This window comes from Ramlibacter lithotrophicus (assembly GCF_012184415.1).
Taxonomy (GTDB): domain Bacteria; phylum Pseudomonadota; class Gammaproteobacteria; order Burkholderiales; family Burkholderiaceae_C; genus Ramlibacter; species Ramlibacter lithotrophicus.
The window spans coordinates 171,524-223,737 of sequence record NZ_VTOX01000009.1 but is presented as its reverse complement, the minus strand read 5'-3'; the positions used below and the strand labels follow the sequence as shown (position 1 = coordinate 223,737).

At 69.4% G+C, this 52,214-nt stretch carries 58 protein-coding genes (2 of these 58 running past the window's edge); 30 read left to right on the top strand and 28 right to left on the bottom strand.

Annotated features, from left to right (window positions below; translation table 11 throughout):
- Both RAMLITH_RS20985 and RAMLITH_RS20980 read right to left on the bottom strand, forming a co-directional pair.
- Positions 1-348 carry the start of an alpha/beta fold hydrolase gene (locus RAMLITH_RS20985; RefSeq protein ID WP_168109395.1) on the bottom strand. 387 nt of this gene lie to the left of the window's left edge, so the window shows 348 of its 735 coding nt (coding positions 1-348); it begins with the start codon at positions 346-348; the stop codon falls past the left edge of the window.
- Positions 349-1,584: a CaiB/BaiF CoA transferase family protein gene (locus tag RAMLITH_RS20980; protein WP_168109394.1), complete on the bottom strand. Its 1,236-nt coding sequence runs from the start codon at positions 1,582-1,584 to the stop codon at positions 349-351.
- Between the two features lie 35 nt (positions 1,585-1,619).
- Between RAMLITH_RS20980 and RAMLITH_RS20975 the strand changes: the two genes are divergently transcribed.
- Genes RAMLITH_RS20975 through ptsP form a run of 5 tightly spaced genes read left to right on the top strand, consistent with a single transcriptional unit; the run spans position 1,620 to position 5,808 of the window.
- The gene (locus tag RAMLITH_RS20975; RefSeq protein WP_168109393.1) at positions 1,620-2,141 is read left to right on the top strand and encodes a hypothetical protein; all 522 of its coding nucleotides are present in this window, start codon (positions 1,620-1,622) and stop codon (positions 2,139-2,141) included.
- Complete coding sequence (locus tag RAMLITH_RS20970; RefSeq protein WP_168109392.1) at positions 2,138-3,355, top strand: MFS transporter; 1,218 nt, start codon at positions 2,138-2,140, stop codon at positions 3,353-3,355. The genes RAMLITH_RS20975 and RAMLITH_RS20970 overlap by 4 nt, the downstream gene beginning before the upstream one ends.
- A complete protein-coding gene (locus RAMLITH_RS20965) occupies positions 3,352-3,807 on the top strand; it encodes a PTS sugar transporter subunit IIA (protein WP_168109391.1) in 456 nt (151 codons plus the stop codon). Before RAMLITH_RS20970 ends, RAMLITH_RS20965 begins: the two co-directional genes overlap by 4 nt.
- Complete coding sequence (locus RAMLITH_RS20960) at positions 3,776-4,045, top strand: HPr family phosphocarrier protein (protein WP_168109390.1); 270 nt, start codon at positions 3,776-3,778, stop codon at positions 4,043-4,045. Before RAMLITH_RS20965 ends, RAMLITH_RS20960 begins: the two co-directional genes overlap by 32 nt.
- Complete coding sequence (ptsP, locus tag RAMLITH_RS20955; RefSeq protein WP_168109389.1) at positions 4,042-5,808, top strand: phosphoenolpyruvate--protein phosphotransferase; 1,767 nt, start codon at positions 4,042-4,044, stop codon at positions 5,806-5,808. Before RAMLITH_RS20960 ends, ptsP begins: the two co-directional genes overlap by 4 nt.
- Here the strand turns inward: ptsP and RAMLITH_RS20950 are convergent.
- The 3 genes from RAMLITH_RS20950 to RAMLITH_RS20940 form a co-directional block, all read right to left on the bottom strand.
- Positions 5,797-6,402, bottom strand: coding sequence for a c-type cytochrome (locus RAMLITH_RS20950; RefSeq protein ID WP_168109388.1), 606 nt, complete (start codon positions 6,400-6,402; stop codon positions 5,797-5,799). The genes ptsP and RAMLITH_RS20950 overlap by 12 nt on opposite strands.
- On the bottom strand, positions 6,389-7,618 hold the full coding sequence (locus RAMLITH_RS20945; RefSeq protein ID WP_168109387.1) for a PQQ-dependent sugar dehydrogenase: 1,230 nt from the start codon (positions 7,616-7,618) through the stop codon (positions 6,389-6,391). Before RAMLITH_RS20945 ends, RAMLITH_RS20950 begins: the two co-directional genes overlap by 14 nt.
- Before the next feature lie 113 nt (positions 7,619-7,731).
- The gene (locus tag RAMLITH_RS20940; protein ID WP_168109386.1) at positions 7,732-8,577 is read right to left on the bottom strand and encodes a DMT family transporter; all 846 of its coding nucleotides are present in this window, start codon (positions 8,575-8,577) and stop codon (positions 7,732-7,734) included.
- A 148-nt stretch (positions 8,578-8,725) separates the two neighbouring features.
- Here RAMLITH_RS20940 and RAMLITH_RS20935 point away from each other — a divergent pair, with 148 nt between their 5' ends.
- Positions 8,726-9,664 carry a hotdog family protein gene (locus RAMLITH_RS20935; protein WP_168109385.1) on the top strand — a complete coding sequence of 313 codons (939 nt, stop codon included), beginning with the start codon at positions 8,726-8,728 and terminating at the stop codon, positions 9,662-9,664.
- Positions 9,665-9,674: 10 nt separating this feature from the next.
- Here RAMLITH_RS20935 and lipA read toward each other — a convergent pair whose 3' ends face one another.
- The 4 genes from lipA to RAMLITH_RS20915 are packed head-to-tail and all read right to left on the bottom strand — an operon-like array spanning position 9,675 to position 12,611.
- Positions 9,675-10,670: a lipoyl synthase gene (lipA, locus tag RAMLITH_RS20930; RefSeq protein WP_168109384.1), complete on the bottom strand. Its 996-nt coding sequence runs from the start codon at positions 10,668-10,670 to the stop codon at positions 9,675-9,677.
- Positions 10,667-11,428: a lipoyl(octanoyl) transferase LipB gene (lipB, locus tag RAMLITH_RS20925; protein ID WP_168109383.1), complete on the bottom strand. Its 762-nt coding sequence runs from the start codon at positions 11,426-11,428 to the stop codon at positions 10,667-10,669. Before lipB ends, lipA begins: the two co-directional genes overlap by 4 nt.
- The gene (locus RAMLITH_RS20920; protein WP_168109382.1) at positions 11,428-11,721 is read right to left on the bottom strand and encodes a YbeD family protein; all 294 of its coding nucleotides are present in this window, start codon (positions 11,719-11,721) and stop codon (positions 11,428-11,430) included. Before RAMLITH_RS20920 ends, lipB begins: the two co-directional genes overlap by 1 nt.
- 2 nt (positions 11,722-11,723) lie before the next feature.
- Positions 11,724-12,611: a D-amino acid aminotransferase gene (locus RAMLITH_RS20915; protein ID WP_238344303.1), complete on the bottom strand. Its 888-nt coding sequence runs from the start codon at positions 12,609-12,611 to the stop codon at positions 11,724-11,726.
- Between the two features lie 51 nt (positions 12,612-12,662).
- Here RAMLITH_RS20915 and RAMLITH_RS20910 point away from each other — a divergent pair, with 51 nt between their 5' ends.
- The 10 genes from RAMLITH_RS20910 (at position 12,663) to RAMLITH_RS20865 (ending at position 21,118) form a co-directional block, all read left to right on the top strand.
- Positions 12,663-13,253, top strand: coding sequence for an ATP synthase subunit I (locus RAMLITH_RS20910; RefSeq protein WP_168109381.1), 591 nt, complete (start codon positions 12,663-12,665; stop codon positions 13,251-13,253).
- Positions 13,243-14,100 (top strand): F0F1 ATP synthase subunit A, encoded by an 858-nt coding sequence (gene atpB / locus RAMLITH_RS20905; RefSeq protein WP_168109380.1) that lies wholly within the window; start codon positions 13,243-13,245, stop codon positions 14,098-14,100. Before RAMLITH_RS20910 ends, atpB begins: the two co-directional genes overlap by 11 nt.
- Before the next feature lie 60 nt (positions 14,101-14,160).
- A complete protein-coding gene (atpE, locus tag RAMLITH_RS20900; RefSeq protein WP_168109379.1) occupies positions 14,161-14,424 on the top strand; it encodes a F0F1 ATP synthase subunit C in 264 nt (87 codons plus the stop codon).
- Between the two features lie 76 nt (positions 14,425-14,500).
- Entirely contained in the window at positions 14,501-14,971 is a 471-nt protein-coding gene (locus tag RAMLITH_RS20895) for a F0F1 ATP synthase subunit B (RefSeq protein WP_168109378.1), read from the top strand.
- Positions 14,972-14,986: 15 nt separating this feature from the next.
- Entirely contained in the window at positions 14,987-15,517 is a 531-nt protein-coding gene (locus RAMLITH_RS20890; RefSeq protein WP_168109377.1) for a F0F1 ATP synthase subunit delta, read from the top strand.
- A gap of 47 nt (positions 15,518-15,564) precedes the next feature.
- Entirely contained in the window at positions 15,565-17,118 is a 1,554-nt protein-coding gene (atpA, locus tag RAMLITH_RS20885) for a F0F1 ATP synthase subunit alpha (RefSeq protein ID WP_168109376.1), read from the top strand.
- A 53-nt stretch (positions 17,119-17,171) separates the two neighbouring features.
- Positions 17,172-18,038, top strand: coding sequence for a F0F1 ATP synthase subunit gamma (gene atpG / locus RAMLITH_RS20880; protein WP_168109375.1), 867 nt, complete (start codon positions 17,172-17,174; stop codon positions 18,036-18,038).
- A gap of 40 nt (positions 18,039-18,078) precedes the next feature.
- On the top strand, positions 18,079-19,506 hold the full coding sequence (atpD, locus tag RAMLITH_RS20875; RefSeq protein ID WP_168109374.1) for a F0F1 ATP synthase subunit beta: 1,428 nt from the start codon (positions 18,079-18,081) through the stop codon (positions 19,504-19,506).
- A 13-nt stretch (positions 19,507-19,519) separates the two neighbouring features.
- Positions 19,520-19,948 (top strand): F0F1 ATP synthase subunit epsilon, encoded by a 429-nt coding sequence (locus tag RAMLITH_RS20870; protein WP_168109373.1) that lies wholly within the window; start codon positions 19,520-19,522, stop codon positions 19,946-19,948.
- A gap of 360 nt (positions 19,949-20,308) precedes the next feature.
- Complete coding sequence (locus tag RAMLITH_RS20865) at positions 20,309-21,118, top strand: class I SAM-dependent methyltransferase (protein ID WP_168109372.1); 810 nt, start codon at positions 20,309-20,311, stop codon at positions 21,116-21,118.
- Positions 21,119-21,124: 6 nt separating this feature from the next.
- Here RAMLITH_RS20865 and RAMLITH_RS20860 read toward each other — a convergent pair whose 3' ends face one another.
- Genes RAMLITH_RS20860 through RAMLITH_RS20850 form a run of 3 tightly spaced genes read right to left on the bottom strand, consistent with a single transcriptional unit; the run spans position 21,125 to position 23,206 of the window.
- A complete protein-coding gene (locus RAMLITH_RS20860) occupies positions 21,125-21,649 on the bottom strand; it encodes a TPM domain-containing protein (RefSeq protein WP_168109371.1) in 525 nt (174 codons plus the stop codon).
- Positions 21,649-22,608: a TPM domain-containing protein gene (locus RAMLITH_RS20855; RefSeq protein ID WP_181017803.1), complete on the bottom strand. Its 960-nt coding sequence runs from the start codon at positions 22,606-22,608 to the stop codon at positions 21,649-21,651. The genes RAMLITH_RS20860 and RAMLITH_RS20855 overlap by 1 nt, the downstream gene beginning before the upstream one ends.
- A 7-nt stretch (positions 22,609-22,615) precedes the next feature.
- On the bottom strand, positions 22,616-23,206 hold the full coding sequence (locus RAMLITH_RS20850; RefSeq protein ID WP_168109370.1) for a LemA family protein: 591 nt from the start codon (positions 23,204-23,206) through the stop codon (positions 22,616-22,618).
- Between the two features lie 89 nt (positions 23,207-23,295).
- Between RAMLITH_RS20850 and RAMLITH_RS20845 the strand changes: the two genes are divergently transcribed.
- From RAMLITH_RS20845 to RAMLITH_RS20835, 3 genes are read left to right on the top strand one after another with little or no spacing between them, the layout of a single operon-like run.
- Positions 23,296-23,997 (top strand): Rossmann-fold NAD(P)-binding domain-containing protein, encoded by a 702-nt coding sequence (locus RAMLITH_RS20845; RefSeq protein ID WP_238344302.1) that lies wholly within the window; start codon positions 23,296-23,298, stop codon positions 23,995-23,997.
- A gap of 25 nt (positions 23,998-24,022) precedes the next feature.
- Positions 24,023-24,472, top strand: a complete 450-nt coding sequence (locus RAMLITH_RS20840) for a YybH family protein (protein ID WP_168109368.1) — start codon at positions 24,023-24,025, stop codon at positions 24,470-24,472.
- Positions 24,469-25,449 (top strand): YheT family hydrolase, encoded by a 981-nt coding sequence (locus RAMLITH_RS20835; protein ID WP_168109367.1) that lies wholly within the window; start codon positions 24,469-24,471, stop codon positions 25,447-25,449. The genes RAMLITH_RS20840 and RAMLITH_RS20835 overlap by 4 nt, the downstream gene beginning before the upstream one ends.
- Positions 25,450-25,480: 31 nt before the next feature.
- Here RAMLITH_RS20835 and mrdA read toward each other — a convergent pair whose 3' ends face one another.
- The 4 genes from mrdA to RAMLITH_RS20815 form a co-directional block, all read right to left on the bottom strand.
- Complete coding sequence (gene mrdA / locus RAMLITH_RS20830; protein WP_168109366.1) at positions 25,481-27,562, bottom strand: penicillin-binding protein 2; 2,082 nt, start codon at positions 27,560-27,562, stop codon at positions 25,481-25,483.
- 11 nt (positions 27,563-27,573) lie between these two features.
- Positions 27,574-28,092, bottom strand: coding sequence for a rod shape-determining protein MreD (mreD, locus tag RAMLITH_RS20825; protein WP_168109365.1), 519 nt, complete (start codon positions 28,090-28,092; stop codon positions 27,574-27,576).
- 13 nt (positions 28,093-28,105) lie between these two features.
- Complete coding sequence (mreC, locus tag RAMLITH_RS20820; protein WP_168109364.1) at positions 28,106-29,026, bottom strand: rod shape-determining protein MreC; 921 nt, start codon at positions 29,024-29,026, stop codon at positions 28,106-28,108.
- Between the two features lie 84 nt (positions 29,027-29,110).
- Positions 29,111-30,154: a rod shape-determining protein gene (locus tag RAMLITH_RS20815; RefSeq protein WP_168109363.1), complete on the bottom strand. Its 1,044-nt coding sequence runs from the start codon at positions 30,152-30,154 to the stop codon at positions 29,111-29,113.
- A gap of 212 nt (positions 30,155-30,366) precedes the next feature.
- Between RAMLITH_RS20815 and gatC the strand changes: the two genes are divergently transcribed.
- The 3 genes from gatC to gatB are packed head-to-tail and all read left to right on the top strand — an operon-like array spanning position 30,367 to position 33,595.
- A complete protein-coding gene (gene gatC / locus RAMLITH_RS20810; RefSeq protein WP_168109362.1) occupies positions 30,367-30,666 on the top strand; it encodes an Asp-tRNA(Asn)/Glu-tRNA(Gln) amidotransferase subunit GatC in 300 nt (99 codons plus the stop codon).
- 2 nt (positions 30,667-30,668) lie between these two features.
- A complete protein-coding gene (gene gatA, locus RAMLITH_RS20805) occupies positions 30,669-32,156 on the top strand; it encodes an Asp-tRNA(Asn)/Glu-tRNA(Gln) amidotransferase subunit GatA (RefSeq protein WP_168109361.1) in 1,488 nt (495 codons plus the stop codon).
- Positions 32,153-33,595, top strand: coding sequence for an Asp-tRNA(Asn)/Glu-tRNA(Gln) amidotransferase subunit GatB (gene gatB / locus RAMLITH_RS20800; RefSeq protein ID WP_168109360.1), 1,443 nt, complete (start codon positions 32,153-32,155; stop codon positions 33,593-33,595). The genes gatA and gatB overlap by 4 nt, the downstream gene beginning before the upstream one ends.
- A gap of 9 nt (positions 33,596-33,604) precedes the next feature.
- Here the strand turns inward: gatB and RAMLITH_RS20795 are convergent, their stop codons facing one another.
- Entirely contained in the window at positions 33,605-34,261 is a 657-nt protein-coding gene (locus RAMLITH_RS20795; RefSeq protein WP_168109359.1) for a DUF4124 domain-containing protein, read from the bottom strand.
- A gap of 38 nt (positions 34,262-34,299) precedes the next feature.
- Positions 34,300-34,983 (bottom strand): orotate phosphoribosyltransferase, encoded by a 684-nt coding sequence (gene pyrE, locus RAMLITH_RS20790; protein WP_168109358.1) that lies wholly within the window; start codon positions 34,981-34,983, stop codon positions 34,300-34,302.
- A 10-nt stretch (positions 34,984-34,993) separates the two neighbouring features.
- Between pyrE and RAMLITH_RS20785 the strand changes: the two genes are divergently transcribed.
- Positions 34,994-35,785, top strand: a complete 792-nt coding sequence (locus RAMLITH_RS20785) for an exodeoxyribonuclease III (RefSeq protein WP_168109357.1) — start codon at positions 34,994-34,996, stop codon at positions 35,783-35,785.
- 23 nt (positions 35,786-35,808) lie between these two features.
- On the opposite strand, the gene RAMLITH_RS20780 is transcribed toward RAMLITH_RS20785, so the two are convergent.
- Positions 35,809-36,069 (bottom strand): TFIIB-type zinc ribbon-containing protein, encoded by a 261-nt coding sequence (locus RAMLITH_RS20780; protein ID WP_168109356.1) that lies wholly within the window; start codon positions 36,067-36,069, stop codon positions 35,809-35,811.
- 16 nt (positions 36,070-36,085) lie between these two features.
- On the bottom strand, positions 36,086-36,766 hold the full coding sequence (locus RAMLITH_RS20775) for a Bax inhibitor-1/YccA family protein (RefSeq protein ID WP_168109355.1): 681 nt from the start codon (positions 36,764-36,766) through the stop codon (positions 36,086-36,088).
- A 100-nt stretch (positions 36,767-36,866) separates the two neighbouring features.
- On the opposite strand from RAMLITH_RS20775, the gene RAMLITH_RS20770 reads away from it, so the two are divergent.
- The gene (locus tag RAMLITH_RS20770) at positions 36,867-37,748 is read left to right on the top strand and encodes a LysR family transcriptional regulator (protein WP_168109354.1); all 882 of its coding nucleotides are present in this window, start codon (positions 36,867-36,869) and stop codon (positions 37,746-37,748) included.
- A 4-nt stretch (positions 37,749-37,752) separates the two neighbouring features.
- Here RAMLITH_RS20770 and RAMLITH_RS20765 read toward each other — a convergent pair whose 3' ends face one another.
- Both RAMLITH_RS20765 and RAMLITH_RS20760 read right to left on the bottom strand, forming a co-directional pair.
- Positions 37,753-38,160 (bottom strand): hypothetical protein, encoded by a 408-nt coding sequence (locus RAMLITH_RS20765; RefSeq protein WP_168109353.1) that lies wholly within the window; start codon positions 38,158-38,160, stop codon positions 37,753-37,755.
- Positions 38,157-40,256 carry an ATP-dependent helicase gene (locus RAMLITH_RS20760; RefSeq protein ID WP_168109352.1) on the bottom strand — a complete coding sequence of 700 codons (2,100 nt, stop codon included), beginning with the start codon at positions 40,254-40,256 and terminating at the stop codon, positions 38,157-38,159. The genes RAMLITH_RS20765 and RAMLITH_RS20760 overlap by 4 nt, the downstream gene beginning before the upstream one ends.
- 93 nt (positions 40,257-40,349) lie before the next feature.
- Between RAMLITH_RS20760 and RAMLITH_RS20755 the strand changes: the two genes are divergently transcribed.
- Both RAMLITH_RS20755 and RAMLITH_RS20750 read left to right on the top strand, forming a co-directional pair.
- Complete coding sequence (locus tag RAMLITH_RS20755; protein WP_168109351.1) at positions 40,350-41,315, top strand: AEC family transporter; 966 nt, start codon at positions 40,350-40,352, stop codon at positions 41,313-41,315.
- 177 nt (positions 41,316-41,492) lie between these two features.
- A complete protein-coding gene (locus RAMLITH_RS20750; protein ID WP_168109350.1) occupies positions 41,493-41,747 on the top strand; it encodes a DUF6139 family protein in 255 nt (84 codons plus the stop codon).
- 17 nt (positions 41,748-41,764) lie between these two features.
- Here the strand turns inward: RAMLITH_RS20750 and RAMLITH_RS20745 are convergent, their stop codons facing one another.
- The 6 genes from RAMLITH_RS20745 to RAMLITH_RS20720 all read right to left on the bottom strand — a co-directional run bounded on the left by RAMLITH_RS20745 (position 41,765) and on the right by RAMLITH_RS20720 (position 48,653).
- Positions 41,765-42,001: a hypothetical protein gene (locus tag RAMLITH_RS20745; protein ID WP_168109349.1), complete on the bottom strand. Its 237-nt coding sequence runs from the start codon at positions 41,999-42,001 to the stop codon at positions 41,765-41,767.
- 41 nt (positions 42,002-42,042) lie between these two features.
- A complete protein-coding gene (locus RAMLITH_RS20740) occupies positions 42,043-43,056 on the bottom strand; it encodes a phosphotransferase family protein (RefSeq protein ID WP_168109348.1) in 1,014 nt (337 codons plus the stop codon).
- Positions 43,049-44,347 (bottom strand): phosphopyruvate hydratase, encoded by a 1,299-nt coding sequence (eno, locus tag RAMLITH_RS20735; RefSeq protein ID WP_168109347.1) that lies wholly within the window; start codon positions 44,345-44,347, stop codon positions 43,049-43,051. The genes RAMLITH_RS20740 and eno overlap by 8 nt, the downstream gene beginning before the upstream one ends.
- A 5-nt stretch (positions 44,348-44,352) precedes the next feature.
- Complete coding sequence (locus RAMLITH_RS20730) at positions 44,353-45,903, bottom strand: acetolactate synthase large subunit (protein WP_168109346.1); 1,551 nt, start codon at positions 45,901-45,903, stop codon at positions 44,353-44,355.
- Between the two features lie 91 nt (positions 45,904-45,994).
- On the bottom strand, positions 45,995-47,665 hold the full coding sequence (locus RAMLITH_RS20725) for a thiamine pyrophosphate-binding protein (RefSeq protein WP_168109345.1): 1,671 nt from the start codon (positions 47,663-47,665) through the stop codon (positions 45,995-45,997).
- Positions 47,666-47,711: 46 nt separating this feature from the next.
- A complete protein-coding gene (locus RAMLITH_RS20720; protein ID WP_168109344.1) occupies positions 47,712-48,653 on the bottom strand; it encodes a LysR substrate-binding domain-containing protein in 942 nt (313 codons plus the stop codon).
- Positions 48,654-48,802: 149 nt separating this feature from the next.
- Here RAMLITH_RS20720 and RAMLITH_RS20715 point away from each other — a divergent pair, with 149 nt between their 5' ends.
- The 4 genes in view from RAMLITH_RS20715 to RAMLITH_RS20700 are tightly spaced (at most 38 nt apart) and all read left to right on the top strand, a layout consistent with a single transcriptional unit that may run on beyond the window.
- Entirely contained in the window at positions 48,803-49,795 is a 993-nt protein-coding gene (locus tag RAMLITH_RS20715) for a tripartite tricarboxylate transporter substrate binding protein (protein WP_168109343.1), read from the top strand.
- A 22-nt stretch (positions 49,796-49,817) separates the two neighbouring features.
- Complete coding sequence (locus tag RAMLITH_RS20710) at positions 49,818-51,341, top strand: UxaA family hydrolase (RefSeq protein ID WP_168109342.1); 1,524 nt, start codon at positions 49,818-49,820, stop codon at positions 51,339-51,341.
- A gap of 22 nt (positions 51,342-51,363) precedes the next feature.
- The gene (gene hpaI / locus RAMLITH_RS20705; RefSeq protein ID WP_168109341.1) at positions 51,364-52,140 is read left to right on the top strand and encodes a 4-hydroxy-2-oxoheptanedioate aldolase; all 777 of its coding nucleotides are present in this window, start codon (positions 51,364-51,366) and stop codon (positions 52,138-52,140) included.
- Between the two features lie 38 nt (positions 52,141-52,178).
- On the top strand, positions 52,179-52,214 hold the 5' portion of the coding sequence (locus RAMLITH_RS20700; protein WP_168109340.1) for a multicopper oxidase family protein. The gene runs 1,392 nt beyond the window's last position; only the first 36 of its 1,428 coding nucleotides appear in the window; its start codon is at positions 52,179-52,181; its stop codon lies beyond the right edge, outside the window.

Here is a 52,214-nt window from a genome sequence, read left to right as displayed (position 1 = left end):
GGCATGGGTGCTGGCCCAACTTTCGCCGGGCTTCGGCACGACCGCGTCGACGTAGACGAGGTGGCGCAGGCGCTGCGGCATCCGGTCCGCGATGGCCGTGCCGATCATGCCGCCGTACGAGTGGACCACCAGCACGACCTGGTCCATTTCCTCCATCTCGATGGCGTTGGCCACGTCGGTGATGTGGGTCTCGAGCGTGATCGCGGGCGTCATGAGGTGCATGCGCTCGCCCACGCCGGTGAGCGTGACCGCGTGCACGCGATGTCCGGCCCGGGTCAGTTGCGGCACGACGTCGCGCCAGCACCAGCCGCCGTGCCAGGCGCCGTGGACGAGAAGGAAGTTGGCCATCTAGATCACCTTCTGCTGTTTCAACTCGGACAGGCGATCATCGTCGCATTGCAGCAGCTCGCGCAAGACCTGCTCGGTGTGCTGCCCCAGCAGGGGGGGCGGCAAGTCGGCACGAACCGGCGTGGCGCTCAGCTTCATCGGGTTGGAGACCAGTTTCAGGTCCGGCTGCAACGGATGCCGCCAATGCGTCACCATGCCGCGCCCGTTCACCTGCGGGTCGGCGAACACCTCCTGCAGGTTGTTGATGGCGCCGCACGGCACCTTGGCCTGCTCCAGCGCAGCCAGCCACTGCGCCTTGGAGCGGCCTTTCATGATCGTCGCCAGTAACGGCACGAGCACGTCGCGGTTGCGCACCCGGTCCTGGTTCTTGGCGAAGCGCGGATCGAGCGCCAGGTCGGGCCGCCCCGCGACGTCGCAGAACTTCGCATACTGGGTGTCGTTGCCGACCGCCAGGATGATGTGGTCCTTGTGCCCGTCGGCGCCGGGCGCGACTTCGAACACCTGGTACGGCACGATGTTCTGGTGCGCATTGCCGGCGCGGCCGGGGACCTTGTTGCTGACGAGGTAGTTCGCGCCGAGGTTGGCGAGCATCGCGACCTGGGTGTCGAGCAGCGCCATGTCGACGTACTGGCCTTCGCCGGTGCGCTCGGCATGGCGCAGGGCGGCGAGGATGGCCACCGTGGCATACATGCCGGTAAAGAGGTCGGCCACGGCGACGCCGACTTTCTGCGGTCCGCCGCCGAGGTCGTCGCGCTCGCCGGTGACGCTCATGAGCCCGCCCATGCCCTGGATCGCATAGTCGTAGCCGGCGCGCTCGCGATACGGGCCGGTCTGGCCGAACCCGGTGATGCTGCAGTACACCAGGCGTGGATTGAGCGCCGACAGCGCTGCGTAGTCGAGCCCGTAGCGGGCCATGTCGCCGACCTTGAAGTTCTCGATGAAGACGTCGCAGCGCTGCACCAGTTCGCGGATCAGCGCCTGCCCGGCGGGCAGCGCGATGTCGCAGGTGACCGAGCGCTTGTTGCGGTTGGTCCCGAGGTAGTACGCCGCTTCCGCCGTGTCCTGGCCAGCCTCGTCCTTGAGGAACGGCGGTCCCCAGGTGCGCGTGTCGTCGCCGCTTCCCGGACGCTCGACCTTGATCACGTCGGCGCCGAGGTCGGCGAGGGTCTGTGTGCACCAGGGGCCCGCCAGGACGCGGGACAGATCGAGGACGCGGATGCCGGCCAGTGAAGTCATGGGACCCGATTGTCCCGGATAACGATAATCGCGCGATGTTCCCACCGTTGACCATGGCGGCGCTCGCCGGCGCCGCCGCCCTGGCCGGCTGCAGTCCGGCGCTCGACTGGCGCGAAGTGCGTCTCGAGGCCGCGCCGCTGAAGATCATGATGCCGTGCAAACCGGAGCAAGGGAGTCGCCAGGTGGCGATGGGCGGCCGGCCAGTGGCGCTCGACGCGTTGGCATGCGAGGCGGGCGGCAGCACGTTCGCCGTGCTGAGTGCCGACGTCGGCGGCCCGGCCAACGCCGATGCCTCGCTGCGGCAATGGCAGGCAGCGAGCCTCGCGACCATGCGCGGCAGCACGGTGCGGGAGACCCGGTTCGTGCCGGGCGGCGCGCTCGACCTGCCCCGGTCGGTCCAGGTCGTGGCCAATGGAAGGCGACCCGACGGCCAGCCGGTCGAGGCCCAGATCGCGTACTTCGCGCGCGGCAACCATGTCTTCCAGGCGGCCGTGTACTCGGAGCGGCTCCAGGCCCAGGCGACCGAGCCGTTCTTCGCAGGGCTGCGCTTCGAATGACGCTGATTACCCGCCGCAGCGCCGTCGCCGCCTTCCTGGCCTTTGCATTCGCCTATTTCTTCTCGGCGCTGCTGCGCGCGGTGACCGCCACGCTGGCGCCCACGCTCACGGCCGAATTCGACCTGAATGCCCGCGACCTGGGCCTGCTGGCGGGCGGCTACTTCATCGGGTTTGCCGCGACCCAGCTGCCGCTGGGGACCTGGCTGGACCGGTACGGACCGAAGAAGGTGATCAACGGCTTCCTGCTGCTCGCCGCCGCCGGTTGCATCGCGTTCTCCCTGGCGACCAGTTTTTCCGGGCTGCTCGCGGCGCGCGTGCTGTGCGGCGTCGGCGTCAGCGCCTGCCTGATGGCGCCGCTCACGGGGTTTCGGCGCTGGTTGACGCCGCCGGCGCAACTGCGGGCGAATTCCTGGATGCTGATGACCGGCTCCTTCGGCATGCTGGCGTCCACGCTGCCGGTGCAATGGCTCATGCCGCTGGTCGGCTGGCGCCCGCTGTTCTGGGGCCTGGCGGCGCTGATCGTCCTGTCGATCGTGCTGATCGCCTGGAGCGTGCCGGCGTGGCACGGCGGCGAGCCCCCGGGCGAGGCGACGCAGCCGGCGAGCTACCGCGAGGTATGGGCGCACCCGTACTTCCGCCGCATGGCGCCGATCGGTTCGGTCTGCTTCGGCGGCATGGTGGCGATGCAGACGCTCTGGGCCGGCCCGTGGATGGTCCGCGTGTCCGGTTACCCGCCGCTCGAGGCCGCCACCGGCCTCTTCGTCATCAACGCCGCGATGCTGTGCACCTTCCTCGGCTGGGGGCTGGTGATGCCGTGGCTCACGCGCAAGGGCATCAGCGCCACCCGCCTGATCGCGTGGGGCACGCCGCTCAGCTTCGTGGTCCTGGCCGGCATCATCGTCGCGGGGCCGCGGGCGGGTGCCGTGGCCTGGGCCCTGTTCTGCGTGTCGTCCACCTTCCTCTCGCTCGCGCAACCGGCCGTCGCCATGGCCTTCCCGCCTTCGCTGGCCGGCCGCGCGCTGTCGGCCTACAACCTGGCGATCTTCATCGGCATCTTCGTCGTGCAGTGGGGCATCGGCCTGCTGGTCGACGCGTTCGGCGCCATCGGCTGGAGCGAGCCGGCGTCGTTCCGCAGCGCCATGGCGGTGTTCCTCGCCGCAGGCATCCTGTCCTACGGCCGGTTCCTGCGCGCGGCGGATAATTCGAGCCCATGAACGGGATCCTCATCATCGCGCACGCGCCGCTGGCTCACGCCTTGCGCAGTTGCGCGGTGCATGTGTTTCCCGATTGCGAGGATGCGCTGGCGGCGATCGACGTCCAGCCGAACCTGCCGCCCGAGGAGACGCTGGCGACGGCCCGCATCGCGATCGACCAGCTCACGCGCACGGGCCGCCACCAGGGCGTTCTGGTGCTCACCGACATGTTCGGCGCGACGCCAAGCAACGTGGCCCAGAAGCTGGTGGACGGCGTGACCTCGCGCCTCATCACCGGCGTGAACCTGCCCATGCTGCTGCGCAGCGTGAGCTACCGGGACGAGCCGCTGGACGCCCTCGTGTCGCGCGCCGTCGTCGGCGGCACGCAGGGCGTGATGCAGGTCGCCCTCACCGCTCCCCAGAACCAGCCACGAAGACCCAATGAGTACCCGAACCACGACGATCAGCAATAAGCTGGGCCTGCATGCCCGCGCCTCCGCCAAGCTGACCAAGCTGGCCGGCAGCTTCCCCTGCCAGGTGTGGATCAGCCGGGGTGAGCGCCGCGTGAACGGCAAGAGCATCATGGGCGTGATGATGCTCGCGGCCGGCATGGGCAGCGAGATCACGATCGAGACCGAGGGCGAGCGCGAGGAAGAGGCCGTGGCGGCGCTGGTCGCTCTGGTCGAAGACAAATTTGGAGAGGGCGAGTGACCTTCTCCGTCCACGGCCTTCCGGTCGCCCGCGGCGTCGCCATCGGGCGCGCCGTGCTCATGGCGTCGAGCCGTGTCGACGTGGCGCACTATTTCATCGAGCCGGACCAGATCGCCGCCGAGATCGCCCGGGTGCGCGCCGGCCGCAACGCCGTCGTCGAGGAAATCCGCCGCCTGCAGCACACCATCTCGCAGATGGGGCCCAAGGAGGCGCCGCACGAACTCGCCGCCCTGCTGGACGTGCACCTCATGCTGCTGCAGGACGAGGAGCTGATCAGCGGCGTCAAGCACTGGATCACGGATCGCCTCTACAACGCCGAATGGGCGCTGACGACGCAGCTCGAAGTGCTCTCGCGCCAGTTCGACGAGATGGAGGACGAGTACCTGCGCGAACGCAAGGCCGACCTCGAGCAGGTGGCCGAACGCATCCTGCGCTACATGAAGGGCGTGGCATCGCCCGCCGCGCAACCGCCGGCGGCCCGGCGCAGGACGCAGCAGGAGCTGCTGCTGGACGACAGCGTCGACGTGCCGCTGGTCATCATCGCCCACGACCTGTCGCCGGCCGACATGCTGCAGTTCAAGCAGAGCGTGTTCGCCGGCTTCGTCACCGACGTCGGCGGCCGCAATTCGCACACGGCCATCGTGGCGCGCAGCATGGACATCCCGGCCGTGGTGGGGGCGCGCGGCGCCAGCCAGCTGGCGCGCCAGGACGACTGGATCATCATCGACGGCGACGCCGGCGTGATGATCGTCGATCCCTCGCCGATCATCCTGGCCGAGTACGGCTTCAAGCAGCGCCAGGGCGAGCTCGAACGCGGGCGGCTGGCGCGGCTGCGGCACACGCCGGCGATCACGCTCGACGGCCAGAAAGTCGAACTGCTCGCCAACATCGAGCTGCCGGACGACGCCAAGGCGGCGCTGGAGGCGGGCGCGGCCGGCGTGGGCCTGTTCCGCAGCGAGTTCCTGTTCATGGGCCGCCGCGGACAGCTGCCACAGGAGGAGGAGCAGTACCAGGCCTACCGGCGCGCCGTGGAAGGCATGCAGGGGCGGCCGGTGACGATCCGCACGATGGACGTCGGGGCCGACAAGCCACTGGACGACGGGGCCCGCGTCGAAGCCCACCTCAATCCGGCGCTCGGCCTGCGTGCCATCCGCCTGAGCCTGGCCGACCCCGGCACCTTCCTCATGCAACTGCGCGCGATCATGCGCGCCGCCGCGCACGGGCCGGTGAACCTGCTGATTCCGATGCTGGCGCACGCCAGCGAGATCCGGCAGACGCTGGCGCTCGTCGAGACCGCCCGCCAGGACCTGGAGCGCCGCGGGGTGCCGCACGGTCCGGTGAAGCTCGGCGCCATGATCGAGATTCCGGCTGCGGCGCTGATCCTCAAGACCTTCCTGAAACACTTCGACTTCCTGTCGATCGGCACCAACGACCTGATCCAGTACACGCTGGCGATCGACCGCGCCGACGAAGCGGTGGCGCACCTGTACGACCCCTTGCATCCGGCGGTGCTGCGGCTGGTGGCCGAAACGATTGCCCAGTGCAATGCGCAGGGCAAGAGCGTCAGCGTCTGCGGCGAAATGGCTGGCGACACCAGCGTGACGCGCCTGCTGCTCGGACTGGGCCTGCGCAGCTTCTCCATGCACCCGGCGCAGATCCTGGCCGTCAAGCAGGAAGTGCTGCGGGCGGACACCGGCCGCCTGGAGTCATGGGCGCGCCAGGTGGTCGAAGCCGAGGAGCCGGCGGCCCTGCTAGGACCCTGAGGCGCCGAAGTGGGCCAGGAAATGGGCGAGGTCCGCGAGGTCCGCGTCCTTCAGCCCGTACAGCGACGCCGCCATGATCGTGTCGCGTCCAGGGCCGGGACGGTCCCGCAACTGTTTCATCGACTGCAGCAGGAAGGCCTCGTGCTGCCCGGCCAGCCGCGGGATCTGCTCGCGCCCCGCGTAATCCGGCAGGTGGCAGCTGCCGCAATGCATCTTCGCCGACAGCGCCTCGCCGCGCGCGTACGCCGCGGCATCGCGTGGCCCGGTCGCGGGCCTGACGGGTTTCTGCGCCGAGAAGTACTGCGCCAGCGCGACCAGCTCGGCGTCGGCCATGCCGTCCAGCAGTCCCTTCATGGGCGGGATCTCGCGCAGCCCCTCGCGCACGAGCACCAGCTGGTTCTCGATGAATAGCTTCGGCTGGCCCGCCAGCGACGGCACCAGCGGCTGCTGCGAGTTGCCGCCCGGGCCATGGCAGGCCGCGCAGGCCGCCGCTTGCGGGGGCGGTTGCTGCGCGGGTGCGCTCGCGACGAAGCAGAGCAGGGCCGCCGCCGCGAGCTTCCGGCCCGCGGCGCGGGCCGGGTCAGGTCCCGGCATACGTGATGCGGTAGACGGCGCCGTTCTGCTCGTCGGACAGGAGCAGCGAGCCGTCGGGCTGCTGCAGGAAGTAGACCGGGCGGCCCCAGAACGACTGGTTCTGCTCGTTCATGAAGCCGGTCACGAACGGCGTGACCTGTGCGTTGCTGCCATCCGGATTGGAGCGCACCACGACCACGTCATAGCCGTTCTTCCTGGTGCGGTTCCAGGAGCCCTTGCGCGCCACCAGCAGGGCGTTGCGATACTCCGGCGGGAACATGGTGCCCGTATAGAAGTGCACCCCCATGACCGCGGCGTGGCCGCCCATGGTCTTGACCGGCAGCGTCACGCCGTCGCAGGCGTTGCCCTTCCTGATGTCGCGATCGGCAACCCCGTTGGCATGGCAGTACGGAAAGCCGAAGTTCTGGCCGGGACGCGAGAGCCGGTTCAGTTCGTCCTCGGGCGTGTCGTCTCCCATCCAGTCACGGCCATGGTCGCTGAACCACAGCTCCTTCGTGACCGGGTGCCAGTCGAAGCCCTGGGTGTTGCGCACGCCGCGCGCAATCACCTCCATGCCGGAGCCGTCGGCGTTGTAGCGGCGGATCTGCGCATACGGCTCGCCCGGGATGCAGATGTTGCAGGGCGCGCCGAACGGCACGTAGATCTTGCCATCGGGCCCGAACCGCACGTACTTCCAGTTGTGGTGCTGCTCCGGCGGCAGGTTGAACTTCGCCGTGAGGTCCACCGGCTGCACGCCGGGATTGGCGTCGATGCCGTCGTAGCGCAGCACCTTGTCGATGGCGAACACGTACAGCGACCCGTTGTGGAAGGTGACCGCCGGCTGCGTCAGCTTGTCCGCGACGATCCGGACCGTGCGGCTGGCGCCGTTGTCGCCGATCTCGTAGACGCGGCCGATGCCGCGCGTGCCGACGTAGATCTTGCCGCTCGGGCTGCGCGCCATCGCGCGAGCGCCGGGCGCGCCGGTGGCCCAGAGCTCCGCCTTGAAGCCCGGCGGCAGCTTCAGGTTGTGCAGCGGGATGTCCGGGGCCGGCGTCACCGTCAGCTTGCCCGCCAGCGGGGCGAGCGTGGAGCCAGCCATGTCGGCGGCGCGGCCCTGCTGCCAGGCCGGCGTGTTGCCGCTCACGGGTGCGGCGGCGGCCGAAACCGTCGGTGGTGTCTGTGCGCAGCCGGCGGCGAGCGCGGCGACGGAAACGAGCAAGCCCAGGCGCTTGATCATGGATGCCTCCCTTGTTGTGAATCGGCGCTGCATGCTAGCGGGCGGCGTCGTTTCGAAACCAAAGGGTTTACACCAGGAGGCGGGTTGAGGTCTTTTGCCCTGGACGCATGCAATCAGCCGCGCGCGGCCCGGCCAGGAGCCGCCCGCGCTCCCAGGATCGCCGCGCCGATGATCAGCGTGGCCGCGACCCCGATGCTCCAGTCGGGCGAGCGCCCCGTGACCCGCATCAGCAGCAGCGTCGACACGAGTGGCGTGAGGTAGCTGAGGATGCCGATCTGGCGCGGATCGCCGAGCTTCAAGGCCCTGTCCCACAGGAAGAACGCGCCGCCCAGCGGCCCCAGGCCCATGACCGCGACCAGGGCCCAGTCGCGCGGCTGAAGCGTCGCCGCAGGCTCGAACAGGAAGTGGCAGCCGACGGAGAGCGCTCCCGACAGGGCGCCGAACAGGCCGATCGCCGCGGTGGGGAAGGCCCGCACGCGCCGCGTCAGCAGGGAATAGGTGGCCCACACGATCGCCGCGGCCAGCGCCGGCAGGAAGCCCCAGGACCACCCGCCACCGGTTCGCTGGCCGGAGCCGAGGATGGCGGCCGCCGCGCCGGCGAAGCCCGCCAGCGCCGCGGCCGCGTGCAGCGGGCGCAGCCGCAGCCCGGGCAGCACGACCGGCGACAGCACGACGATCAGCAGGGGCCACAGGTAGTTCACCAGGTTGGCTTCCACGGCCGGCGCGTGACGCAGGGCGATGAACAGCAGCAGGTGATAGCCGAACAGGCCGTACAGCCCGAGGGCCAGCGTCGGCAGCGGCACGCGCCAGTGGCGCGCCAGCGGCCAGGACGGCACGCTGCCGATCAGCAGCGCGAGGCCGGTGAGCAGGAAAGGCGGCACGTGCTGCAGCGCGACGCCGAGCGAGGCCAGCGTCGCCCAGAGTGCGATCGCGCCGAGCGCGTACAGGTTGGCGGACATCCGCCGAGCTTAGCGGCGCGCGACGCGGGTGCGGCTTCCCGAGTCACCTTCGCAACCATCCGCGCTTGCTCCCGGCCGGCGGTGCGCTGCACCATGCATGCCTGCGCCGGCGGCGGGTGTCGCGGCGCGCACGAGGAGGAGGGCGCCCATGTCGACCATCGTGGAGTTTCAGCGCCGCCCTTCGGCGCTTGCCTACATGACCGGTGCCTTGCACCGCGCCGCGCCGCCGGATCGGGTGGCGGCGCTGCCGCCGTTGCGCTTCGTCTGGCATGGGATGCGGATCGAACGGGACGAAGTCGCGCGATTCGCGACGCTCACCGGGCTGGCGGCGAGCGGCCGTGTTCCCGTGCTCTACCTGCACACCGTCGGTTTCCGCCTGTTGATGGCGCTGCTGACGCACCGTGACTGGCCGTTGCCGATCTGGCGTGCGCTGCAGGTGCGCAACCACCTCGTGCAGCACCGGCCGGTCATGGTGGGGGAGGTGCTCGAACTGGAGACGCGGGCCGCCGGCCACCGGGTGCTGGACAAGGGAATCGAAGTCGACCTGCGCACGACGGCCCGGCTCCAGGACCGCACGGCCTGGGAGAGCATCGCCACCTTCTACTACCGGGGGCGTTTCGGCGAAGCGGGGGCGGCGTCGCCGCTGGCTCGGGCTCCCGCCACGGGCGAGCAGGAGCTTGCCCGGTGGCGCACTGCCGACGGCGTCGGCTTGCGGTTCGGCCGGCTCACCGGAGACTACAACGGCATCCACCTCTGGACGCCGTACGCGCGGCTGTCCGGCTTCCGCCGCGCCTTCCATCACCCGCAGCTGGTGCTCGGCCAGTCCCTCGCGCGGCTGCCGGCGCTCGATCCCGACGCCCCGCAGCGGCTGGATGCGTGGCTGAAGGGGCCGGTGTTCTACGGGTCGGAGGTGGTGTTGCGCGGTACGCCGGCGCCGGGGGCGACGGTGTTCGGCCTCTTTGCCGACGGCGACCCGCGGCCGGCGATCGTGGGCAGGTGGTCAGGCGCGGCGGAAGACATCGCCCAGGACGCTGGCCTCGCGGCTGGCGCGGCGCCGCTGCCGAAGGCGCAGGTCGCGACCGTTTGATGGCCGCCGCTCAGGGCTTGCCGGTGCCGGCGACGCCGGCTGCCTGCGCCTGCCGGTCGGCGTGATAGCTGGAACGCACCATCGCACCCACCGCGGCGTGGCTGAAGCCGAGTTCGTACGCCTTGGCCTCGAACATCCTGAAGGTGTCGGGGTGCACGTAGCGCCGCACCGGCAGGTGCGACGTCGAGGGCGCCAGGTACTGGCCGATCGTGAGCATCTCGATGCCGTGGGCACGCATGTCGCGCATCACCTCGATGATCTCGTCGTCGGTTTCGCCCAGGCCCACCATCAGGCCGCTCTTGGTCGGCACGCCGGGATGCAGGGCCTTGAACTTCTTGAGCAGGTTCAGGCTGAACTGGTAATCGCTGCCGGGGCGCGCCTCGCGGTACAGGCGCGGGACGGTCTCGAGGTTGTGGTTCATCACGTCCGGCGGCGCCGCCGTGAGGATCTGCAGCGCGCGGTCGTCGCGGCCGCGGAAGTCGGGCGTCAGCACCTCGATCTTCGTCCCCGGAGAAAGCTCGCGCGTCCTGCGGATGCAGTCGACGAAGTGCTGGGCCCCGCCGTCGCGCAGGTCGTCGCGGTCCACCGACGTGATGACGACGTACTTCAGCTTCAGCCGGGCGATGGTGCGGGCGAGGTTCTCGGGCTCGTTCGCGTCCAGCGGATCCGGGCGACCGTGGCCGACGTCGCAGAACGGGCAGCGGCGCGTGCACTTGTCGCCCATGATCATGAACGTGGCCGTGCCGTGGCCGAAGCATTCGCCGATGTTGGGGCAGGAGGCTTCCTCGCACACGGTGACGAGGTTGCTCTCGCGCAGGATCTGCTTGATCTCGTAGAAGCGGGTGCTCGGCGAGCCGGCGCGCACGCGGATCCACTCCGGCTTTCTCAGCACCTCGCCCGGCTGCACCTTCACCGGGATGCGGGAGAGCTTGGCGGCCGCCTTCTGCTTCGCCTCGGCGCGGTAGTTCTCGGTGGATTGCGCCTCGCGCACGACGTCGTTGGTCATTCGGGATCTCGTCGAGGCGCCAGCAGGGCGCTGAGCTCCTGGCCCAGAGCCTGGGCGGCCTCGTTCCAGGTGGTGGAAACCCCGATTGTAGAAAGATCGACCGTCCGCAAGCCCTGATAACCGCAGGGGTTGATCCGCTCGAAGGGTTCCAGGTCCATGGCCACGTTGAGCGCCACGCCGTGGTACGTGCAGTGGCGGCTCACCTTCACGCCGAGGGCGGCGATCTTGCCGAGGCCGGTGAAGACACCCTCACCCCCGCCCTCTCCCGCAAGCGGGAGAGGGGGTTCCGCGTTGCTCCCTCTCCCGCCTGCGGGAGAGGGGTGGGGTGAGGGCAAGCCGCGTGAGGGCAGCCGCGCATGCGAAAACGGATCGTCCACCCGCACGTAGATCCCGGGCGCGCCGGCGATCCGGTGCCCGGTCACGCCGTAGCGGCGCAAGGTGCGCAGCACGGCCTCCTCCAGCCGGTACACGTATTCCTTGATGAAGTAGCCCGCACGTTGCAGGTCGACCATCGGATAGGCCACCACCTGCCCCGGCCCGTGGTACGTCACCTGGCCGCCGCGGTTGGTGGCCACCACCGGGATGTCGCCCGGCGCCAGCAGGTGATCGGGCCGGCCCGCGATGCCCTGGGTGAACACCGGCGGGTGCTCGCACAGCCAGAGCTCGTCGGGCGTGCCGGGGGTGCGCGCGGCCGTGAAGGCCTGCATCGCGGCGTACGCGGCTTCGTACCCGATCCGGCCGCGCAGCTCGACGCGCATCACAGGACGATCTTGACCATCGGGTGGGTCGACAGCGTGCGGTACAGCTCGTCGAGCTGCTCGCGGCTGGTCGCGGTGATGGTGATCGTGATGCCCAGGTAGTTGCCGGCCTTGCTGTCGCGCAGCTCGACGGTCGCGGGGTCGAACGTCGGGTCGAACTGCCGCGCGATGGCGGTGACGGCCTCGACGAAGCCGTCGACCTTCGCGCCCATCACCTTGATGGGGAAGGAAGACGGGTATTCGATCAGCGATTCGCTGCGGGCCTGGCCCGGACCGGGAAAGGGAGTTGGCATGCTCAGGAGTTCTGCTTGGCGCGCTGGTAGCCAGCGTACAACTTCTCGTAGATGGGACCGGGCTTGCCGTTTCCAACCGGCTTGTCGTCCAGGCGGGTGATCGGCAGGACCTCCTTGGTCGCGCTCGACAGCATCAGCTCGTCGGCGGTCAGCACTTCCTCGCGCGACACCCGGCGCAGTTCGTAAGGGATGCCGGCGTCGCGGCACAGCATTTCGATCAGCCCGTAGCGGATGCCCTCGAGCACCAGGTTGTCCCGGGGCGCGCCCAGTACCTTGCCGTCCCTGACCACCCACACGTTGGCGGCGGCCCCTTCGCTGAGGAAGCCGTCGCGGAACATCACGGTCTCGTAGCCGCCCACGTCGGCACTGATCTGCCGCGCGAACACTGCGCCGGCCAGGCTGATGCTCTTGATGTGCGCCTTCTTCCAGCGGAAGTCGTCGGCCGTGACGCAGGCTACGCCTTGCTCGCGCTCCTCGCCCGAGGGCGGGCTCATGCGGTTGACGAAGGCGAACACCGTCGGCTCCAGGCCCGGGATCATCACGTGGTCGCGCATGGCGACGCCGCGCGTGACCTGGATGTACACGATCTGGTCGTAGTCCTCCGCGCGCGTGCCGGCCATGCGCGCATGTTCGGCCACCAGCCGGTCCACCAGTTCGCGCCACTGCTCGCGGCTGCGCGGGTTGGGAATGCGCAGTTCGGCGAGGCTGCGGTCCAGCCGCGCCATGTGCTCGGCGAACCGGAAGGGCCGGCCGCGGTACAGCGGCGCCACTTCGTACACGCCGTCGCCGAAGACGAAGCCGCGGTCCATCACGCTCACCTTGGCGGTGCGCACGCTGCTGAATTCGCCGTTGAGGAAGCAGGGCAGGTCGGGGAGTTCGGAGAGGTTCATGGTGCCAATTGTCGTCGCCCCGCGGTCGCCTCACCCAGGCGCAATACACCCATGACGAAACCAGTGAGCTCGACTTTGGTCGGGACCCGCGGGTTTCTTCTTATAATCAGGAGCTTTGTGAAATTTCGGGAACGCACAGTGGAGTCCAGGAAAAGAGTCGCTCCGCTGCCCGAAGCCACCGACGAAGAGCCCCCGTTCAAGCCGCTCACCGCCGAGGAGGCGCGAAAGCTGCGCGAACAGATTCCCACGGTGTCGCCGTGGTGGGTCGTGGCGGGGCAGGCCGCGGTGGGGCTCGTGGTGGCCCTGGTCGCGTGGGGCCTCACCGGGAGGCAAAACGTCGGATGGTCTGCCGGGTATGGCGCGCTGGCCGTGGTGATCCCCGCGGCCATTTTTGCGCGGGGCCTGACCGGGCGGTTCGCGTCGCTGAATGCTGGCACCGCGGCCTTCGGGTTCATGGTGTGGGAGATGGTCAAGATCGCCTCGTCGATCGCCCTGATGGCGGCGGCGCCGAGGCTGGTGGCGCAACTGAGCTGGCCGGCATTGCTGGTCGGGCTGGTGCTCACGATGAAGGTGTACTGGGTCGCGCTGGCTTTCAAGCCGCGCCAACGTCAAGAAACTGAGCTGAAGAAACATGGCTGCTGAAACCGGACCGACCGCTGGTGAATACATCGTTCACCACCTGACGCATCTGCAGAACCACAAGGCGAGCAACGTCGTCGATTTCACCGTCTTCAACTTCGACTCGCTGTTCTTCGCGATCCTGCTGGGCATCCTGATGTGCTGGATGTTCTGGCGGGCGGCGCGCAAGGCCACGCCGGGCGTGCCGGGCCGCTTCCAGGCGGCCGTCGAGATCCTGGTGGAGATGGTCGATTCGCAGGCCAAGGGCATCGTCCACAACGCCAACAGCCGCAAGTTCATTGCGCCGCTGGCGCTCACGGTGTTCGTCTGGATCTTCCTGCTGAACGCGATGGACCTGCTGCCGGTCGACCTGCTGCCCTGGATCTGGGAGCGCGTCTACGGCGCCGCCGGCGGCGATCCGCATCACGCGTACCTGCGCGTCGTGCCGACGGCCGACCTGTCGATCACCATGGGCCTGTCGGTGTCGGTGCTGCTGATCGCCCTGTTCTACAACATCAAGATCAAGGGCCTCGGCGGCTGGGTTCACGAGCTGTTCACCGCGCCGTTCGGCGCCCACCCGCTGCTGTGGATCCCGAACTTCGCGATGCAGATCATCGAATTCATCGCCAAGACCGTCTCGCACGGCATGCGACTGTTCGGCAACATGTACGCCGGCGAACTGATCTTCCTGCTGATCGCCCTGATGGGCGGCGCCTGGTCGCTGTCCGCGACCGGCATCGGCCTGGCGATCGGCCACATCATCGCCGGCACCGCCTGGGCCATCTTCCACATCCTGATCATCACGCTGCAGGCTTTCGTGTTCATGATGCTGGCGCTGGTGTACCTCGGCCAGGCGCACGACGCGCACTGACCGCGCCCCGACGTTTTCCCCTTTCCTTTTCCAACCACCAAAGTCCCCTTAGGAGCAATCATGGAAGTTATCAGCTTTGTCGCACTGGCCGCCGGCCTGATCATCGGTCTCGGCGCCATCGGCGCCTGCATCGGCATCGGCATCATGGGCAGCAAGTACCTCGAGGCCGCCGCCCGCCAGCCGGAACTGATGAACGAGCTGCAGACCAAGATGTTCCTGCTGGCCGGCCTGATCGACGCCGCGTTCATCATCGGCACCGGTATCGCGCTGTGGTTCGCCACCGCCAACCCGTTCCTGGGCCAGATCGCCAACCTGCCGAAGTAAGCCGCGCTGGAACCAGCGTTTCAGCAACCTCGTGCCCGGGCGGTGCGCAATGCGCCGCGGGGCGAAGGATGAACAAGTGAGCATTACCGGTACCCTGATCATTCAGATGATCGTGTTCCTGATCCTGGTCGGGTTCACGATGAAGTTTGTGTGGCCGCCGATCGCCACCGCGCTCGACGAGCGCGCGAAGAAGATCGCCGAAGGGCTCGCTGCCGCCGACAAGGCGAAGTCCGAGCTCTCCGCGGCCAACCAGCGCGTCGAATCCGAGCTCGCCAAGACGCGCCAGGAGACCGCCGCGCTGCTGGCCGATGCCGAGCGCCGCGCCCAGGCCATCGTCGAGGAGGCGAAGGGCCGCGCCACGGAAGAAGGCAACAAGATCATTGCCGCCGCCCGGGTCGAAGCCGAGCAGCAGGCCGTCAAGGCCCGTGAAGCCCTGCGCGAGCAGGTGGCGGCCCTCGCCGTGCGCGGCGCCGAGCAGATCCTGCGCAAGGAAGTCAATCCGGCCGTCCACGCCGAACTGCTGGGCCGGCTGCAGACCGAGCTCTGACCGGGAAAGCACGACATGGCTGAACTCGCCACGATCGCCCGGCCGTACGCCGAGGCGCTGTTCAAGTCGGCCCGCGCCGACCTGGAAGGCACTGCCTTCTGGCTGGAGGCGCTCGGGGCCGTCGCCGGCAACGAGCAACTGCTGCAGTTTGCCGACAATCCGAAGGTCACCAACGAACAGGTGTTCGAGGTCGTCACCCAGGCGGCGCGCGTCGCGCTGCCGCCGCAGGGCGCCAACTTCCTGCGCACGGTGATCGACAACGGCCGCCTGGCGGCGCTGCCCGAGATCGCGAGCCAGTTCCGCGAGCTGAAGAACGTCCAGGGCGGCACGTCCGACGCCACCGTGTACAGCGCGTTCCCCATCGCGCCCGCGAGCCTCGCCGAGGTGAGCAGCACGCTGGAGCGGCGTTTCGGCCGCAAGCTGAACGTCACCGTGCAGGAAGATCCGTCGCTGATCGGCGGCATCCGCGTGGTGGTCGGCGACGAAGTGCTCGACACCTCGGTGCGGGCCCGCCTCGAACAAATGAAGGTCGCGCTCACCGCCTGACGGCGGCGAGCGGCTCGCCCCAAGCAACCCATACAAAGGAAAGAGTCATGCAACTCAATCCCGCAGAGATTTCCGAACTGATCAAGAGCCGCATCGAAGGGCTTTCCGCGACCGCCGACATCCGCAACCAGGGAACGGTCGTGTCGGTCGCCGACGGCATCTGCCGCATCCACGGCCTGTCCGACGCGATGGCCGGCGAAATGCTGGAGTTCCCGCCGACGGCGGATGGCACGCCTACGTTCGGCCTGGCGCTGAACCTCGAGCGCGACTCCGTCGGGGCGGTGATTCTGGGCGAGTACGAGCACATTTCCGAAGGCGACACCGTCAAGACCACGGGCCGCATCCTGGAAGTGCCGGTCGGCCCCGAGCTGATCGGCCGCGTGGTGAACGCGCTGGGCCAGCCCATCGACGGCAAGGGCCCGATCAATGCCAAGCTGACGGACGTGATCGAGAAGGTCGCCCCGGGCGTGATCGCACGCCAGTCGGTGAGCCAGCCGGTGCAGACCGGCCTGAAGGCCATCGACTCGATGGTGCCGATCGGCCGCGGCCAGCGCGAGCTGATCATCGGCGACCGCCAGACCGGCAAGTCGGCGGTGGCCGTGGACACGATCATCAACCAGAAGGGTCAGAACATGACCTGCGTGTACGTCGCCATCGGCCAGAAGGCGTCGACCATCAAGAACATCGTGCGCGCCCTCGAGCAGCACGGTGCGATGGAGTACACGATCGTGGTGGCGGCGTCGGCTTCCGAGTCGGCGGCGATGCAGTACGTGTCGGCCTACTCCGGCTGCACGATGGGCGAGTACTTCCGCGATCGCGGCCAGGACGCTCTGATCATCTATGACGACCTGTCCAAGCAGGCCGTCGCGTATCGCCAGGTCTCGCTGCTGCTGCGCCGCCCGCCGGGCCGCGAGGCGTATCCGGGCGACGTGTTCTACCTCCACTCGCGCCTGCTGGAGCGCGCCGCGCGCGTGAACGCCGACTACGTGGAAGCCTTCACCAAGGGCGAGGTCAAGGGCAAGACGGGTTCGCTCACCGCGCTGCCGATCATCGAGACGCAGGCCGGCGACGTGTCCGCGTTCGTGCCGACCAACGTGATCTCGATCACCGACGGCCAGATCTTCCTGGAAACCAGCCTGTTCAACGCCGGCATCCGCCCCGCCATCAACGCCGGCATCTCGGTGTCGCGCGTCGGCGGCGCCGCCCAGACCAAGCTGATCAAGGGCCTGTCCGGCGGCATCCGTACCGACTTGGCGCAGTACCGTGAACTGGCCGCCTTCGCGCAGTTCGCTTCCGACCTCGACGAAGCGACCCGCAAGCAGCTCGATCGCGGCGCCCGCGTGACGGAACTGCTCAAGCAGCCCCAGTACAGCCCGCTGCCGATCTCGCTGATGGCCGCTTCGCTGTTCGCCGTGAACAAGGGCTACCTGGACGACGTGGACCTGAAGAAGGTGCTGGCGTTCGAGCACGGCCTGCATGCGTTCCTGAAGGACAAGCACGGCGCGCTGCTGACCAAGCTGGAAAACGACAAGGCGATGGACAAGGACGCCGAAGGCCAGCTGACCGCGGCCATCGAAGCGTTCAAGAAGACCTTCGCGTAATCACCCTGGGGACGCAGCTGCGGCTCGCGGCTGCGTCACGCAAAGGAAAACGAATGGCTGCAGGCAAAGAAATTCGCGGCAAGATCAAATCGGTGGAGAACACCAAGAAGATCACCAAAGCCATGGAGATGGTCGCCGCCTCCAAGATGCGCAAGGCGCAGGACCGCATGCGCCATGCCAGGCCGTACAGCGACAAGGTGCGCAACATCGCCGCCAACCTGGGCAAGGCGAACCCCGAGTACACGCATCCGTTCATGAAAGTGAACGACGCGAAGACGGTCGGCTTCATCGTGGTCACGACCGACAAGGGCCTGTGCGGCGGCATGAACACCAACGTGCTGCGCGGCGTCACGACCAAGCTGCGCGAGCTGCAGGGCGCCGGCGTCACCACGCAGGCGGTGGCGATCGGCAACAAGGGCCTCGGCTTCCTGAACCGCATCGGCGCCCAGGTCGTCTCGCACGTCACCCAGCTGGGCGACACGCCGCACCTGGAAAAGCTGATCGGGCCGGTGAAGGTGCTGCTCGACGCGTATGCGCAGGGCAAGGTCAGCGCCGTGTACCTGAGCTACACCAAGTTCATCAACACGATGAAGCAGGAGCCGGTGGTCGAGCGGCTGCTGCCCCTGTCGGACGAAACGCTCAAGGCCGACGCGGGCCAGCCCGGCTGGGACTACATCTACGAGCCCGACGCGCAGACCGTGATCGACGAACTGCTGGTCCGCTACGTCGAGGGGCTGGTGTACCAGGCCGTCGCCGAGAACATGGCCTCGGAGCAGTCGGCCCGCATGGTGGCGATGAAGTCCGCCACCGACAACGCCGGCAACGTGATCGCGGAACTGCGCCTCGTCTACAACAAGACGCGCCAGGCGGCGATCACGAAGGAACTTTCGGAGATCGTGGCGGGCGCCGCGGCCGTCTGAAGCCGCGCACCCACACCGTTTAATTATTGGAGCAACAAAGATGGCTCAAGCGAATCCCCAGGCGAACGGTCACGTTCAGGGAAAAATTGTCCAGTGCATCGGCGCCGTGGTGGACGTGGAGTTCCCGCGCGACCAGATGCCGCGGATCTTCGACGCACTGCGGATGGAGGGCGCGGCCCTGACGCTGGAAGTGCAGCAGCAGCTGGGCGACGGCGTGGTGCGCACCATCGCGCTGGGCTCGTCCGACGGCCTGCGCCGCGGCAACATGGTCTACAACACCAACGCGCCGATCACGGTGCCGGTGGGCAAGGGCACGCTGGGCCGCATCATGGACGTGCTGGGCAACCCGATCGACGAGCGCGGTCCGGTCGACACGACGCAGATGGCGGCGATCCACCGCAAGGCGCCGGAGTACGACGAGCTGTCGCCCTCGCAGGAGCTGCTCGAGACCGGCATCAAGGTGATCGACCTGATCTGCCCGTTCGCCAAGGGCGGCAAGGTGGGCCTGTTCGGCGGCGCCGGCGTCGGCAAGACCGTCAACATGATGGAGCTGATCAACAACATCGCCAAGGCGCACTCGGGCCTGTCCGTGTTCGCCGGCGTCGGTGAGCGCACCCGCGAAGGCAACGACTTCTATCACGAGATGATGGAGTCGGGCGTCGTGAACAGCGAGAACCTGGGCGAATCGAAAGTGGCCATGGTGTACGGCCAGATGAACGAGCCGCCGGGCAACCGCCTGCGCGTGGCGCTGACCGGCCTGACGATCGCCGAGTCCTTCCGCGACGAAGGCCGCGACGTGCTGTTCTTCGTGGACAACATCTACCGCTACACGCTGGCCGGCACCGAAGTGTCCGCCCTGCTGGGCCGGATGCCTTCCGCCGTGGGCTACCAGCCGACGCTGGCCGAGGAAATGGGCCGCCTGCAGGAGCGCATCACCTCCACCAAGGTCGGCTCGATCACCTCGATCCAGGCCGTGTACGTGCCGGCGGACGACCTGACCGACCCGTCGCCCGCGACGACCTTCGCCCACCTGGACGCGACCGTGGTGCTGTCGCGCGACATCGCCTCGCTGGGCATCTATCCCGCCGTGGACCCGCTGGACTCCACCAGCCGCCAGGTCGACCCCAACGTGGTCGGCGAGGACCACTACGAGACGACCCGCGCCGTGCAGGGCACGCTGCAGCGCTACAAGGAACTGCGCGACATCATCGCCATCCTCGGCATGGACGAACTGTCGCCGGAAGACAAGCTGGCCGTCGCCCGCGCCCGCAAGATGCAGCGTTTCCTGTCGCAGCCGTTCCACGTGGCCGAGGTGTTCACCGGCACCGCCGGCAAGTACGTGCCGCTGAAGGAAACCATCCGCGGCTTCAAGATGATCGCTTCGGGCGAATGCGACCACCTGCCGGAGCAGGCGTTCTACATGGTCGGCGGCATCGACGAGGCGTTCGAGAAGGCCAAGAAGGTCTGAAGCCCTAACCCCTATGGTCGATACCACCCACACCATCCGCGTCGAGGTCGTGAGCGCCGAGGAGTCGATCTTCTCGGGCGACGCGCGCTTCGTCGCGCTGCCCGGCGAGGCCGGTGAACTGGGCATCTATCCGCGCCACACGCCGCTGATCACGCGCATCAAGCCCGGGTCGGTTCGCATCGAGAAGGCCGACGGCAGCGAGGAGTTCGTCTTCGTCGCCGGCGGCGTGCTCGAAGTGCAGCCGAACTGCGTCACCGTGCTGTCCGACACCGCCATCCGCGGCAAGGACCTGGACGAAGAGAAGGCTAACGAAGCCAAGCGCGCCGCCGAAGAGGCGTTGAAGAACGCCAGGAGCGATATCGACCTGGCGAAGGCCCAGTCGGAGCTTGCGGTCATGGCGGCGCAGATCGCGGCCCTGCGGAAGTACAGGCAGAAGAAATAACGACGTCGGGGACGGATTACGGGAGCGAAGCGACGTGCTCTGTCCTCGACTGACTGGAGTTCGCCAGTTCGTTGGCCCACAGCCACACCGCACCGGTTTGTTGCCGGGCAATTGCGCGCCAACTCGCCGGTCTGCACGACAATAGTGATTCGCCGTCCGCGGCACCGTACAACAAGCGCTAAAAACCGCGCCCTCGCAGCCCCGTTTTCCAAGGACGGGGCTGTTTTCTTTTGGGCCGGCCGTTCCTGCATGTCGCGGCGACGGCCGCTCGCTCGAGCGCATCACGGCTGACCTTTGCCAACCGCGGCAAAGAGCGCATCATCATGCGCCCAGGCGGCACTGCCGCGCGAGGAGCGCTCGATGGCCGATGCACATGTGTCCGATCACTGGCAACGCGGCAGCCCGTACGAGCGCTACGTGGGCCGCTGGAGCCGGCAGGTCGCGCCGCGGTTTCTGGCGTGGCTCGGCTTGCCACCGGGGCTGCGCTGGCTGGACGTCGGTTGCGGGACCGGCGCGTTGAGCGCCGCGATCCTGGAAGGCTGCGCTCCGGCTGCCGTCTCCGGCGTCGAGCCCTCCGAGGGCTTTCTGGCGGCGGCCGGCGAATCCCTCGCGGGACGCGTCGCCTTGCAGCGCGGCAGCGCCACGGCGCTGCCGTTGCCGGACCGATCGGTGGACGCGGTCGTTTCAGGCCTGGTGCTGAACTTCGTCGACGACCAGGCGGCAGCGCTCTCGGAGATGGGCCGCGTCACGGTCGCAGGGGGCACCGTGGCCGCCTACGTCTGGGACTATGCCGGCCGCATGCAGCTGATGCGGCATTTCTGGGACGCAGCGGTGGCGCTCGACCCAAACGCCGCCGGACTCGACGAAGGGGTCCGCTTTCCGCTGTGCCGCCCCGCGGCGCTTGAGAAACTCTTCCTCGGTGCCGGGCTGCGAGGCGTTGCCGTCGCCGGCATCGACATCCCTACACCGTTCGCGAGTTTCGACGACTACTGGCAGCCGTTCCTCGGCGGGCAAGGGCCGGCGCCGGCGTATGCGATGTCCTTGACGGAAGCCGCGCGGGCTCGCCTGTGCGATCGCATCCGCGAACAGCTCCCGGTGGCTACGGACGGGTCGATCGCGCTGGTGGCGCGCGCGTGGGCCGTGCGCGGCACCGTGGCGCCGGCGTCCTGAGCGGGCTCAGCCCAGCACCGGCGCGTCCGGCAACTCGTTGGGATTGGCGCTGCCCGGCGCGGCGGGAAACTGCTCCACCAGCAGCGCCGACACTTCCGCGAGCGCCTGCGTCAGCCCATCCTCGAAGCGCCGCTGGCGGAACGCGCTGCCCATGCGATCGACGATCGCCTGCCAGCTGTCGTGCGGCACCTTGGCTGCCAGTCCGCGGTCGGCGACGATCTCGATCGCGTGCTCGGCCAGCAGCAGGTAGATCAGCACGCCGTTGTTCTGCTCCGTGTCCCACACGCGCAGCTTGCCGAAGATGGCCACCGCGCGTTCGCGCGGCGACGCATCGCGCCAGAGATAACCGAGCGGCAACGCTGGCTCGACATAGATGCGCACTTCGCCGGTATGGCGCCGCTCGCTCGCCGCGACCCGCTGCGCGAGGCGTTCCACGAGCGCCTGCGGAATGGCACGGCGCAGGTCGGCGTCATCCAGCCATAAATGCCGCCAGATCCGGGCCAGCCTCGATTGGTTGCGTGCCTGCGCCATCACCAGTCTCCCGAGGCGCCGCCGCCGCCGAAGTCGCCGCCACCGCCGGAGCCGCCCCAGCCACCGCCGCCGCCCCAGCTGCCACCGCCCCCACCACCGCCCCAGCCGCCGCCGATCATGGGACCGCCGCCCCAGCCGCCACGGCGGCGCGACCCGAGCCGCGGCCCGGCGCCCGACACCATCGAGAACAGCAGCCCGGCGATGGCGGCGACGACGGCGATGACGACGCTGGACGTGAGCACCAGCGCAACGGCACCCACGCCGCCGCCCGTGACCAGCGAACCGAGCTTGCGCCCGAAGATCCCGCGCAGCACCGCGCCGGCGATGGGCACGGCGAAGAACAGGAAGATCGCCAGGTCCATGAAGTTGAAGCCGTCCCGCGCCGCCTCGCGCACCGGCGCCTGCTTCACGGGTGGCAGCGCCTCGCCCTTGATGCGCGCGATCAGCTGGTCCGCCGCCGCATGCAGCCCGCCGGCGTAATCGTCGGCGCGAAAGCGCGGCCGGATGGCCTCGTCGATGATCTGGCTGGCGGCCAGGTCGGGAATGGCGCCTTCCAGCGTCTTGGCGACCTCGATCCGGATCTTGCGATCGTTCCTGGCCACCACCAGCAGCACGCCGTCGCCGACGGCCTTGCGGCCGATCTTCCAGTCGTTCGCGACGCGGTTGGCGTAGCTCGCGATGTCCTCGGGCTGCGTCGTCGGCACGATGAGGAAGACGACCTGCGTGCCCTTGTCGCGTTCGAGCCCGGCGAGCTTTTCCTCCAGGCCCTGGCGCTGGATGTCGTCGAGCGTGCCGGTCTGGTCGATGACGCGCGCCGTCAACGCCGGCACCGGCAGCACGCCTTGCGCGGCGGCCGGCGCCCACCACGCCAGCAGCATCGCCAGGAACAGCAGGAGCGTCAGTGCCCGCGCGTGCGGCCGGTTCGCTGCTTGCGGGCCTGCGCCCGCAATCGCATTCATCGAGGCGCTACTTCTTCGTGCCGAAGTCCACCGTGGGCGGCACCGAGATCTGCGCCTCGTTCTGCACCGTGAAGCTGGGCTTGGCCTGGTAGCCGAACACCATCGCCGTCAGGTTGGTCGGGAAGCTGCGAGCGAGCACGTTGTACTCCTGCACCGCCTGGATGTAGCGGTTCCGCGCCACGGTGATCCGGTTTTCGGTGCCCTCGAGCTGGACCCGCAGGTCGCGAAAGCCCTGGTTCGCCTTCAGGTCCGGGTAGCGCTCGGAGACGACCATCAGGCGGCTGAGCGCGCTCGACAGTTCGCCCTGCGCCTGCTGGAACTTCGCGAACGCCTCCGGATTGTTGAGCGTTTCCGGCGTGACCTGCATCGAGGTTGCCTTGGCGCGCGCCTCGACCACCTTGGTCAGCGTCTCCTGCTCGAAGTTGGCTTCGCCCTTCACCGTGGCCACGATGTTGGGGACCAGGTCGGCGCGGCGCTGGTACTGGTTGAGCACTTCGCTCCATGCCGACTTGGTCTGTTCGTCCAGCCGCTGGAAGTCGTTGTAGCCGCAGCCCGTCAGCGACAGGGCCGTGAGCAGGATGAGGAACCAACGCTTCATGGTGTTTTCCCGAGCAAATGACAGCTCACGTTAGCATAGATGGGATGCATTGCGGGCCGGTTCAAGTGCTGCAAGCGGCCAACCGAGCGATGCCGCCGGCAGCCGCGCGGGGCCGGCTCGTGCTGGCCGGCGCCGGAGGAGCGCTCGGCAACGAAGTGGTGCGGCGGCTGGTCGGCCTCGGCCGCTTCGGCAGCACCGAGGTGCTGGCGCGGGAGCCGATCAAGGCCGGGTTGCCCCGCGTGAGCGTGCGGCTGGTCGAGGGCGACGATCCCGCGGCGTGGCCACCGACGACTGCCGGCACGGCCATCGTGATGTTCGACCCGCCGCGCCTGTTCTACCAGCGCGAGCGTGCACTGTGGACGCCGCAGCCCGGGCAATTGCCGGCCCTCGCGCGCTGGCTGCGCCGCAGCGGCGTCGGCACGCTCGCCGTCGTCATGCCGCACGCCCAGGGGCGGCTGCCCGAGGCGCTCAAACGCGGGCTGGCGAATCTCGACGAGCAGGCGCTCGCCGCGTTGGGGTTCGAGCGGCTGCTGATTATCCGCTCGGCGCAGGCGCCCGCCCCGGCCCGGTCCGGCAGCCGGCTGGAAGGGGTCGCCCGCTGGATGCTTGGCATCTTCAGGTACATGCTGCCCGGCAGCGAGCAGCCGGTGCGGGCCGTGAAGGTCGCGCACCTGGTCGCCGCCGCCCTGGAACTGGCGCCGCCGGGCATCCATGTCGCGGCGCCGCAGACCGTCTGGGAGGCCGCGCAGGGCGATCCGCGCGCCGTCGTGCGCGACTGGCTGCAGCGCTGAATGCGGGCACAATGCCCATCGTCCCATGCGCAAGACCAAACTCCAGGCCGCCAATCTCGAAGGCAATGCCGACGACGTCGAGGCCGCGTTCTACCGCGCGCTGCAGACCGGCGACATCGACAGGCTGATGGCGTGCTGGGCCGACGAGGACGAGATCGTGTGCATCCATCCCGGCGGGCCGCGGGTGATCGGCGCGGTAGCGATCCGCGCCACCTTCGAATCGATGTTCAGCAACGGCAGCATCCGCGCCTGGCCCGAGCGCGTGCGCAAGACGCTCGGCGCCGGCAGCGCGGTGCACCACGTCGTCGAACGGGTCGAGGTGCTCGGCAAGGAGGGGCCCGCGCAGGCCTGGGTGATCGCGACCAACGTGTACCACAAGACGGCGCAAGGCTGGCGGCTGGTCGCGCACCACGCGAGTCCTGGGACGGCCAGCGAAATCCAGGAGGTGTCCGCCAGCGGGCAGGTGCTGCATTGAAGTACGCGGCGCCGTGGTGGCTTCCCGGCGGCAACGCCCAGACGATCTGGGCCGCCGTCGGCGCGCGCCGGCGCCTCGGCCCGCCGCCGTGCTGGCGGCGCGAACGCTGGACGGCGCCCGACGGCGACTTCGTCGATCTCGACTGGGCTGCCGATGCGGCGGGCGACGGCGCCCGGCCGTTGCTGGTGCTCTTCCACGGCCTCGAAGGTTCCTCGCGCAGCCACTATGCGCAGGCGTTTGCCGACTTCGCGCGCGAGCGCGGCATCGCCTTCGTGATTCCGCACTTCCGCGGCTGCAGCGGCGAGCTCAACCAGGGACCGCGCGCCTACCACTCCGGCGACCACGAAGAGGTCGGCTGGATCCTGGGACGGCTGCGGCAACGGTGGCGGGGCGCGGTCCTCGCCGTCGGCGTTTCGCTCGGCGGCAATGCGCTGCTGCGCTGGGCCGGCGAGCTGGGCACCGCGGCGGCAGGGACGGTCGCCGCGGTCGCTGCCGTCAGTGCGCCGCTCGATCTTGCGGCGGGCTCGCGCGCGATCGGCCGCGGCTTCAACCGTTTCGTGTACACGGCGATGTTCCTGCGCAGCATGAAGCCGAAGGCGCTCGCCAAGTTGCGTCAGCACCCCGGGCTGTTCGACGCGGGGCGGCTGGCCGCCGCGCGCGACCTCTACCAGTTCGACGACGTGTTCACCGCGCCGCTGCACGGTTTTCGCGACGCGGACGACTACTACGAGCGGGCTTCGGCCAAGCCGCACCTGAACCGCATCCGGATCCCGGCCCTGGCCCTGAACGCGCGCAACGATCCGTTCGTTCCGGCCGTGAGCCTGCCGAAGGCCGACGAGGTGGGCGAGGACGTGACACTGTGGCAACCGGCCGCAGGCGGCCATGTCGGGTTCCCGAGCGGCCCGTTCCCGGGCCACGTGCGCGCGATGCCGGCCCAGGTCGGCGGCTGGCTGCTCGACCAGCTCGCCCGGCGCTGAGCCGCGCCGCGCTCGCGGGGCACTCCCGACTTCAGCGTGCCGAGGTCTTTACCGCGGCCGAGGCCGGCACGAGGGCGAGCGGCGCCGGGGCCGACGCGGCCGGTGCGGCCACCACCGCGGCAGGAGCGGCCGGGGTCGCCGCCAGCACGGCCGGGCCGCTGGCGCCCGGCGGCCATGCGACTTCCGATGCATTGCGCGGCTTGCCGATCGGCGCCGCGGCCTGGCCCTTGCGCACCGCCTCCAGGTCTTCCTCGCTTGGGTAGTGGCCCAGCAGCCAGTAGTCGAATACGCGGCGCGTGATCGGGGCGGCCGAGGCGGCGCCGAAGCCGGCGTTCTCGACGACGGCCGCGATGGCGATCTTGGGATCGTCCGCCGGCGCGAAGGCGATGTAGAGGGCGTGGTCGCGCTGGTGCTCCTCAAGCTTCCTGGCGTTGTACTTCTCCTTCTGGCCGATCGTCACGGCCTGGGCGGTGCCGGTCTTGCCGCCGGACAGATACGGCGCGCCGGCAAAGACGCGGGTGGACGTGCCTTGCTGCGTCACGCCGACCATGGCCTTGCGCACGACCGCTACGTGCTCGGGCTTGAATCCGAGGTTCTCCGCCGCCGGCCGGTCCACCGGAACCTTCGCCTTGGTGACCGGGTCTTCCGTCGCCAGCACGATGTGCGGGCGGTGCTTGACGCCGCCATTGGCGACAATGGAGGTCGCCTGCGCCAGTTGCAGCATGGTGAACGAGTTGTAGCCCTGGCCGATGCCCAGCGAGATGGTTTCGCCGGCATACCACTTCTGGTGCTCGGGCCGCCTGAAGTAGCCGCGCTTCCAGGCCTGGCTGGGCAGCACGCCGCGCACCTCGCCGTTGATGTCGATGCCGGTGTACTGGCCGAAGCCGAGCGGCTTCATGAAGTCGTGCATCAGGTCCACGCCCATCTCGTTGGCCAGCGTGTAGTAGTAGACGTTGCTGGACTTCACGATGCTCAGGTACATGTCCACCGGGCCGAGCCCATGGTCGCCGTGGCTGCGGAACACGTGGCCGCCGAAGCTCCAGGAGCCGCCGTCGTTGATGACGTGGCTGGGCGAGCGCTTGCCGGTGTGCAAGGCGCCCAGTGCCATGAACGGCTTGTAGGTCGAGCCGGGCGGGTAGGTGCCGCGCAGCGCGCGATTCAGCAGGGGCTTGTCGATCGACTCGTTGAGCAGCTGCCAGTTCTCGCTGTCGATGCCGTCGACGAACAGGTTGGGATCGAAGGTCGGCTTGCTGACGAACGCCAGGACCTCGCCGGTCTTGGGGTCCAGCGCCACGAGCGCGCCGCGGCGCTCCCCGTAGAGGTCCTCGACCAGCTTCTGCAGCTTGATGTCGATCGCCAGCTGCACCGTGTGGCCCGGCGTGGACGGGCTGCTGGCCAGCCGCCGCACCGCGCGCCCGCCGGCGGAGGTCTCGACCTGCTCGACGCCGGTGATCCCGTGCAACTGCTTCTCGTACGCCTGCTCGACGCCCAGCTTGCCGATGTACTCGGTGCCGCGGTAGTTCGCCTGGTCCTCCTCGGACCATTCCTCGATGGCCTTCTTCTCGGACTGGTTCACCCGGCCGATGTAGCCGACCACGTGGCTGGCGAGCTCACCCCACGGGTAGCTGCGGAACAGGCGGGCCTTGATCTCCACCCCCGGGAAGCGGTAGCGCTGCACGGCGAAACGGGCCACTTCCTCGTCGGTCAGCTTGGTGCGGATCGGCAGGGAGTCGATGCTCTTCATCTCCTCCAGCAGCTTCTTGAAGCGGCGCCGGTCGCGCGGCGAGATCTCGATCACCTCGGACAGCGCGTCGATCGTCTGGTCGAGGCCGCCGGGGATGCGCGCGGGCGACAGCTCGAGGGTGTAGGCCGAGTAATTGCTGGCGAGGACGATCCCGTTGCGGTCGAGGATCAGCCCCCGGTTGGGCACCACCGGCACGATCGCGGTGCGGTTGCTCTCGGCCTGCTGGCTGAAATCGTCGTGGCGCACCACCTGCAGCCACACCAGCCGGCTCGCCAGCAGCACGAACGCGAGCAGCACGACGAGGCTGGCGACGAACACCCGCACGCGAAAGCGCGCGAGGTCGGCCTCGACGTTGCGGAGTTCGGTCATTGGTGGCGCTCTTAGAGCGGCCTATTTTCGTCCGGATCGGGCGCCCGCCGCTGAGGTGCCAGCAGCAGGATGCTGATCAGCGGCCAAAGCAGGGATTCGATCACGGGAGCGAGCAGCACGGACATCCCGGGGAAGGTGCCGCCCGCCATCATGCGCACGGCCAGCTGGATCGCGTGTGCCGCGAAGAACAGGGGCAGCACCTGCAGCGCCTGCGACGGCACGCTGAACCACAGCAGCCGGCGGTGGATCGTGATGGCGAAATAGCTCAAGGCCGTGTAGGCCAGGGCGTGCTGGCCCAGCAGGCCGGTCTCGTGCACGTCCATGGCCAGCCCGAACATGAACGCGGCGACGATGCCCACCCGCAGCGGCTGGTGGACGCTCCAGAACACCAGGACCAGGGCCAGCAGGTCCGGCATCCAGGGGGTGCGGCCCAGCGGCACCATGTTGGTGACCATCGCCAGGAGCAGGCTGCCCCAGATGAAGACCGGATTGGCGGGCAGCAGCAGCTGCTGCCCCGGACGCATGATCATGGCCGGACCTTCCTCACTTGCGCTGGCCCTTCCTGGGCGTCGCCGCGGCGTCTTCCGGCGGCGGGCGTTGCGGCAGCTCGGCGCTCAGCGGGGTGATCACCATCACGTGCTTCGCGCCCTGGACCATCGCCTGCGGCGCGCATTCGATGCGGGCGAAGCCGGAATCGGCACGGCGCTCGACCTTCGCGACCTTGGCGACCGGCAGCCCCGGCGGGTAGACCCCGTCGACCCCGCTGGTCGTCAGCAGGTCGCCGACCTGGACATCCGCGTTACCCGGCATGTAGCGCAGCTCGAGGGCGCCGCCCTGGCCCGACGGGTCGCCGTACGCCAGGCTGCGCGAGCCGGTGCGGGCGTTCAGGACCGGGATCGCCTGTTCGCGGTCGATCACCAGCGTCACTTCGCTCACCAGCGGGTGCACCCGTGTCACCTGCCCCAGCACGCCGGATTCGTCGACCACCGGCGAGCCGGGTGCTATGCCTTGCGCGAGGCCGCGGTCAATGATGACCTTGCGCGAATACGGATCGGCCGCGTCGTACAGCACCTCGGCGGCCTGGGCGCGGGTGCCGATCCGTTCGCGCAGCTCCAGCAGCTTGCGCAGCCGGCCGTTCTCGATCTCCAGCTCTTCGACCTGGTTGGCCCGCAGCGATTGCTGGGCCAGCTTGCGCCGGGCCGCCGCCTCGCTGGCCTGCGCACCCTGGAGGGACTCGAAATAGGTGCCGACGAAGCGCAGCCCCAGCACCGGACGCATGGCCACCCACTCCAGCGGGTAGAGCGCCGTGGCGACGGCCGCGCGCAGCGGCTGGGCGATCCTGAAACGCGCGTCGGCGACCATGAGGAACAGCGCCAGGGCGCTGCAGACCATCAGCTTGGACAGTGCCGATGGGCCCTGCTTGAAAAAGGGCGGCGGACTGCGGTCAAGGGTGCCGAGGGGCATGGCGAATTGTGCACCGGCCTCCGCGGACCGGGATCGGGGCGGAAAGCCTCGAGCCGGATCCGACCACGGCGGCGCAGGCCGGGATCACTCGCTGGTGAAGATGCTGCCGAGGCGTTCCATGCGCTCCAGCGCGATGCCGCAGCCGCGCACGACGCAGGTCAGCGGGTCCTCGGCCACCAGTACCGGCAGGCCGGTTTCCTCGGCCAGCAGCCGGTCGAGGTCGCGCAACAGTGCGCCGCCGCCGGTGAGCATCATGCCGCGCTCGGCGATGTCGGCGCCGAGTTCCGGCGGCGTGCTCTCCAGCGCGTTCTTCACGGCCGACACGATGTTGTTCAGCGGGTCGGTGAGCGCTTCCAGGATCTCGTTGGAAGAAATCGTGAAGGAGCGCGGCACGCCTTCGGACAGGTTGCGGCCCTTGACCTCGATCTCCTTGACTTCGCTGCCGGGAAAGGCCGAGCCGATGTTCTTCTTGATCGCCTCGGCGGTAGGCTCGCCGATCAGCATGCCGTAGTTGCGCCGGATGTAGCTGATGATCGCTTCGTCGAACTTGTCGCCGCCGACCCGGACGCTGCCCTTGTAGACCATGCCACCGAGCGAGATCACGCCGACCTCGGTCGTGCCGCCGCCGATGTCGACCACCATCGAGCCGGAGGCCTCCGACACCGGTAGGCCGGCGCCGATCGCCGCGGCCATCGGCTCCTCGATCAGGTACACCTCGCTCGCGCCGGCGCCGAGCGCCGACTCGCGGATGGCGCGCCGCTCGACCTGGGTCGAGCCGCAAGGCACGCAGATGATGATGCGCGGGCTCGGCTTCAGGATGGAGCGGGGATGCACCATCTTGATGAACTGCTTGAGCATCTGCTCGGTGACGGTGAAGTCGGCAATGACGCCGTCCTTCATCGGGCGGATCGCCTCGATGTTTCCCGGCACCTTGCCGAGCATGGCCTTGGCTTCGTGGCCGACGGCCTGGATCGTCTTCTTGCCCTGGGGGCCGCCCTCGTGGCGGATCGCCACCACCGACGGTTCGTCGAGGACGATGCCACGGTCGCGGACAAAGATCAGGGTGTTGGCGGTGCCCAGGTCAATGGCCAGGTCGGTCGACAGGTACCGACGGAAAGCTCCGAACATCAGGAAGTCCTCTCGCGGGCGGCGGGCCGCGGCCCCCGCCACCGCATGTGAATTGTTTCTTCGGGCGCCGTCGCCCTGTCTGCCAGCAAAAAAGCGGCCGCCATCGGCGGTCGCGATAAAGACGGGATAATACCCGATCCCCTGTGCAGCGCCGCCGTGCGGCAGGCCCTCCGCGTGGCCCGTGCCGCCTGCGCCGCCCTCACGTTTCCGCCATGTCACTGAACTCCCAAGATATCGCCAGGATTGCGCGCCTCGCGCGGCTGGAACTCGGCCCGCAAGAGAGCGAGCGCATGCTCACCCAGCTCAATGGCTTCTTCGACCTGGTCGAGAAGATGCGTGCCGTCGACACCGCGGGCATCGAGCCGCTGGCCCACCCGCTGGATGCCGTGCAGGACATCCCGCTGCGCCTGCGCGAGGACGTCGCCGGCGAGCAGGTGGACCGCGAAGCCAACCAGAAGAGCGCTCCCGCCGTCGAGCGCGGGCTGTTCCTCGTTCCCAAAGTGATTGAATAGTGATGGCTGCATTGCACGAACTCACCGTCGCCGAGCTGGCGGCGCAGCTGCGCGCCCGCGAAATCTCGGCCGTCGAAGTGGCGCGGCATTTCCTGGCCCGCGCGAAGAGCCACCAATCGCTGGGCGCGTATCTCGCGGTGGACGAGGAGGTGACACTCGCCCAGGCGCGGGCGGCCGACCAGCGGATCGCCGCCGGCGAGGCCGCGCCGCTGCTGGGCGTGCCGCTCGCGCACAAGGACATCTTCGTCACGCGCGACTTCCCGAGCACCGCCGGCTCGAAGATGCTGGACGGCTACCGGTCGCCGTTCGATGCGACCGTGGTGGCGCGGCTGGCGCAGGCCGGCGCGGTGAGCCTGGGCAAGCTGAACTGCGACGAGTTCGCGATGGGCTCCTCCAACGAGAACTCGGCTTATCGCATGGCTCGCAACCCCTGGGACCCGCAGCGCATACCCGGCGGTTCCTCGGGCGGCAGCGCCGTGGCCGTGGCGGCCCGGCTCGCGCCGGCGGCGACGGGGACCGACACCGGCGGCTCGATCCGCCAGCCGGCTTCGTTCTGCGGCATCACCGGCATCAAGCCGACCTATGGTCGCGCCTCGCGCTACGGGATGGTCGCGTTCGCCTCCAGCCTGGACCAGGCCGGTCCGATGGCGCGGACGGCGGAGGACTGCGCGCTGTTGCTGTCCGCGATGTGCGGCCCCGATCCGGACCGCGATTCGACCTCGCTCGACGTGCCGGCCGAGGACTTTGCGCGCTCCCTGAACGAGTCGCTGGAAGGCCTGCGCATCGGCGTGCCGCGCGAGTTCTTCGGTGCCGGGCTGGCGCCGGACGTGCGTGCCGCCATCGATGCCGCACTGCAGGAATACCGCAGGCTGGGGGCCAGCCTGGTCGAGATCTCGCTGCCCCGCACCGAGCTGTCGATTCCCGTCTACTACATCATCGCCCCGGCCGAGGCCTCGTCCAACCTCTCGCGCTACGACGGCGTGAAGTTCGGGCATCGCGCGAAACAGTATGGCGACCTCGGCGACATGTACCAGAAGACGCGCGCCGAAGGCTTCGGCGACGAGGTGAAGCGCCGCATCATGGTCGGCACCTACGTGCTGTCGCACGGCTATTACGACGCGTACTACCTGCAGGCGCAGAAGATCCGGCGCATGATCGCCGACGACTTCCAGCAGGCCTTCAAGTCCTGCGACGTGATCGCCGGCCCGGCGGCGCCTACGGTCGCCTGGAAACTGGGCGAGAAGGCGGACGACCCGGTGGCGAACTACCTCGCCGACATCTACACGCTGCCCGGCTCGCTCGCCGGGTTGCCCGGGATGAGCGTTCCCTGCGGCTTCGGCGACGGTGGCATGCCGGTGGGACTGCAGCTGATCGGCAACTACTTCGGCGAGGCGAAGCTGCTGAACGTCGCGCACCGCCTGCAGCAGGTCACCGATTTCCACAGTCGCATTCCCGTGGCGGCGGACGCCGCACCGGAGGTGAGGTCATGACAGCGAAGTTGATCCACGGCTACGAGGTCGTCATCGGATTCGAGACGCACGCCCAGCTTTCCACGCAGTCGAAGATCTTCAGCCGCGCGCCGACGGCATTCGGCGCCGAGCCCAACACCCAGGCCTGCCCGGTCGACCTGGCGCTGCCCGGGACGCTGCCGGTGATGAACAAGGGCGCCGTCGAGCGCGCGATCGAGTTCGGCCTCGCGGTCAACGCGCACATCGCGCCGCGCAGCGTCTTTGCCCGCAAGAACTACTTCTATCCGGACCTGCCCAAGGGCTACCAGATCAGCCAGTACGAGATTCCCGTCGTGCAAGGCGGCGTCGTCGAGTTCTATCTCGGGGACGAGAAGAAGAGCGTGCGGCTGGTGCGCGCGCACCTGGAGGAAGACGCCGGGAAGTCTCTGCACGAGGACTTCGTCGGCCAGTCGGGCATCGACCTGAACCGCGCCGGCACGCCGCTGCTGGAGATCGTCACCGAGCCCGACATGCGCTCGTCCGACGAGGCGGTGGCGTACGCCAGGGAGCTGCACAAGATCGTGACTTGGATCGGCATCTGCGACGGCAACATGCAGGAGGGCAGTTTCCGCTGCGACGCCAACGTGTCGGTGCGCAAGCCCGGCGCGCCGCTGGGCACGCGGCGCGAGATCAAGAACCTGAACAGCTTCAAGTTCATGCAGCAGGCGATCGACTTCGAGATCCGCTGGCAGATCGAGGAGCTGGAGGACGGCCGCGCGATCCAGCAGGCCACCGTGCTGTTCGATCCCGACACCGGCGAGACGCGCGCCATGCGCACCAAGGAAGACGCGGCGGACTATCGTTACTTCCCGGACCCCGACCTGCCGCCGCTGGTGATCGCGGCCGACTGGGTGGAGCGCGTGCGCTCGGAAATGGCGGAGCTGCCGCGCGTGATGGCGAACCGGTTCGTCGCGCAATACGGGCTGCCCGAGTACGACGCGAGCACGCTCACGCAGAGCAAGGCGATGGCCGGCTACTTCGAGGCGGCCGCGCAGGCCAGCGGCCAGGCCAAGCTCGCGAGCAACTGGATCATGGGCGAGCTGTCGCGCCGGATCAATGCAGAAGGCCTCGCGATGGAACAGGTTCCGGTGGCGGCGTCGAAGCTCGCGGCGCTGATCGGCCGCATCGCCGACGGCACGATCTCCAACAACGCGGCCCGGCAGGTGTTCGACGAGTTGTGGACCGCCGGCGGCGAAGTGGATGCGGTGATCGAGGCCAAGGGCCTGCGGCAGATGAACGACACGGGCGCGCTGGAGAAGATCGTCGACGACGTCATCGCGGCGAATGCCGACAACGTCGCGCAGTTCAAGGCCGGCAAGGACAAGGCGTTCAACGCGCTGGTCGGCCAGGTGATGAAGGCCAGCAAGGGCAAGGCCAATCCGGCCCAGGTCAACGAGCTGCTGCGCCGCAAGCTCGCGTGAGCGCGGCCGTCAGCGGCTGGGGGGCTTCACCGCCGACGCCGCCGACGCCGCCGCCAGCGGCGGCTGCGCCCTGGCTTCCGCCCACAGCGCCCGCAGCCTGGCGAGTTCCTCGTCGAACCTCGCGTTGATGCGCTGCTTCTCGCCTTGCTGCGCGGCGATGAACCGCTGTTGCGCGCTGGCGTGCTGCCCGTTCTCCTCGATCTGCCGCTTCAGCCGGGCCGGCGCCCTGGACGGGTCCTTGAGGTAGAACTCCATTTCGGCGTCGAGCTTGCGGCGGTCGGCGGCCAGCGACGCAAGGCGCCTGGTGGCGGTCGCCACCACTTCGTCGGCGACCGACAGCGCGGCGCTGCGCTCCTTGTCGTGGGCCGCCTGGTCGGGATAGCGGGTGATCAGCGCGTGGTTGCGCTTGCGTTCCTCGGCGGCCCGCGCCTTCTCCTCCTCGGCCTGGCGCGCCTTTTCCTCCGCCAGGGCGCGCTCGCGCGCGGTCAGCGTCGGCGGGACGGTGCGCTTGACGCTGCCGCTCGGGTTCAGCTCCTTCTGCTCGCGGTCGATGCAGGCGGCGATCGGCCGATCCGCCGTAACGGTGCGGCCCTTGGCGTCGACGCAGCTGTAGATGCCGGGTTGGGCCGAGGCGGGCAGCGCGCCGCCTGCCGACAGCAGGGCCATGGCAAGAATCCGTACGCTCGTCGCCGCCAAGATCGTGGTCACTCCTGCACGCCGTAGCGCTCCCGGTAGGCGAGCACCTGGGCATGGTGGCCGCCCAGTTCGCCGCCCTGGTGCAACTCGAGATAGTGGAGCAGATCGGCCAGTCGCGCAATCGCGCAAACGGCGAGCCCCAGCTTGTCGCGCACGTATTGCACGGCGCTGTGATCGACGTCAACGCCCTGCTCGGTGGCCTTTTCCTGCCGGTCCAGCGCGATCGCCACCGCGTGCGGCACGGCGCCGGCGGCGCGGATCAACGCAATCGATTCGCGCGCGGCCGTGCCGGCGGACATGACGTCGTCGACGATCAGCACCTTGCCGCGCAGCGGCGCTCCCACCAGGGTGCCGCCCTCGCCGTGGTCCTTCGCCTCCTTGCGGTTGTAGGCATAAGGTACGTTGCGGCCCAGGCGCGCGAGCTCGATGGCCACCGCGGCGGCCAGCGCGATGCCCTTGTAGGCAGGGCCGAAGATCATGTCGAACTCGATGCCCGAGTCGATGATCCGCCGTGCATAGAATTGCGCCAGCCGTCCGAGCTTGGCGCCGTCGTCGAACAGGCCGGCATTGAAGAAATACGGGGACAGGCGGCCCGCCTTGGTCTTGAACTGGCCGAAGCGCAGCACGCCCGAATCCACCGCGAACTGCACGAACTCCTGCGCCAGCCTGTCCTCGCCGCCGCCTGCCACCATGGGAAACTCCTTGTTCAAACTGACCAGCCTCAACCTCAATGGCATCCGATCCGCCGCGAGCAAGGGGCTGGAGGCGTGGCTTGCAAAAACCACGCCGGATTGTATTTGCCTGCAGGAAGTCAAGTGCCAGGCTGGCGACGTCCTGGGGCGCTTCGACCACCTCGCCGGCCTCAAGGGGCACTTTCATTTTGCCGAGAAGAAGGGCTATTCGGGCGTTGCCATCTACACCAGGCACGAACCGAGCGACGTGGTTGCGGGTTTCGGCTCCAGCGAGTTCGACGCGGAGGGCCGCTACCTCGAACTGCGCTTCGACACGCCGGCGCGCAAGCTGTCGATCATCAGCAGCTATTTCCCGAGCGGCTCGGCCGGCGAACACCGGCAGCAGGCCAAGTTCCGGTTCCTCGACGAAGTCGAGCCGCACCTGGCGAGCCTGCGCGGCACGCGCGACTTCGTCCTGTGCGGCGACGTCAACATCGCGCACAAGGAGCAGGACCTGAAGAACTGGCGCGGCAACCGCAAGAACAGCGGCTTCCTGCCCGAGGAGCGGGCGTGGATGACAAAATTGTTCGACCAGGGCGGCCTGGTGGACGTCTATCGTCACCTGCAGCCGGACACGACCGAGGCGGCCTACACCTGGTGGAGCAACCGCGGCCAGGCCTGGGCGAAGAACGTCGGCTGGCGCCTGGATTACCACGTGGCGACGCCGCCGCTCGCGCAGACGGCGCGCGCCGAGTCGATCTACAAGCTGGAACGTTTTTCGGACCACGCACCGATCACGGTGGACTACGGGTTCGCGCTCTGACCGGTGCCCGGGCCGGCGGATTCTCAGTCGAAGATCTCGCTCAGCCAGGACTTGTGTCTGCGCCGGCCGTGGTGGCGGAAGTCGGAGTCGGCGAAGTCCGGCTGCGCCGGCCGCTGCTGCCAGGCCGCCGCCTGCGGCGCCGGCGCCGACGCGCTGCGTTCGATCAGCTTGTCGAGTTCGCCGCGATCGAGCCAGACCCCGCGGCACTGCGGGCAGTAATCGATCTCGACGCCCTGGCGCTCGTTCATCAGGAGCGTGACGTCGGGGCAATGGGGGCATTTCATCGGGAGTTCCTTTCGCTCAGTCGTTGCTGCCGCCGAACCCGAACAGGGCCAGCAGGCTGGTGAACAGGTTGAACAGCGAGACGAACAGTCCCACCGTGGCCATCACGTAGTTGGTTTCGCCGCCGTTCACGATGCGGCTGGTCTCGAACAGGATCAGCCCGGCCGAGAGGAGCGCGACCATGGCCGACACGGCCAGCGCGAGCGCCGGCAGCTGGAAGAACATCGCCCCCAGCCCGGCAAGGATCGCGATCACCATGCCGGCGAACAGGAACCCGCCCATGAAACTGAAGTCGCGGCGGGTCGCCAACACCCAGGCCGACAGGGCCAGGAAGGTTGCGCCGGTCGCCGCCAGTGCCAGCGCGATCGTCTGCGCGCCGCCGGGCAGGGCCAGCCGCGCGGCCAGCACCGGACCGAGCGTGTAGCCCATGAAACCGGTGAGAGCGAAGACGGCCGGCAGCGCCCAGCCGCTGTTTTGCACCTTGTGGACCAGGAACAGCAGGCCGAAGTAGCCGGCGAGGGTGAGCAGCAGGCCGGGCGCGGGAAGGCGAAGCGCCACCGAAGCCGCCGCCACGCCCGCGCTGAACAGCAGCGTCATGGACAGCAAGGCATAGGTGTTGCGCAGCACGCGGTGGCTGGCAATGGCGCTGCCCCAGCCGGGGCGGGCGAGCGTGGTGCGGGAAACGAGCGGCTGGTTCATGGAGTGTCCCTTCGAGATTTGAACGAAAGGCCACGATAGGTTGTTCTACATTCTCGAAAAAGGTGACAATGCCTGATCTTTTGTCCCGTTATTTCTGATCATGAGCCGCGCCTTCAACTACCGGCATCTCTACTACTTCTGGGTCGTGGCCAAGGAAGGCAGCATGTCCGGCGCCGCGGCGCGGCTGGACATGGCGGTGCAGACCGTCAGCGCACAGGTGCGGGAGCTCGAGCGTGACCTCGGCTGCGAACTGTTGCGGCCGGCCGGGCGCGGCCTGGCCCTCACCGAGGCCGGCGTGGTCGCCCTGCGCCAGGCGGAGCAGATCTTCCAGCTCGGCGAAGCGCTGCCGGAGCAGGTGCGGGGGGCGGCGGCCGCACCCGCCGTGCGGCTGGCCGTCGGGATCGCGGACGGACTGCCGAAGCTGGAAGTGCAGCGCCTGCTGCAGCCGGTGCTGGAGGTGCCCGATCTCAGGCTCCTGTGCCACGAAGGCGAGATGGCCGACCTGATGGCCGAACTCGCGGTGCACAAGCTCGATGTCGTCCTCTCGGACCACCCCGCTCCCTTCCATCCGCACGTCAAGGTCCACAGCCACGCGCTGGGGACGTCCAAGGTGGCCTGGTACGGCGCCCCGCGCTGGTGGCAGCTCGCGAGCGAGGACTTCCCGGCCTCGCTGCAGCGCGTGCCGGTGCTCCTGCCTACGGCGCATTCGATGGTGCGCGTGCACATCGACCACTGGCTGGCCCAGCACGGCGTGCGGCCGCGCATCGCCGGCGAGTTCGAGGACAGCGCGCTGCTGGAAACCTTTGCGGGCGCCGGGCTGGGCGTCTTCCCGTCGGCGATGGCGGTCCAGGAGCACCTGCTGCAGCGCACCCCGGTGAAGTGCATCGGCGCGTGCGAGGGCGTCGCGGAACACTATTACGCCGTGACCACCGAGCGCAAGGTGGTGCATCCGCTGGTGCAGCAACTGCTGCGGCGGGACTGACCGGCTACTGCCGTCGCAACACGAACGCGCGTGTGCGCGGATTGCCCTCCGCCTTCCACGTGCCGCGGATCTCGCGGCCGCAGGAACCTTCGACGACGTCCCCGAGCCACACGGCACTGATGTTTCTTCCGTTGACGGACTCTTCCAGCGTGAACTCGCCCGAGTCCGCATCGCCGGCGACGAGCGCCCGTTCGCCGCCGCGGTTGATCGCGCCGCGCACGCTCTGCGGGTACTCGGGATGCGGCTCCAGCAGCAAGGTGGCTCCGGCGCCGCCGTCGGCGAACTCCGCGCGCCACAGTCCCAGCAGCTGCTGCTGGGCGACGTCCGCCGCGGCGGGGCATCCGGCTTGCGCGCAAGCGCCGCCGGCCAGCGCCAGGCCGGCGGCCAGCGCGATGAGCGCGCGCGTGTTCACGCCGCGCCGGCCGCCGCCGCCGCGGCCGCTGCGGCGGCGTTGTCCACCGCCTTCTGCGCGAATTCGGCGCGCAGTGCCTTGAGCTTGGCGCGCGGGTCCTCCTTCACCGTGGACTGCTCCAGCGCCATCTCGGCAATGAAGCGGCTCGGCTGCGCCTGCACCATCTCCCGGCCCTTCTTGCGCCGCTTGGTCCAGCTCACCGCCAGCGAGCGCTGCGCGCGGGTGATGCCCACGTACATCAGGCGCCGCTCTTCCTGCAGCCGCTGCAGGATGCCTTCGCTCATGACGCCGTCGGCCCGTCCGGCCGGGCCGTCCTCGTCGCCGAGCTTGAACGGCAACATGCCTTCGGTCACGCCGACCAGCATGACGTGCGGCCACTCCAGGCCTTTGGACGCATGGAGCGTGGACAACGTCACCACGTTCTGCTCCTGTTCGCGCTCGCTGATGGTCGACAGCAGCGAGATCGTCTGCGCCACTTCCATCAGCGTCTTCTTCTCGCTGGCGGTCGTCACGCCCGCCGTGTCGTCGATCTGGCCGCCGCAGCGCTGCGCCATCCAGTCGCAGAAGTCCAGCACGTTGGTCCAGCGCGCCGCGGCGACCTTCTCGTTGTCCTCGCCGTCATACAGGTGCTTTTCGTAGGCGATGTCCTTCAGCCAGTCGGTGAGGAACGTGCGCGCATCCTCCGCCCCGGTCGTGTGGCGGGCGCGGTATTCGAGGTCGTTCACGTAGCGGCCGAATTCGTGCAGGCTGCCGATCGCGCGGCTGGCCAGCGCGGAAGGCAACGAGTTCGAGAACAAGGCCTCGAAGAGGCTCAGCTTGTACTTGCCCGCGAACACGCCCAGGCTTTGCAGCGTCTGGTGGCCGATGCCGCGCTTGGGGGCGGTGATCGCGCGCAGGAAGGCCGGATCGTCGTCGTTGTTGACGATCAGGCGCAGCCACGCGCACAGGTCGCGGATCTCGGCGCGGTCGAAGAAGCTGGTGCCGCCTGAGACCTTGTACGGGATCTGTGCCTTGCGCAACGCCTGCTCGAACACCTTGGCCTGGTGGTTGGCGCGATACAGCACCGCGAAATCCTTCCAGTCCTTGCCGAGCCCGCCGGCCCGCAGCGACTGGATGCGCGCGACGACGCGCTCGGCCTCGTGCTCCTCGTGGTCGGCGTCGACCACCCGCACCGGCTCGCCTTCGCCGAGTTCGGAAAACAGCGTCTTCTGGAACAGCTTCGGGTTGGGCCCGATCACGTTGTTGGCCGCGCGCAGGATGGCGCTGGTGGAGCGGTAGTTCTGCTCCAGCTTCACCACCTTCAACTGCGGGTAATCCACCGGCAGCTTCTTCAGGTTGTCCAGCGTCGCGCCGCGCCAGCCGTAGATCGACTGGTCGTCGTCGCCCACGGCCGTGAAGCGGCCGCGCGCGCCCACCAGCAGCTTCAGCAATTCGTACTGCGTCGCGTTGGTGTCCTGGTATTCGTCGACCAGCACGTGGCCGAGCGCCGCCTGCCATTTCTCGCGCACTTCCTGGTGGTCGCGGAGCAATTTCAGCGGCAGCCCGATCAGGTCGTCGAAATCCACGCCCTGGTAGGCGGCAAGCCGCTCCTCGTAGCGCGCCATGATGCGCGCCGTGACGCGCTCGTTGTCGTCCTTCGCCTGGGCCTCGGCCTGCGCCGCCGTGAGGCCCATGTTCTTCCACAGGCTGATCGCCCACTGCCACTGGCGCGCGGTGGCGGCGTCCGTGGTGCCACCGGCGTCCTTGAGGATGCCGGTGACGTCGTCGCTGTCCAGGATGGAGAACTGGGGCTTGAGCCCCAGCACCGCGCCCTCCTGGCGCAGCATGCGCACGCCCAGCGCGTGGAAGGTGCAGATCAGGACGTCCTTGGCCGGGCGGCCGATCAGGCCCTTGGCGCGCTCGCGCATTTCGGCGGCGGCCTTGTTGGTGAAGGTGATCGCGGCGATGCGCTTGGCCTCGAGTCCGGCCTGGATCAGGCGCCCGATCTTGTGCGTGATGACGCGCGTCTTGCCGGACCCCGCGCCGGCCAGCACCAGGCACGGCCCGTGCAGGTAGTTGACGGCTTCTTGCTGGGCGGGATTCAGGCCTGCGGACATCGGGTGGGTACTGCGAGCAAGCGGCGAATCATACCGGCGGGTGCCGTGGCCCGCGGCGCGGCTGCCCGTGCCCGTTGCACGGAGAATACGCGGGTGCTTGACATCCTGCTGGTCACCTTCCCGTTTTTCGCCCTGGTCCTGGCCGGCTACGTCGCCGCCCGGCGCCGCATGCTGCCGCTCGAGGCCATCTCCGGCCTCAACTCCTTCGTGCTGTATTTCGCGCTGCCGGCCATGTTGTTCACGTTCGGCGCGCGCACGCCGGTCGGCCAGTTGCTGGACGTGTCGGCGCTCGTCGTGTATCTCGCCTGCGCGCTGGCGGTCGTGGCGCTCGTGGTCCGCACCAGCATGAACGCGCGCATCCGCTGGAACGACGCGTCGTTCGGCGCGCTGGTCGCCGCGTTCCCCAACACCGGCTTCATGGGCGTGCCGCTGCTGGTGGCGCTGCTCGGGGCGGCGGCGGCGGGTCCCGCGATCCTGACGATGCTGGTGGACCTGATCGTCACCAGTTCGCTGTGCATCGCGCTGTCGCGGCTGGACGGCGCCGACGAGCATGGCGCGGCCGAAGCGGCGCGCAAGGCCCTCAAGGGAATGGCGCTGAACCCGATGCCGTGGGCCATCGCGCTTGGCGGGGTCGCGTCGGCGTTGCGGGTCGAGCCCGTCAAGCCGGTCATGCAGACCATCGAACTGCTCGCCGCCGCCGCGTCGCCCGTGGCGCTGTTCACGATCGGTGCCGTGCTGGCGCGCTCGCAGTACGTCGCCGCGGCGGAACGCCACGATCCGCTGCCGCTGCGCGATTACCTGCCGGTGGTCCTGGTGAAGCTGGTCCTGCATCCGCTGCTGGTCTTTGCCGCCGGCCACGCCGCGATCGCGCTCGGGTTGCCGCTGGACCGGTTCGCGCTGCACGTCATGGTGCTGGTCGCGGCACTGCCGAGCGCCAGCAACGTCGCCGTGCTGTCGGAGCGCTTCGGCGCCGACACCGGCCGCATCGCCCGCATCATCATGCTGACCACCGCGGCGGCGTTCGTGAGCTTCTCCGCGGCGGTGGCGCTGCTGGCCTGAGGGTGGCGCGCAAGCCGGCCGTTGACGCCGATCAATGACACGGCAGGGTCGGCCACCTAGTTTTTCCAACTCATGCGGGTGGAAGGCGCGTGTCCGACACCCGCGATCTCTCCCGTCCGACACGCCGACGGCGTCTCGGCTGGTAGCTTGCCGTCAGCACATCAAGGAGATCGACCCGTGCACGTAGACATCTATCGCCGCGCCGAGGCGGGCAACAAGTTCTCGTACCTGCTCGTGCCCCATGGCCAGCCCATCCCCGAGGAAGCGACCAACGTCGACTGGGCCCTGCGCCAGCGCGACATCCATGTGGACGACATGGCGAGCCACGTGGAGCCGTACGAGGTCGACGAGCCGCGGCGCCAGATCGATGAAAAAGGCTACGCGATCACCAGCGTGTTTCACCAGGTGGACGCGCGTCCCGACGTTCCCTGAAGCACGCGTCCCGCTCGTCAGTGCCGGGGCGGCTCCGGCTGCGCGCGCGCGTCGAAGAACCCGCGCTCGAGGTGGCGGCTGAAGCGGGAGATCCAGTGCGGGGCGGCGTAGAAGGCGCTGCCTTGCGGCCCGGTGACATGGACCTGGCCGTCGGGGTTCATCTCGACGGCAAACGCGGCCGGATCGCGGCCCGTGGCACTGACCACGTTGCGGAAGACCTGCACTTCCGCCTGGGGGAGTTCGCAGCGGTTCATGCCGGCCCAGCGGCAAACGCCGTGCCTGAGCCGTGTACGCCTCAGCTGGCAGCGGCGCTGCGCCACCGCGCCGAAATGGCCGAGGTGGAGGCGGGCGGGTGCAGCAGCAGCGCGCACGCCTCGCGGCGCACCAGCGCCTGCTGCGGCGGCCGGTCCAGCAGGTATTCCACCGGCGACTTGCCGTCGATGCGCGCCAGCGCCAGCCCCGGCAGCAGTGCCGCCGCGCGGCGCTCCAGGCCCGCGCGCGGCTCGAACCCGATCGCCTCGAAGTAGCTCGCCGCCAGTGCGTCGAACGCGTCCATCAACGACGGCGCCTGCTGCGGCCGCAGCACCGCCTTGAGCAGCAGGTGGTTCAGGCAGAAGGCGATGTCGAACGCGGGGTCGCCATACCACGCGCACTCGGCGTCGAGCAGCACCGGGCCTTGCCGTCCCACCAGGATGTTCTTGGGACTCACGTCGCCATGGACCAGCGCGATGCGCGCGGCGCCGGTGCGCCGCGCCAGCTCCTCGAGCACCGGGGCCAGGTCGGGGTGCCGCGCCGCGGTGGCCAGCAGGTACGGTTCGAGCCGCAGCGCCTGGAAATTGGGTTCGCAGTCGAAGGTCCGCGCCACCTCCGGCCGGCCCGCCGTCGCGTTGTGGATCGCCGCCAGCAGCCGGCCCACCTGCGCCGCCGTGCCGGCGTCCACTTCACCGTCGAGCAACTGGCGCTTCCACAGCGGATAGCGTTCCGGCGGCAGGAATTCCATCGCGAACAGGCCCAGTGCCTCGTCGTGCGCCAGCGGCCGCGGCACCGCAGCGGGCACGATGCAGGCCGCGAGCTGCAGCCACTCCCACTCGTAGCGGTTGCGGGACACCGGCGCGAACCAGTCGGCCCCCACGCGCAGCTTCGGCAGCGCGCGCTTGACGCACACGCTGCGCCCCGGCAGGTCGATGCGCCAGATGTCGGAAGAAACGCCCCCGGCCAGCGGCTTGCAGCGCATCGGCTCGCCGTCGCCGGCCAGCCCCTGCTGCCGCAGGAACGCAGCAAGCTCGGGCGGCGGCACCGGGTCAGGCATGCCCACGCCAGCCTCGCAGCGCTGCCGTGCCGGCGTACGCCGCGCCGCTGTGCTCCTCGATCCGCAGCAGCTGGTTGTATTTCGCCACGGTGCTGGAGGTGCGCAGCGAGCCGATCTTGATCTGCCCGGCCGCACTGCCCACGGCCAGGTCAGACATGAAGGCATCCTCGGTCTCGCCCGAGCGCGCCGAGACGATCGTCGCGTAGCCGGCGGCGCGCGCCTGCGCGATCACGTGCAGCGTGCCGCTCACGGTGCCGTTCTGGTTGGCCTTGACCAGCACGCCGTTGGCCGCGCCCGCGCCGACGCCCCGCGCCAGCCGCTGCGGGTTGGTGGCGAACAGGTCGTCGCCCACCAGTTGCACCTTGCCGCCGAGCGCCTGCGTCAGCACCGACCAGCCGGACCAGTCCTCCTCGTCCAGGCCGTCCTCGATCGAAACCACCGGAAAGTCGCGCACCCAGGACGCGAGCAAATTCGTCACTTGCTCGCTGCTGCGGTGCACGCCTTCGCGCGCGAACCGATACCCGCCGGTCGTTTCGCACAAGGTGCTGGCCGCCACGTCGATGGCGATGCCGATGTCCTCGCCGGGACGCAACCCGGCGCGCTCGATCGCCTCGGTCATCATCGCGAGCGCCGCGGCACCGGATTCCAGTCCCGGGCTCAAGCCGCCTTCGTCGGCGAGCAGCGTAGTCAACCCGCGCTGCTGCGCTACCTGCGAGGCGGCGTTACGCACGCGCGAAAGGAGGTGCAGCGCCTCGCCGAAGGTCGCGGCCCGCAACGGCATCGCCAGGAAGTCCTGCACGTCCATGCCGCGACCGGCGTGCAGTCCTCCGCTGAGGATGTTGGTCATCGGCAGCGGCAGCACCGGCGTGGCGCCGCACAGCTGGGCGACGCGCTGGTACAGCTGCTGCCCGCGCGCCGCCGCGGCCGCGCGGCACACGGCCAGGGAAACCGCCAGCACGGCGTTGGCGCCGAGCCGCGCGAGTTGCGGCGTGCCGTCGATGGCGGCCAGCCGCTCGTCGAGACCCCGCTGCTCCAGCGCGTCGGCGCCGCGCAGCGCCGCCGCGAGTTCGCCGTTGACGTTGGCGACAGCCTTGAGCACGCCAAGGCCGTCGTAGCGCGACGCGTCGCCGTCGCGCAGTTCATGCGCTTCGGCTGATCCGGTCGAGGCGCCGGAGGGGACGCTGGCACGGCCGAAGGCGCCGCAGTCGAGCCAGGCGTCGACTTCCACCGTGGGCCGGCCGCGCGAATCCAGGATCTGCCGCGCGTGCAGCGTCGTGATCGCGGTGTCCATGGCGCTCACAGCACGGCTTCGATCAGGAACGGGCCGCGGCGCGACAGCGCGCCGCGCAGCAGCTCGCAGAACGACTCCGCCGTCGTGGCGCGGCCCGACTCGACGCCCATGCCGGCCGCCAGCTGCGTCCATTGCAGCGCCGGGTTGTCCAGGTCCAGCATGCGCCGCGCGTTCTCGCCAGGCGCCGCGGCACCGACGCTGCGCAGCTCGCCGTGCAGGATGGCGTAGGAGCGGTTGGCGAAGACGACGGTGACGACGTCGAGCTGCTCGCGCGCCTGCGTCCACAGCGCCTGCAGCGTGTACATGCCGCTGCCGTCGGCTTCCAGCGAGATCACCTTGCGGTCGGGGCAGGCGATGGCGGCGCCGACGGCCATCGGCAGGCCGCCGCCGATCGCGCCGCCGGTGAGCTGCAGATAGTCGTGCTGCGGCACGGTGCGCGTGAACTGGAACAGGTTGCGTCCGGAGGTCACCGACTCGTCGCACACGATCGCCTGTTCCGGCATCAGCGCGGCGAGGGCGGTCGCGATCGATGCCGGCGTCAGCGCGCCCGTGGGCAGCGGCGGCCGTTGCAGTTCCATGACGTCCGGCTTGACGCTCGGGGCGATGCCCAGTTCGTCGGCCAGCCATTGCAGCGCGTGCAGCAGGTCGTCGCCCGGGTCGGCCAGCTGCAGCACGCTGCAGCCGTCGGGCAGCATGCTGCCGGGCTTGCCGGGGTAGGCGAAGAAGGCCACCGGCGGCTTGGCGCCCAGCGAGATCAGCTGCTCGACGTCCTTGAGCGCGGCCAGTGCCTGGTCGACCGGATAGGGCACCCGCTCGATCGCCACCCGGCCGGCGCCGCGCTCCATCCGCGCGTTGGATTGCTGCGCGATCAGGCGGACCCCGGTCGCCTTGGCGATCCGCCCGGCCACTTCCAGCGCCGGGCCGCGCAGCGCCGCGTCCGACAGCATCAGGGTCGTTCGCTTGCCGGAGCGGATCGCCGCCACGGCGGCGCTGATGTGCGGCTGCAGCACCTTCGGGCGCGGCAGCGGCGGCGCGATCGTCGCGAGCGGCGCGCTGGTCTCGTTCCAGGCCGCGTCGGCCGGCAGGATCAGCGTCGCGATGCGCCCCGGCGCGGTGCGGGCCTGGGCGATCGCCTGCGCCGCGTCGCGCGACACGGTGTCGGCGCTTGCCACCCGCCCCACCCAGTGCGACATCGGACGCGCGAGTGATTCGATGTCGGTCGTCAGCGGCGCGTCGTGCTTCAGGTGGTAGGTCGCGTGGTCGCCGACGATGTTGATCATCGGCGTGCGGCCGCGCTTGGCGTTGTGCACGTTGGCCAGTCCGTTGGCCAGCCCCGGCCCCAGGTGCAGCAAGGTGGCCGCCGGCTTGTCGGCCATGCGGGCGTAGCCGTCGGCGGCGCCGGTCACCACGCCTTCGAACAGGCCCAGCACGCAGCGCATGGCCGGCTTGCGGTCCAGCGCCGCGACGAAATGCATTTCCGAAGTGCCGGGGTTGGCGAAACAGGTGTCGACGCCGGCGGCCAGCAAGGTGTCGCAGAGGAGGTCCGCTCCATTCATGGTGAGACTGCTTTCGTGATCGGTTGACAAGGAGAACTTCCGGACGCGAAACACGCGCCGTGATTCGGGAAAGGGGTGCGCGCGCGAGCCATCAGCGGTCGGCCGCGCCCGCCATCATGACCTGCACCAGCGCCGGCCGGCCGCTTGCGATCGCCTGCCCCAACGCGCCGTGCAGCGCGGCCGGCTCGCCGACCCGCGTGGCGGCCAGGCCGAAGCCCTGCGCCACGGCAACCCAGTCGATCGCCGGCTCGCGCAACTCCATGCCGACGAGGTTTGTGGAGCGGCCGCGCGCCAGCAGCCGCTCCTGCAGGATCCGGTAGCCGCCGTTGTCGATCACCACGTAGGTGATGGGCAGTTGCTGCTGCGCCGCGGACCAGAGCGCTTGCACCCCGTACATCGCGCTGCCGTCGCCCACCGCGGCCACCACCGGGCGGCCCGGATGGGCGAGGCTGATGCCGACGGCGCCGGGCAGGGCGAAGCCGAGGCCGCCGCTCGCCAGGCCGTAGAAGCCGGTCGGCGAATGCACCGGAACGAACGTGGCGAGGGCGGGCGCGGCCGTGAGCGCTTCCTCGACCACAATGGCCTGGCGCGGCAGCACGCCGGCCAGGGTCATCATCAGGAACGCGGGGTCGATGCCGCTGCCCGGCTCGTGCGCCCGCAGCTTCGCGCGCGCGGCCGCGGCCTTGCTGCGCCAGTTGCGCGCGGAAAGGTCGCGCAGGCGAAGGGCGGCGCCCTCGGCGTACCCCGGCGTCACGCGCGCCTCGAGCAGCGGCAGCAGGGCGCGCAGGGTTTCCGGCACGTCGGCCCGGATCGCGAGCTCGGTCGCATGGTTCTTGCCGAGTTCCCAGTCGCGATTCGACAGATGCACCACGGGCATGCCGGCGGGCAAGGGATCGACGGGACTGTGGACGGACATCCGCAACAGGTCGGCGCCGACGCAGACCACGAGGTCGAAGGGTTTGAGCAGCGTGCGCGCCGTCTCTTGGCGCCGGGTCAGGTCGCCCAGGAACGCCGGATGCTCGACGTCGAAACGGGCGTTGTACGGGACCGGCTCGTGGAACACGCCGGCGCCGAGCAGCTCGGCGAGGCGCGCGAGTTCCGCGAAGGCATCGCCCGCGGCCACCTCGCGCCCGGCGATGATGACGGGGCGCCGCGCGGCCAGCAAGCGCGCCGCGAGCTGCTCCAGCACCTCGTCCGCGGGTCGCACCCGGTGCTCGACGCGCGTGCGCCGCCCCAGGTCGAGCGGCGCACTGGCATCCATGATGTCGCCGGGCAGGCTGAGGAACACCGGGCCCATCGGCGCCGTCAGCGCCACCTTGGCTGCGCGATGCACGATCCGCGGCAGGTCCTGAAGCCGGGGCACTTCCACTGCCCATTTCACCAGCGGCTCGGCGATCCGCACCAGCGGCTCGTACAGCATCGGCTCCTGCAGGCCATGGCCGGTCTCGTGCTGGCCGGCGGTCACCAGCACCGGCGAGCCGGCGAACTTCGCGTTGTAGAGGGCGCCCATCGCGTTGCCGAGGCCCGGCGCCGCGTGCAGGTTGCAGGCGACCAGCCGCTGGCTGGCGCGGGCGTAGCCGTCGGCCATGCCCAGCACCGCGGCCTCCTGCAGTCCGAGCACGAAGCGCAGGCCGGGACTGTGCCCCACCGCTTCCATGATCCCGAGCTCGGTCGTGCCGGGGTTGCCGAACAGGTGGGAGACGCCTTCGTCCTGCAGCAGCCGGACGAAGGCGTCGGCGCCGCGCAGTGTTTCGGTGGCCATCCGCGTATTGTGTCGCCAGAGCCGCCGCGGCAGACCCGGCGGCGAGTCACGCGCGCGCCACGCCGGTGGCGGCGGTGCGCAGGCATTCCATCAGCCGCTGCGTGGTCGCCGTCAGCGCCCGGCCGCGCATCGTCATCATGCCGACCGGCGGCAGTTCCACCCGCACCGGCAGGGACAGGACCTGCACGCTTCCCTGGCGTTCGAAGTGCCGCGCCACCGAGCGGGCCAGGAAGCCCACCGAGTCGCGCTCGGTCAGGAAAGTGAGCAGCGCCAGGAAGGACGCGGTCTCGACGACGTCCGTCGGCGGTTGCAGGCCGTGCTTGAAGAACTGCTGTTCGAGCTTCACCCGCAGCGATGCCCACGGCGGCGGCATCACGCTGGGCAGCGCGGCGAGATCGGCCCAGCCGGGCCGGTCCTTGGCCGCGAGCGGGTGGCCGGGCCGCACCACCGGCACCATGGGCTCGTTGTAGAGCGGCTCCGGAACCAGGTCCGGCGCGGCGTAGCCGGGCTCCAGCCGGCCGACGAACAACTCCAGCTCGCCCAGGCGCAGCTTCGGCAGCAACTGCGCCAGGTCGCCTTCCTCCACCAGGACCATGGCCTGCGCCGACCGTCGCTTCAGCAGCGCCACGGCGCGCGCCAGCAGCACCGGCTGGGCGACCACCATGGCGCCGACCCGGGTGCGCCCGGCTGCGCCGCTCTCCACCGCGCGGATCTCGTCGCGCGTGCGGTCGTATTCGGCGAGGACCGAGCGGGCGAAACGGATGATCGATTTGCCGCCGGCGGTCGGCTCGCTGCCGCGCGTGGAGCGCTCGAACAGCTGCAGGCCGAACATGGCCTCGACCTCGCTCAGCATCTTCGAAACGGCCGGCTGGCTGACGGACAGGAATTCGGCGGTGCGCCCGAGGTGGCGGAACTGGTCCAGCGCCACCAGCAGTTGCAGGTGGCGCAGCTTGATGTTGGAGCGCAGGACGCGGTCGATCTGGGACATGCCACCATGCTACATAACCAGGACTTCATGCAGCGATGCCACTTTGCGATGCGGCCGTTATGCAGCGCTGGGACAATCGCTGCGGGTTCGTGACGGACGGGCCCGCGCGCTGTGCTTGTGCCGTCGGCTATCCCACAAGAAGGACCACCATGCGATTCGCTTCCGACTCCCGCCTCCAGCGGCGCCACCTGCTGCTGGGCGGCACCGCGGGCCTGCTGCTGCCCTCCTGGGCCGCCGCCGACGAGTACCCGTCCAGGCCGATCACCTTCATCTGTCCGTGGCCGGCCGGCGGCACCGCCGACCAGTCGATGCGGGCCATCTGCCAGGTGGCGTCGCGCGTGCTGAAGCAGCCGATCGCCGTCGTCAACCAGGCCGGCGCCGCCGGCATGATCGGCGCCAAGGCGATCGCCAGCGCCAGGCCGGACGGCTACACGATCGGCCAGATCCCGATCTCGGTCACCCGCTTCTCGCAGCTCGGCACCTTGCAGGCCGATCCGCGTACCGACTTCACCTATCTTGCCCGCACCTCCGGCCAGACCTTCGGCATCGCGGTGCTGCCCACGTCGCCGTTCAAGAGCCTCAAGGACATGGTCGCCGCTGCCAAGGCGAACCCCGGCAAGGTGACCTACGGCCACTCCGGCGTCGGCGGCGCCACCCACGTCGGCATGGAGGAATTCGCCATGGCCGCCGGCATCCAGCTCAATGCCATCGCCTACAAGGGCGGCGCGCCGGCGCTGCAGGACACGCTGGGCGGCCAGGTCGACATGCTGGTCGACTCCAGCTCCTGGGCGCCGCACGTGGAAGCCGGCAAGCTGCGCCTGCTGGCGACCTGGGGCGAGCAGCGCACCGCGCGCTTCAAGGAGACGCCGACGCTGAAGGATGCCGGTTACAACGTGGTGGTCGATGCGCCCAACGGCATCGGCGCGCCCAAGGGCCTGCCGCCGTCCGTGGAAAAGAAGCTGCGCGACGCGCTGCGCGTGGCGGTGCAGAGCGACGAGTTCAAGGCCGTGGCCGACCGCATCGATGCGCCGGTGATGTACCTGGACGGCCCCGACTACCACAGCTACGTCAAGACGGTGTACGACCGCGAGACGCAGTTGATCCAGCGGCTGAAGCTGAAGGAACTGCTGCAGAAGGGCTGACGCCCTCGCCTCGAGAAGACGCATGACCGCCAGTCCGCTGATCCGCCTGCATCCCGCCGACAACGTCCTGGTGGCGAAGTCCCCCCTGGCCCTCGGTCAGGAACTGCCCGAGCTGGGCCTGCGCACCCGTGCGCAGGTGCCGGCCGGCCACAAGATCGCCGCGCGGCGCATCGCCGCGGGCGAGCCGGTGCGCAAGTACGACACCGTGATCGGCTCGGCCGCGCGCGACATCGAGGCCGGCGACTACGTGCACACCCACAACGTGGCGCTGGTCGACTTCGACCGCGACCCCGGCTTCGGGCAGGACGTTCAGCCGGTCGATTACGTGCCGCACGAGCAGCGCGCCCGCTTCATGGGCTTCGTGCGCGAGGACGGGCGCGTCGGCACCCGCAACTTCATCGGCATCCTGTCGTCGGTCAATTGCTCGGCGACGGTCATCAAGCGCATCGCCGCCCATTTCACGCCCGAGCGGCTGGCCGCGTTTCCGAACGTCGACGGTGTCGCAGCGTTCGCACAGACCAGCGGCTGCGGCATGTCGTCGCCGAGCGAGCATTTCGACGTGCTGCGGCGCACGCTGGCCGGTTATGCACGCCATCCCAACCTGGCCGGCGTGCTAATCGTCGGCCTCGGCTGCGAGCGCAACCAGGTCGCCGAACTGGTCACGTCGCAAGGCCTGGCCGGTGGCCGACTGCTGCGCACGCTGGTGATGCAGGAGGTCGGCGGCACGCTGGAGACCATCGAGGCCGGCGTCGCCGCGATCGAGGAGATGCTGCCGCTGGCCAACGCCTGCCGGCGCCAGAGCGTGCCGGCCAGCCACATCAAGATCGGGCTGGAGTGCGGCGGCTCGGACGGCTTCTCCGGCATCACCGCCAATCCGGCGCTGGGCGCGGCGATGGACATCCTGGTGCGCCACGGCGGCACGGCGATCCTGTCCGAGACACCGGAGATCCACGGGGTCGAGTACATGTTGACCCGCCGTGCGGTGACGCCGCAGGTCGGCCAGAAACTGCTGGACCGGCTCGCCTGGTGGGAGCAGTACACGCGCGGCCAGAACGCGCAGTTCAACGGCGTGGTCGGCCCCGGCAACCAGGCCGGCGGGCTGGCCAACATCTTCGAGAAGTCGCTCGGCTCGGCGATGAAAGGCGGCACCACGCCGCTGCAGGCGGTGTACGAATACGCCGAACCGATCGGGCAGGCCGGCTTCGTGTTCATGGATTCGCCGGGCTACGACCCGGTGGCGGTGACCGGCCAGATCGCGAGCGGCGCCAACCTGATCTGCTTCACCACCGGCCGCGGTTCGATGTTCGGCTCCAAGCCGGCGCCGACCATCAAGCTGGCGAGCAACAGCCCGATGTACCGGCGCCTCGAGCGCGACATGGACATCAACTGCGGTGCGATCCTCGACGGCGAGGTCGACGTGGCGCAGATGGGGCAGCGGATCTTCGATGCCATACTGCGCCATGCGTCGGGCGAGCCGACCAAGAGCGAGACCCTGGGGCTGGGCGACCACGAATTCGTGCCCTGGCACCTGGGCATCGTGAGCTGAAGAACCAACTTCCCCTGAAACCATGACGAGCGGAAACACCTTCAAGTCCGCGCTGGCCGCCGGCCGCGCGCAGATCGGCCTGTGGCTGTCGATGGCCGACCCGTACCTCGCCGAGGTGAGCGCGACCACCGGCTTCGACTGGCTGCTGATCGACGGCGAACACGCACCCAACGACCTGCGCAGCACGCTGGCGGCGCTGCAGGCGGTGGCGCCGTACCCGGCGCAGCCGGTGGTGCGCGCCGTGAACGGCGACACCGCCTTGATCAAGCAGTTGCTCGACATCGGCGCCAAGACGCTGCTGATCCCGATGGTCGACACGGCCGACCAGGCGGCGCAGCTCGTCAAGGCGACCCGTTATCCCCCCGCCGGCATCCGCGGCGTCGGCAGCGCGGTGGGCCGCGCCTCGCGCTGGATGGCGCGCGGCGACTACCTCGACGTCGCCGATTCGGAGATCTGCCTGCTGGTGCAGGCCGAGAGCGTCACCGCGCTGAAGAACCTGGAGGCGATCTGCGCCGTCGACGGCGTGGACGGCGTGTTCATCGGACCGGCCGACCTCGCGGCCTCGATGGGCCATCGCGGCCGTCCGGACCATCCGGAGGTGGTGGCCGCCATCGAGGGTGCGATTCGCACGATCGTCGCCTCGGGCAAGGCGGCCGGCACGCTGATGACGAAGGAGCAGGACGCCCGCCGTGCCCTGGAACTGGGCTGCAGCTTCGTCGCCACCGGCGTCGACGTGCTGCTGTACGCCGCCGCCGCCCGCAAGCTGGCACGCGACTTCATCCCGCCCAAGGCGCGCTGACGCCACACGGCGGGCCGCCGGCGGTGTAGAAACGGCGGATGCGACATCCGCCCGACCTCGACCGCAGGAGCTTC

Excerpts from the sequence above, each read along its gene's own strand:
- RAMLITH_RS20855 (WP_181017803.1), bottom strand. The coding sequence starts at position 22,608 with ATGAATGCGATTGCGGGCGCAGGCCCGCAAGCAGCGAACCGGCCGCAC.
- RAMLITH_RS20860 (WP_168109371.1), bottom strand. The coding sequence starts at position 21,649 with ATGGCGCAGGCACGCAACCAATCGAGGCTGGCCCGGATCTGGCGGCAT.
- mrdA (WP_168109366.1), bottom strand. The coding sequence starts at position 27,562 with ATGACCGAACTCCGCAACGTCGAGGCCGACCTCGCGCGCTTTCGCGTG.
- RAMLITH_RS20815 (WP_168109363.1), bottom strand. The coding sequence starts at position 30,154 with ATGTTCGGAGCTTTCCGTCGGTACCTGTCGACCGACCTGGCCATTGAC.
- RAMLITH_RS20715 (WP_168109343.1), top strand. The coding sequence starts at position 48,803 with ATGCGATTCGCTTCCGACTCCCGCCTCCAGCGGCGCCACCTGCTGCTG.
- hpaI (WP_168109341.1), top strand. The coding sequence starts at position 51,364 with ATGACGAGCGGAAACACCTTCAAGTCCGCGCTGGCCGCCGGCCGCGCG.
- RAMLITH_RS20915 (WP_238344303.1), bottom strand. The coding sequence starts at position 12,611 with ATGAACCTCTCCGAACTCCCCGACCTGCCCTGCTTCCTCAACGGCGAA.
- RAMLITH_RS20920 (WP_168109382.1), bottom strand. The coding sequence starts at position 11,721 with ATGCCAACTCCCTTTCCCGGTCCGGGCCAGGCCCGCAGCGAATCGCTG.
- mreD (WP_168109365.1), bottom strand. The coding sequence starts at position 28,092 with ATGATCATGCGTCCGGGGCAGCAGCTGCTGCTGCCCGCCAATCCGGTC.
- gatC (WP_168109362.1), top strand. The coding sequence starts at position 30,367 with ATGTCACTGAACTCCCAAGATATCGCCAGGATTGCGCGCCTCGCGCGG.
- RAMLITH_RS20730 (WP_168109346.1), bottom strand. The coding sequence starts at position 45,903 with ATGAATGGAGCGGACCTCCTCTGCGACACCTTGCTGGCCGCCGGCGTC.
- pyrE (WP_168109358.1), bottom strand. The coding sequence starts at position 34,983 with ATGGTGGCAGGCGGCGGCGAGGACAGGCTGGCGCAGGAGTTCGTGCAG.
- RAMLITH_RS20740 (WP_168109348.1), bottom strand. The coding sequence starts at position 43,056 with ATGCCTGACCCGGTGCCGCCGCCCGAGCTTGCTGCGTTCCTGCGGCAG.
- RAMLITH_RS20945 (WP_168109387.1), bottom strand. The coding sequence starts at position 7,618 with ATGATCAAGCGCCTGGGCTTGCTCGTTTCCGTCGCCGCGCTCGCCGCC.
- RAMLITH_RS20865 (WP_168109372.1), top strand. The coding sequence starts at position 20,309 with ATGGCCGATGCACATGTGTCCGATCACTGGCAACGCGGCAGCCCGTAC.
- RAMLITH_RS20775 (WP_168109355.1), bottom strand. The coding sequence starts at position 36,766 with ATGAACCAGCCGCTCGTTTCCCGCACCACGCTCGCCCGCCCCGGCTGG.
- RAMLITH_RS20725 (WP_168109345.1), bottom strand. The coding sequence starts at position 47,665 with ATGGCCACCGAAACACTGCGCGGCGCCGACGCCTTCGTCCGGCTGCTG.
- atpA (WP_168109376.1), top strand. The coding sequence starts at position 15,565 with ATGCAACTCAATCCCGCAGAGATTTCCGAACTGATCAAGAGCCGCATC.
- lipB (WP_168109383.1), bottom strand. The coding sequence starts at position 11,428 with ATGCGCGTCGAGCTGCGCGGCCGGATCGGGTACGAAGCCGCGTACGCC.
- atpB (WP_168109380.1), top strand. The coding sequence starts at position 13,243 with ATGGCTGCTGAAACCGGACCGACCGCTGGTGAATACATCGTTCACCAC.
- RAMLITH_RS20845 (WP_238344302.1), top strand. The coding sequence starts at position 23,296 with ATGCCGCCGGCAGCCGCGCGGGGCCGGCTCGTGCTGGCCGGCGCCGGA.
- atpE (WP_168109379.1), top strand. The coding sequence starts at position 14,161 with ATGGAAGTTATCAGCTTTGTCGCACTGGCCGCCGGCCTGATCATCGGT.
- RAMLITH_RS20840 (WP_168109368.1), top strand. The coding sequence starts at position 24,023 with ATGCGCAAGACCAAACTCCAGGCCGCCAATCTCGAAGGCAATGCCGAC.
- RAMLITH_RS20745 (WP_168109349.1), bottom strand. The coding sequence starts at position 42,001 with ATGAACCGCTGCGAACTCCCCCAGGCGGAAGTGCAGGTCTTCCGCAAC.
- mreC (WP_168109364.1), bottom strand. The coding sequence starts at position 29,026 with ATGCCCCTCGGCACCCTTGACCGCAGTCCGCCGCCCTTTTTCAAGCAG.
- RAMLITH_RS20940 (WP_168109386.1), bottom strand. The coding sequence starts at position 8,577 with ATGTCCGCCAACCTGTACGCGCTCGGCGCGATCGCACTCTGGGCGACG.
- RAMLITH_RS20720 (WP_168109344.1), bottom strand. The coding sequence starts at position 48,653 with ATGTCCCAGATCGACCGCGTCCTGCGCTCCAACATCAAGCTGCGCCAC.
- RAMLITH_RS20870 (WP_168109373.1), top strand. The coding sequence starts at position 19,520 with ATGGTCGATACCACCCACACCATCCGCGTCGAGGTCGTGAGCGCCGAG.
- RAMLITH_RS20965 (WP_168109391.1), top strand. The coding sequence starts at position 3,352 with ATGAACGGGATCCTCATCATCGCGCACGCGCCGCTGGCTCACGCCTTG.
- RAMLITH_RS20760 (WP_168109352.1), bottom strand. The coding sequence starts at position 40,256 with ATGTCCGCAGGCCTGAATCCCGCCCAGCAAGAAGCCGTCAACTACCTG.
- RAMLITH_RS20850 (WP_168109370.1), bottom strand. The coding sequence starts at position 23,206 with ATGAAGCGTTGGTTCCTCATCCTGCTCACGGCCCTGTCGCTGACGGGC.
- eno (WP_168109347.1), bottom strand. The coding sequence starts at position 44,347 with ATGGACACCGCGATCACGACGCTGCACGCGCGGCAGATCCTGGATTCG.
- RAMLITH_RS20795 (WP_168109359.1), bottom strand. The coding sequence starts at position 34,261 with ATGGCCCTGCTGTCGGCAGGCGGCGCGCTGCCCGCCTCGGCCCAACCC.
- gatB (WP_168109360.1), top strand. The coding sequence starts at position 32,153 with ATGACAGCGAAGTTGATCCACGGCTACGAGGTCGTCATCGGATTCGAG.
- RAMLITH_RS20910 (WP_168109381.1), top strand. The coding sequence starts at position 12,663 with ATGACGAAACCAGTGAGCTCGACTTTGGTCGGGACCCGCGGGTTTCTT.
- RAMLITH_RS20710 (WP_168109342.1), top strand. The coding sequence starts at position 49,818 with ATGACCGCCAGTCCGCTGATCCGCCTGCATCCCGCCGACAACGTCCTG.
- atpG (WP_168109375.1), top strand. The coding sequence starts at position 17,172 with ATGGCTGCAGGCAAAGAAATTCGCGGCAAGATCAAATCGGTGGAGAAC.
- RAMLITH_RS20935 (WP_168109385.1), top strand. The coding sequence starts at position 8,726 with ATGTCGACCATCGTGGAGTTTCAGCGCCGCCCTTCGGCGCTTGCCTAC.
- gatA (WP_168109361.1), top strand. The coding sequence starts at position 30,669 with ATGGCTGCATTGCACGAACTCACCGTCGCCGAGCTGGCGGCGCAGCTG.
- atpD (WP_168109374.1), top strand. The coding sequence starts at position 18,079 with ATGGCTCAAGCGAATCCCCAGGCGAACGGTCACGTTCAGGGAAAAATT.
- RAMLITH_RS20975 (WP_168109393.1), top strand. The coding sequence starts at position 1,620 with ATGTTCCCACCGTTGACCATGGCGGCGCTCGCCGGCGCCGCCGCCCTG.
- RAMLITH_RS20960 (WP_168109390.1), top strand. The coding sequence starts at position 3,776 with ATGAGTACCCGAACCACGACGATCAGCAATAAGCTGGGCCTGCATGCC.
- RAMLITH_RS20950 (WP_168109388.1), bottom strand. The coding sequence starts at position 6,402 with ATGCCGGGACCTGACCCGGCCCGCGCCGCGGGCCGGAAGCTCGCGGCG.
- RAMLITH_RS20970 (WP_168109392.1), top strand. The coding sequence starts at position 2,138 with ATGACGCTGATTACCCGCCGCAGCGCCGTCGCCGCCTTCCTGGCCTTT.
- RAMLITH_RS20890 (WP_168109377.1), top strand. The coding sequence starts at position 14,987 with ATGGCTGAACTCGCCACGATCGCCCGGCCGTACGCCGAGGCGCTGTTC.
- RAMLITH_RS20770 (WP_168109354.1), top strand. The coding sequence starts at position 36,867 with ATGAGCCGCGCCTTCAACTACCGGCATCTCTACTACTTCTGGGTCGTG.
- RAMLITH_RS20780 (WP_168109356.1), bottom strand. The coding sequence starts at position 36,069 with ATGAAATGCCCCCATTGCCCCGACGTCACGCTCCTGATGAACGAGCGC.
- lipA (WP_168109384.1), bottom strand. The coding sequence starts at position 10,670 with ATGACCAACGACGTCGTGCGCGAGGCGCAATCCACCGAGAACTACCGC.
- RAMLITH_RS20980 (WP_168109394.1), bottom strand. The coding sequence starts at position 1,584 with ATGACTTCACTGGCCGGCATCCGCGTCCTCGATCTGTCCCGCGTCCTG.